The 55,518-nt window shown below is 66.2% G+C and carries 55 protein-coding genes and 1 riboswitch (1 of these 56 running past the window's edge); of the genes, 15 read left to right on the top strand and 40 right to left on the bottom strand.

The window, feature by feature from the left end; translation table 11 throughout:
* Positions 1-55 precede the first annotated feature (55 nt).
* Entirely contained in the window at positions 56-1,102 is a 1,047-nt protein-coding gene (locus tag H9639_RS09985; RefSeq protein ID WP_191807941.1) for an NAD(P)-dependent alcohol dehydrogenase, read from the bottom strand.
* A 130-nt stretch (positions 1,103-1,232) separates the two neighbouring features.
* A riboswitch (SAM riboswitch) is annotated at positions 1,233-1,373 on the top strand.
* Between the two features lie 19 nt (positions 1,374-1,392).
* On the opposite strand from H9639_RS09985, the gene H9639_RS09990 reads away from it, so the two are divergent.
* Positions 1,393-1,794, top strand: coding sequence for a hypothetical protein (locus H9639_RS09990; protein WP_191807942.1), 402 nt, complete (start codon positions 1,393-1,395; stop codon positions 1,792-1,794).
* An 18-nt stretch (positions 1,795-1,812) separates the two neighbouring features.
* Here H9639_RS09990 and H9639_RS09995 read toward each other — a convergent pair whose 3' ends face one another.
* A complete protein-coding gene (locus tag H9639_RS09995) occupies positions 1,813-2,559 on the bottom strand; it encodes a tyrosine-protein phosphatase (protein WP_191807943.1) in 747 nt (248 codons plus the stop codon).
* Between the two features lie 103 nt (positions 2,560-2,662).
* Here H9639_RS09995 and H9639_RS10000 point away from each other — a divergent pair, with 103 nt between their 5' ends.
* A complete protein-coding gene (locus H9639_RS10000; RefSeq protein WP_191807944.1) occupies positions 2,663-3,226 on the top strand; it encodes a hypothetical protein in 564 nt (187 codons plus the stop codon).
* Positions 3,227-3,266: 40 nt separating this feature from the next.
* On the opposite strand, the gene H9639_RS10005 is transcribed toward H9639_RS10000, so the two are convergent.
* The 4 genes from H9639_RS10005 to H9639_RS10020 all read right to left on the bottom strand — a co-directional run bounded on the left by H9639_RS10005 (position 3,267) and on the right by H9639_RS10020 (position 6,492).
* A complete protein-coding gene (locus tag H9639_RS10005; protein WP_191807945.1) occupies positions 3,267-4,115 on the bottom strand; it encodes a 3-hydroxyacyl-CoA dehydrogenase family protein in 849 nt (282 codons plus the stop codon).
* Positions 4,112-4,867 carry an enoyl-CoA hydratase/isomerase family protein gene (locus tag H9639_RS10010; RefSeq protein WP_191807946.1) on the bottom strand — a complete coding sequence of 252 codons (756 nt, stop codon included), beginning with the start codon at positions 4,865-4,867 and terminating at the stop codon, positions 4,112-4,114. Before H9639_RS10010 ends, H9639_RS10005 begins: the two co-directional genes overlap by 4 nt.
* Complete coding sequence (locus tag H9639_RS10015) at positions 4,868-6,079, bottom strand: thiolase family protein (RefSeq protein ID WP_191807947.1); 1,212 nt, start codon at positions 6,077-6,079, stop codon at positions 4,868-4,870.
* Positions 6,080-6,249: 170 nt separating this feature from the next.
* Positions 6,250-6,492: a hypothetical protein gene (locus H9639_RS10020; RefSeq protein WP_191747518.1), complete on the bottom strand. Its 243-nt coding sequence runs from the start codon at positions 6,490-6,492 to the stop codon at positions 6,250-6,252.
* 115 nt (positions 6,493-6,607) lie between these two features.
* On the opposite strand from H9639_RS10020, the gene H9639_RS10025 reads away from it, so the two are divergent.
* The gene (locus H9639_RS10025) at positions 6,608-7,048 is read left to right on the top strand and encodes a VOC family protein (RefSeq protein WP_191807948.1); all 441 of its coding nucleotides are present in this window, start codon (positions 6,608-6,610) and stop codon (positions 7,046-7,048) included.
* A 4-nt stretch (positions 7,049-7,052) separates the two neighbouring features.
* On the opposite strand, the gene H9639_RS10030 is transcribed toward H9639_RS10025, so the two are convergent.
* From H9639_RS10030 to H9639_RS10065, 8 genes are all read right to left on the bottom strand, one after another.
* A complete protein-coding gene (locus H9639_RS10030) occupies positions 7,053-7,817 on the bottom strand; it encodes a CPBP family intramembrane glutamic endopeptidase (protein WP_191807949.1) in 765 nt (254 codons plus the stop codon).
* A gap of 67 nt (positions 7,818-7,884) precedes the next feature.
* Positions 7,885-8,754: an NAD(P)H-hydrate dehydratase gene (locus tag H9639_RS10035; protein ID WP_191807950.1), complete on the bottom strand. Its 870-nt coding sequence runs from the start codon at positions 8,752-8,754 to the stop codon at positions 7,885-7,887.
* Positions 8,738-9,463, bottom strand: coding sequence for a histidine phosphatase family protein (locus H9639_RS10040; protein ID WP_191807951.1), 726 nt, complete (start codon positions 9,461-9,463; stop codon positions 8,738-8,740). Before H9639_RS10040 ends, H9639_RS10035 begins: the two co-directional genes overlap by 17 nt.
* 38 nt (positions 9,464-9,501) lie before the next feature.
* Entirely contained in the window at positions 9,502-10,740 is a 1,239-nt protein-coding gene (locus tag H9639_RS10045; protein WP_191807952.1) for a nitrate/nitrite transporter, read from the bottom strand.
* Between the two features lie 21 nt (positions 10,741-10,761).
* Positions 10,762-11,595 (bottom strand): respiratory nitrate reductase subunit gamma, encoded by an 834-nt coding sequence (gene narI / locus H9639_RS10050; protein ID WP_191807953.1) that lies wholly within the window; start codon positions 11,593-11,595, stop codon positions 10,762-10,764.
* Entirely contained in the window at positions 11,592-12,290 is a 699-nt protein-coding gene (gene narJ, locus H9639_RS10055; protein WP_191807954.1) for a nitrate reductase molybdenum cofactor assembly chaperone, read from the bottom strand. Before narJ ends, narI begins: the two co-directional genes overlap by 4 nt.
* The gene (gene narH, locus H9639_RS10060) at positions 12,287-13,963 is read right to left on the bottom strand and encodes a nitrate reductase subunit beta (RefSeq protein ID WP_191807955.1); all 1,677 of its coding nucleotides are present in this window, start codon (positions 13,961-13,963) and stop codon (positions 12,287-12,289) included. Before narH ends, narJ begins: the two co-directional genes overlap by 4 nt.
* Positions 13,963-17,688 carry a nitrate reductase subunit alpha gene (locus H9639_RS10065; RefSeq protein WP_191807956.1) on the bottom strand — a complete coding sequence of 1,242 codons (3,726 nt, stop codon included), beginning with the start codon at positions 17,686-17,688 and terminating at the stop codon, positions 13,963-13,965. Before H9639_RS10065 ends, narH begins: the two co-directional genes overlap by 1 nt.
* Positions 17,689-17,817: 129 nt before the next feature.
* Here H9639_RS10065 and H9639_RS10070 point away from each other — a divergent pair, with 129 nt between their 5' ends.
* From H9639_RS10070 to H9639_RS10080, 3 genes are all read left to right on the top strand, one after another.
* Positions 17,818-18,771: a 1,4-dihydroxy-2-naphthoyl-CoA synthase gene (locus H9639_RS10070; protein WP_191807957.1), complete on the top strand. Its 954-nt coding sequence runs from the start codon at positions 17,818-17,820 to the stop codon at positions 18,769-18,771.
* A gap of 6 nt (positions 18,772-18,777) precedes the next feature.
* A complete protein-coding gene (locus H9639_RS10075; RefSeq protein WP_191807958.1) occupies positions 18,778-19,914 on the top strand; it encodes an AMP-binding protein in 1,137 nt (378 codons plus the stop codon).
* 152 nt (positions 19,915-20,066) lie between these two features.
* A complete protein-coding gene (locus H9639_RS10080) occupies positions 20,067-20,954 on the top strand; it encodes a 1,4-dihydroxy-2-naphthoate polyprenyltransferase (protein ID WP_191807959.1) in 888 nt (295 codons plus the stop codon).
* Here H9639_RS10080 and H9639_RS10085 read toward each other — a convergent pair.
* From H9639_RS10085 to H9639_RS10105, 5 genes are all read right to left on the bottom strand, one after another.
* Positions 20,951-21,217, bottom strand: a complete 267-nt coding sequence (locus H9639_RS10085) for a hypothetical protein (protein WP_191807960.1) — start codon at positions 21,215-21,217, stop codon at positions 20,951-20,953. The genes H9639_RS10080 and H9639_RS10085 overlap by 4 nt on opposite strands.
* A 3-nt stretch (positions 21,218-21,220) precedes the next feature.
* Positions 21,221-21,904, bottom strand: coding sequence for a response regulator (locus tag H9639_RS10090; protein ID WP_191807961.1), 684 nt, complete (start codon positions 21,902-21,904; stop codon positions 21,221-21,223).
* Positions 21,897-23,297: a sensor histidine kinase gene (locus H9639_RS10095; protein ID WP_191807962.1), complete on the bottom strand. Its 1,401-nt coding sequence runs from the start codon at positions 23,295-23,297 to the stop codon at positions 21,897-21,899. The genes H9639_RS10090 and H9639_RS10095 overlap by 8 nt, the downstream gene beginning before the upstream one ends.
* A 108-nt stretch (positions 23,298-23,405) precedes the next feature.
* Positions 23,406-24,506, bottom strand: a complete 1,101-nt coding sequence (locus tag H9639_RS10100) for an SdpI family protein (protein ID WP_191807963.1) — start codon at positions 24,504-24,506, stop codon at positions 23,406-23,408.
* Between the two features lie 118 nt (positions 24,507-24,624).
* A complete protein-coding gene (locus H9639_RS10105) occupies positions 24,625-24,933 on the bottom strand; it encodes a DUF4229 domain-containing protein (protein ID WP_191807964.1) in 309 nt (102 codons plus the stop codon).
* Positions 24,934-25,045: 112 nt separating this feature from the next.
* Between H9639_RS10105 and H9639_RS10110 the strand changes: the two genes are divergently transcribed.
* Positions 25,046-25,423, top strand: a complete 378-nt coding sequence (locus tag H9639_RS10110) for a PLD nuclease N-terminal domain-containing protein (RefSeq protein ID WP_191807965.1) — start codon at positions 25,046-25,048, stop codon at positions 25,421-25,423.
* A gap of 363 nt (positions 25,424-25,786) precedes the next feature.
* On the opposite strand, the gene ccsB is transcribed toward H9639_RS10110, so the two are convergent.
* The 5 genes from ccsB to H9639_RS10135 form a co-directional block, all read right to left on the bottom strand.
* On the bottom strand, positions 25,787-26,830 hold the full coding sequence (gene ccsB, locus H9639_RS10115) for a c-type cytochrome biogenesis protein CcsB (protein WP_191807966.1): 1,044 nt from the start codon (positions 26,828-26,830) through the stop codon (positions 25,787-25,789).
* Positions 26,830-28,557 carry a cytochrome c biogenesis protein ResB gene (resB, locus tag H9639_RS10120; protein WP_404799749.1) on the bottom strand — a complete coding sequence of 576 codons (1,728 nt, stop codon included), beginning with the start codon at positions 28,555-28,557 and terminating at the stop codon, positions 26,830-26,832. The genes ccsB and resB overlap by 1 nt, the downstream gene beginning before the upstream one ends.
* A gap of 103 nt (positions 28,558-28,660) precedes the next feature.
* Positions 28,661-29,377: a cytochrome c biogenesis CcdA family protein gene (locus tag H9639_RS10125; protein WP_191808139.1), complete on the bottom strand. Its 717-nt coding sequence runs from the start codon at positions 29,375-29,377 to the stop codon at positions 28,661-28,663.
* Positions 29,378-29,469: 92 nt separating this feature from the next.
* Positions 29,470-30,069 (bottom strand): TlpA family protein disulfide reductase, encoded by a 600-nt coding sequence (locus H9639_RS10130; RefSeq protein WP_191807967.1) that lies wholly within the window; start codon positions 30,067-30,069, stop codon positions 29,470-29,472.
* A 95-nt stretch (positions 30,070-30,164) separates the two neighbouring features.
* Complete coding sequence (locus H9639_RS10135) at positions 30,165-30,827, bottom strand: histidine phosphatase family protein (RefSeq protein WP_191807968.1); 663 nt, start codon at positions 30,825-30,827, stop codon at positions 30,165-30,167.
* Between the two features lie 145 nt (positions 30,828-30,972).
* Here H9639_RS10135 and H9639_RS10140 point away from each other — a divergent pair, with 145 nt between their 5' ends.
* The 3 genes from H9639_RS10140 (at position 30,973) to H9639_RS10150 (ending at position 33,761) form a co-directional block, all read left to right on the top strand.
* Complete coding sequence (locus tag H9639_RS10140; protein ID WP_191807969.1) at positions 30,973-31,512, top strand: YceI family protein; 540 nt, start codon at positions 30,973-30,975, stop codon at positions 31,510-31,512.
* 265 nt (positions 31,513-31,777) lie between these two features.
* A complete protein-coding gene (locus tag H9639_RS10145) occupies positions 31,778-32,665 on the top strand; it encodes a hypothetical protein (protein WP_191807970.1) in 888 nt (295 codons plus the stop codon).
* An 805-nt stretch (positions 32,666-33,470) separates the two neighbouring features.
* Positions 33,471-33,761 (top strand): hypothetical protein, encoded by a 291-nt coding sequence (locus H9639_RS10150; RefSeq protein ID WP_191807971.1) that lies wholly within the window; start codon positions 33,471-33,473, stop codon positions 33,759-33,761.
* Between the two features lie 4 nt (positions 33,762-33,765).
* On the opposite strand, the gene H9639_RS10155 is transcribed toward H9639_RS10150, so the two are convergent.
* Together H9639_RS10155 and H9639_RS10160 are read right to left on the bottom strand one after the other, a co-directional pair.
* Entirely contained in the window at positions 33,766-34,482 is a 717-nt protein-coding gene (locus H9639_RS10155) for a redox-sensing transcriptional repressor Rex (protein ID WP_191807972.1), read from the bottom strand.
* Positions 34,483-34,615: 133 nt separating this feature from the next.
* Positions 34,616-34,879 (bottom strand): glutaredoxin family protein, encoded by a 264-nt coding sequence (locus tag H9639_RS10160; protein WP_191807973.1) that lies wholly within the window; start codon positions 34,877-34,879, stop codon positions 34,616-34,618.
* 67 nt (positions 34,880-34,946) lie between these two features.
* Here H9639_RS10160 and H9639_RS10165 point away from each other — a divergent pair, with 67 nt between their 5' ends.
* Positions 34,947-35,759: an HAD family hydrolase gene (locus H9639_RS10165; RefSeq protein ID WP_191807974.1), complete on the top strand. Its 813-nt coding sequence runs from the start codon at positions 34,947-34,949 to the stop codon at positions 35,757-35,759.
* A 121-nt stretch (positions 35,760-35,880) separates the two neighbouring features.
* Here the strand turns inward: H9639_RS10165 and H9639_RS10170 are convergent, their stop codons facing one another.
* From H9639_RS10170 to H9639_RS10180, 3 genes are all read right to left on the bottom strand, one after another.
* Positions 35,881-35,979, bottom strand: coding sequence for a 30S ribosomal protein bS22 (locus tag H9639_RS10170; RefSeq protein ID WP_003792170.1), 99 nt, complete (start codon positions 35,977-35,979; stop codon positions 35,881-35,883).
* A 183-nt stretch (positions 35,980-36,162) separates the two neighbouring features.
* A complete protein-coding gene (locus H9639_RS10175; protein WP_191807975.1) occupies positions 36,163-36,375 on the bottom strand; it encodes a helix-turn-helix domain-containing protein in 213 nt (70 codons plus the stop codon).
* Between the two features lie 247 nt (positions 36,376-36,622).
* Positions 36,623-37,732, bottom strand: a complete 1,110-nt coding sequence (locus H9639_RS10180; RefSeq protein WP_191807976.1) for a 3-deoxy-7-phosphoheptulonate synthase — start codon at positions 37,730-37,732, stop codon at positions 36,623-36,625.
* Between the two features lie 1,009 nt (positions 37,733-38,741).
* On the opposite strand from H9639_RS10180, the gene H9639_RS10185 reads away from it, so the two are divergent.
* Positions 38,742-39,959, top strand: coding sequence for an alpha-hydroxy acid oxidase (locus H9639_RS10185; RefSeq protein WP_225219486.1), 1,218 nt, complete (start codon positions 38,742-38,744; stop codon positions 39,957-39,959).
* Positions 39,960-40,069: 110 nt separating this feature from the next.
* Here the strand turns inward: H9639_RS10185 and gdhA are convergent, their stop codons facing one another.
* The 3 genes from gdhA to H9639_RS10200 form a co-directional block, all read right to left on the bottom strand.
* Entirely contained in the window at positions 40,070-41,410 is a 1,341-nt protein-coding gene (gdhA, locus tag H9639_RS10190) for an NADP-specific glutamate dehydrogenase (protein ID WP_191807978.1), read from the bottom strand.
* An 86-nt stretch (positions 41,411-41,496) separates the two neighbouring features.
* Positions 41,497-42,051: an ArsR/SmtB family transcription factor gene (locus tag H9639_RS10195; RefSeq protein WP_191807979.1), complete on the bottom strand. Its 555-nt coding sequence runs from the start codon at positions 42,049-42,051 to the stop codon at positions 41,497-41,499.
* Between the two features lie 57 nt (positions 42,052-42,108).
* The gene (locus tag H9639_RS10200) at positions 42,109-43,317 is read right to left on the bottom strand and encodes an acetoin utilization protein AcuC (RefSeq protein WP_191807980.1); all 1,209 of its coding nucleotides are present in this window, start codon (positions 43,315-43,317) and stop codon (positions 42,109-42,111) included.
* A 108-nt stretch (positions 43,318-43,425) separates the two neighbouring features.
* Here H9639_RS10200 and H9639_RS10205 point away from each other — a divergent pair, with 108 nt between their 5' ends.
* Positions 43,426-44,832: a TrkH family potassium uptake protein gene (locus H9639_RS10205; RefSeq protein ID WP_191807981.1), complete on the top strand. Its 1,407-nt coding sequence runs from the start codon at positions 43,426-43,428 to the stop codon at positions 44,830-44,832.
* Positions 44,825-45,493 (top strand): potassium channel family protein, encoded by a 669-nt coding sequence (locus H9639_RS10210; RefSeq protein WP_191807982.1) that lies wholly within the window; start codon positions 44,825-44,827, stop codon positions 45,491-45,493. Before H9639_RS10205 ends, H9639_RS10210 begins: the two co-directional genes overlap by 8 nt.
* A 70-nt stretch (positions 45,494-45,563) precedes the next feature.
* Here H9639_RS10210 and proC read toward each other — a convergent pair whose 3' ends face one another.
* From proC to H9639_RS10240, 6 genes are all read right to left on the bottom strand, one after another.
* Complete coding sequence (proC, locus tag H9639_RS10215; protein ID WP_191807983.1) at positions 45,564-46,409, bottom strand: pyrroline-5-carboxylate reductase; 846 nt, start codon at positions 46,407-46,409, stop codon at positions 45,564-45,566.
* Positions 46,410-46,567: 158 nt separating this feature from the next.
* Entirely contained in the window at positions 46,568-47,311 is a 744-nt protein-coding gene (locus tag H9639_RS10220) for a GolD/DthD family dehydrogenase (RefSeq protein WP_191807984.1), read from the bottom strand.
* Positions 47,311-47,775: a ribose-5-phosphate isomerase gene (locus H9639_RS10225; RefSeq protein WP_191807985.1), complete on the bottom strand. Its 465-nt coding sequence runs from the start codon at positions 47,773-47,775 to the stop codon at positions 47,311-47,313. The genes H9639_RS10220 and H9639_RS10225 overlap by 1 nt, the downstream gene beginning before the upstream one ends.
* The gene (locus tag H9639_RS10230) at positions 47,772-49,538 is read right to left on the bottom strand and encodes a dihydroxyacetone kinase family protein (RefSeq protein ID WP_191807986.1); all 1,767 of its coding nucleotides are present in this window, start codon (positions 49,536-49,538) and stop codon (positions 47,772-47,774) included. Before H9639_RS10230 ends, H9639_RS10225 begins: the two co-directional genes overlap by 4 nt.
* A 27-nt stretch (positions 49,539-49,565) precedes the next feature.
* Positions 49,566-50,888: an MFS transporter gene (locus tag H9639_RS10235; RefSeq protein WP_191807987.1), complete on the bottom strand. Its 1,323-nt coding sequence runs from the start codon at positions 50,886-50,888 to the stop codon at positions 49,566-49,568.
* A gap of 71 nt (positions 50,889-50,959) precedes the next feature.
* The gene (locus H9639_RS10240) at positions 50,960-52,054 is read right to left on the bottom strand and encodes a zinc-binding dehydrogenase (RefSeq protein WP_191807988.1); all 1,095 of its coding nucleotides are present in this window, start codon (positions 52,052-52,054) and stop codon (positions 50,960-50,962) included.
* A gap of 218 nt (positions 52,055-52,272) precedes the next feature.
* Between H9639_RS10240 and H9639_RS10245 the strand changes: the two genes are divergently transcribed.
* A complete protein-coding gene (locus H9639_RS10245; RefSeq protein WP_225219454.1) occupies positions 52,273-53,238 on the top strand; it encodes a sugar-binding transcriptional regulator in 966 nt (321 codons plus the stop codon).
* A 72-nt stretch (positions 53,239-53,310) separates the two neighbouring features.
* On the opposite strand, the gene H9639_RS10250 is transcribed toward H9639_RS10245, so the two are convergent.
* Positions 53,311-54,789 carry an FGGY-family carbohydrate kinase gene (locus H9639_RS10250; RefSeq protein ID WP_191807990.1) on the bottom strand — a complete coding sequence of 493 codons (1,479 nt, stop codon included), beginning with the start codon at positions 54,787-54,789 and terminating at the stop codon, positions 53,311-53,313.
* Between the two features lie 150 nt (positions 54,790-54,939).
* Positions 54,940-55,518: the 3' portion of a sugar phosphate isomerase/epimerase family protein gene (locus H9639_RS10255; RefSeq protein ID WP_191807991.1), read on the bottom strand. 255 nt of this gene lie beyond the right edge of the window; only the last 579 of its 834 coding nucleotides appear in the window; its start codon lies off the right edge, out of view; its stop codon occupies positions 54,940-54,942.

The raw sequence follows: 55,518 nt of genomic DNA on the forward strand, positions 1-55,518 counted from the left end.
CGACGGCGGGGCCCGCCAGACGCGGGCACCGCCGTCGAACTGTTTTTCAGAAGCGTTACTTCATATGCGGAACAACGACGGCGCGGCCGCTGAGTTCGCCTGCCTCCAGCTTCCGGTAAGCCTCCAGCGCGTTGTCCATGCTGTAGAGCTCAACCTCCGGCTTGATCTGCCCGGCGCGGTACATGGCCACGACTTCGTGCAGATCCTCGATGGTGCCCCAGTAGGTGTTGGTGATGGTGGATTCGTACGGCGTGGTGAAGAAGCTCCACTCATACGATCCGCCGGCAATGCCCACCACGGTAAACCGGGACTGCGGTGCCATCGAAGCGGCTGCAGTTTTGATGGTCGGGCCCACACCCACGAAGTCGAACGCAGCATCCACGCCGCGGCCGCCGGTGATCTCGCGGATGCGTTCCACCTGGCCTTCACCACCGGGAACCACAATGGCCCCGGCAGCTTCGGCCTTCTGCATGGCCTCTTCCTTCATGTCCGTGGCGATCACGGTGGCGCCGGTGAGCGCCTTGAGGATCTGCACGGCCATCTGGCCCAGCCCGCCGAGGCCGATCACCAGGGCGAACTTACCGCCTCCGGCCAGGTTCGGCAGGGAGTTCTTGATGGCGTGGTACGGCGTCAGGGCCGCGTCGGACAGCGGAGCTGCGGCAACGGGATCTGCGTCCCCCAGCGGCACCAGGTTGCGGACCGGGACCACCAGGTACTCAGCCATGCCGCCGTCGCGGCCCAGCCCCATGCCCAGGTAGGGCATCTCGGCGGCGTTCTCACAGTAGGTGTCCTGTCCGCGGGAGCAGGCCTTGCAGTGCCCGCAGCCCACCGGACCGTAGACCAGGTAGGCCCCGCCGATTTCCACACCGCTGACACCTTCACCCAGCTCTTCGACCCAGCCGGAGTTCTCATGGCCCAGGACGAAGGCGGGCGGAATCGAGCCCGGAGCACCTTCGGCGAAGTCCTTGTAGAGTGCGACGTCGGAGTGGCAGGCACCGGCGCCTGCCACCTTCAGCAGGACCTCCCCCGGGCCCGGCTTCGGCTTTTCGACCTCGGTCAGGGACGGGAAAGTCTGCCACTTCTCAAATACAACTGCACGCATAACGCCTTCTTCTTTGAATCGGGTTGGCGGAGGTTATCCGCCACCTCCACCATATATACATTTACATCTATCTGCCCGGCGGGGGCGGGGGCTTCCGCTGCAGGGGCCGGTTGCGCTAGTGTTTGCAGTGCTTCACGAGATGTGGCCTCCTTCCCCCCGGTACCAACCGGTCAGGAAAAGCTCCGACTGGCCTCACACCAACCCCATTGTTCGGCGGGTGGTTCGGATGACGAAGCGGCCCGCTTCCAACCGGAGCGGGCAAGGACAACTCCCTGCGAAGGATGAACACTGTGGCTTACTCCAGTGACTCCCCCACCCGCGCCTCTTCGGTGCACCCGGGCGACGGGCTTCCGGCTGTTCCGGCCCGCGCCCTGTCCGGCTACGACGAATGGGTCGATGTGGAAGTCCATGCCGATCCCGGTCTCGACGTTATTGCCCTGGTGGTCGACGGCACCCAGCAGCTGATGTGGCACCAGGACGTAGCCCGTCTCGCACTGGCCCTGGCCTCCGCTGGCGGAAATCCGCAGTGGTGCGCACTGCACTCCATCCTGCTGGTCCCCGGTGGCTTCAACAGCCCCGCCGGCAGCTCTTTTTTCTGCTTGGCCGCCACGGAACGCGCGCACCGGTGCCCGGAGACTACGGTCCGCGCTGAGGCTCCGCATTCCGTCCCGCAACCGGCTTCACGCCCGTAGCGGCTCCCCCGGCCCCGGTCAGCAGGTTTCATCCAGCAGCCGTGCCCGAAGCCGATCCAGCGTCTGCCTGTCCACTCCAGCCCGGAGCAGGAAGTTCCAGCTGTCCAGGCTCCCGGCCACGGCCAGAAGTTCCTTCCGTGCCGCAGCGCTTCGCCCGGCAAGTTCGTGGTCATCCAGCGGACGCTCCCGCGGCTGCTTCTGGAGCCGGTGCCACTCATTGATTCCCGCGAACGCTGCCGCATAGTCCGCGGCGATCGCCTCCGGTGCCGCACCTGCGAGCTGCAGCAGGAGCAGGGTGACCAGCCCCGTGCGGTCCCGTCCGGCGGAGCAGTGAATCACGACGCCGCCGGCTGGAGCTTCGGCGATAGTCCGGACTATCGCAGCGAATTTCTCCGGCCAGCGCGCAAGGTTGTCAGGGTAAAAGCGCGGTGAGTTCATATATGGTCCGGTGAGGGCGGTGAACTCGGGGTCAGCGGATTCCTGGGTGGGCCGGTTCAATACCGCTATGTGCTGGACGGCCGACGGCGGCACTGCCGGATCGGTGTCCCGCCTGCCGATTTCGGCCTCGTTCCGCAGGTCCACCACGGTGCGGACACCGGCGTCGTATGCCTGTTCCCAGCCGCGCGCAGTGAGCCATTCGGAGCGTCCCATCCGGAAGAGTCTGCCCGGCTGGATGGTGCGGCCACCTGCCACGGGGATGCCTCCGAGGTCCCGGGCGTTCACCGCACCTTCCCAGTCCACTGTCCGGTTTCTGGCGCTGTCCATGGCTCCAGCGTAGGGGGCGGACGGATCAACCGTGCCCGCAGCTGGCGGGTGCTGCGCCGGCAAGGCAGGATGGGCGGGTGACCCAACGGAGAGAACCCAGGACTTGAGCCAGGCACTGGTGCGGTTGTGGTGGCTGCCGGTAGGTGCCGGCGGCCGTGTGGTGGTCCACACCAGCCGCTGGTGGGAGCTGTGGCAGGCGCGGAAGGAGCGGCGCCGCCCCCAGCCGCTCTTCCATACGGCACTGGAGGTCACCGTTGAGGGTTCCAGGTATGCCATCGAGATGGCACCGGCGTGGGGAAAGGGTTCGGGCCAGGGCTGCGTAGTGGCAACCGGTTCCGTCGGATTACGCCGGGCCGGCGCCTTGAGGCTCTTCCGGTATGAAGTCCGCTGCTCCCGGAACGGAGTCATCCCGGACCTCGGTTACGCGGCGGCACCGCCCGTGGATTGGGGTGTTTCCCAAGCCGGTGCCGAAGCGCTCATTGGCCGCGTGGGGCAGGTGCCGCGGCTGGTCTGGGGAGAGAAAATGCCGGACGGCGACATGTGGAACTCAAACTCCCTGATTTCCTGGCTGCTGCAGACCGCAGGGATCGACGCCGCAGCACTCCAGCCGCCGGATAACGGGCGCGCTCCCGGATGGTACGCAGGGATTCAGGAAGCGCGCCGTTGACGGCCGGTGCCGGGCAGCCCCTCGTGAGCTCAGCGGCGGGTCAGCTCCAGTCGAAAAAGCCCTTGCCGGATTTCCGGCCCAGCTCGCCGCGGGCCACCTTGTCCCGCAGGATCTGCGGCGGCTCGAAGCGCGGACCGAGGGTGGAGGCCAGGTACTCGGCGATGCCGAGCCGGACATCCAGGCCCACAATGTCGGTGGTCTTCAGCGGGCCGGTCGGGTGCTTGTAGCCCAGCACCATGGCGGCGTCGATGTCCTCCGCGGAGGCCACGCCTTCCTCGACCATGCGCATGGCTTCCAGGGCGATCGCCACGCCCAGCCGCGAGCTGGCGAAGCCGGGAGCATCGTTGACAACCACGGGTGTTTTGCCCAGGTCGGCAACCCAGGTGCGGGCTTCAGCGGCCAGTTCCCCGGAGGTCCGTTTACCGAGCACCACCTCGATCAGGGTCGATGCCGGAACCGGGTTAAAGAAGTGCAGGCCGCAGAACCGGTCTGGGCGCTGCAGCTTCTCCGCCAGTTCGGAGACGGAGAGCGAGGAGGTGTTGGATGCCAGCCAGGCATCGTGGTCCAGCTGTTCCTCGACCGCCACCAGCGCCGTCGCCTTCAGGCTGAAGTCCTCCGGCACCGCTTCGACCACCAAACCGGATCCGGCGAAGTCGGCGTAATCGGTAGACACGCTCAGCCGCGTGGTGAGGGCCTCCAGCGTCTCAGACGTAGTGCCGCGCTCCACACTCCTGGCCAGATTCCCGGCCACGCGTTCGTAGGCTGCCTGGGCGGCGGCGTCGTCGCGTTCCACCACGACGACGGCGGCACCGGCCGTGCAGAAGGCGTGGGCAATACCTGCGCCCATGCGGCCACCGCCGAGGACACCGACCTTGGGAGGAACTGTCATTTGTTTTTCTTCCTTTCCAGGAAAGCCTGCATACGGTCGAACTTCGCCTCGGACTCGAACAGGATGCCCTGGGCGAGGGTGTCGATCACTGGGTGCGCCTCAGCGGGAGCGTGGAACACGGATTTGGTGATGCGCACGGCCAGGGGGTCCTGTTTGGCAATGCGGTCGGCCAGGGCGTTCGCTGCGTCCAGCAGGTTCCCTGCGTCATGGACTTCGGTGACCAGGCGGGCTGCCAGAGCTTCCTCGGCGTTCAGGATCCGGCCCGCCAGGAGAATCTCCTTGGCCAGGGGTTCGCCCACCAGTTCCTTCAGCCGCCAAGTTGCGCCGGCTGCAGCCATAATGCCGAGCGAGGTTTCCGGGTTGCCGATCTTCACGGTGGGGGTGGCGAGGCGGAAGTCGGCGGCGAAGGCCAGCTCCGCTCCCCCGCCCAGCGCGTAGCCGTCCAGCGCGGCGATGACCGGCATGGGCAGTTTGGCGATCCGGTGGAAGATCGATGAGTTGATGCCGCGCAGGGCGTCTTCCCGGCGGCGTTCGCGCAGCTGGGCGATGTCCGCGCCGGAGGCAAAAACGCCGTTGGTGCCGGAAAGGATCAGGATCTTCGGGTCGCTTTCCAGCACTGCGCAGAGTTCGTGCAGCTCATCGACCATGGCCTGGTCAATGGCATTGCGGACCTCTGGCCGGTTGAGGACGGCGGAAATCCGGTCCCCGCCAACGCTAACCTGCAGCGTGGTGAAGTGCTCGAAGCCCGCCATTTAGAGCGCCTCAATCAGCATCGCGGTTCCCTGCCCAACGCCCACGCACATGGTCGCGATGCCGCGGGAAGCGCCTTCGCGTTCCATGCGGCCCAGCAAGGTGATGGCGATGCGTGAGCCGGAGGAGCCCAGCGGGTGGCCCAGGGCGATCGCGCCGCCGTCGTTGTTCACGATTCCCTCGTCCAGGCCCAGGCGGCGGATGCAGGCCAGGGACTGGGTGGCGAAGGCTTCGTTGAGTTCGACGGCGCCGATCTGATCGAGGCGGACGCCGCTGCGCTGCAGCACCTTCTGCGTCGCCGGAACCGGGCCGATGCCCATGATTTCCGGCGGCACACCGGCGGAGGCGCCGTCGACAATCCGGGCGCGGGCGGTGAGCCCGTATTCCTTGATGGCGCGCTCGGAGGCAACGATGATCGCGGAGGCGCCGTCGTTCAGGGAGCTGGCGTTGCCGGCGGTGACAATTCCGCCGGGCTTGACCACCGGGCGCAGCTTGCCGAGGACCTCCAGGGTGGTGCCCTCGCGGGGGCCTTCGTCGGTATCCACGACGGTGTCCCCCTTGCGGCCCGGAACCGTGACCGGGACGATTTCGTCCTTGAAGCGTCCCGCAGCGATGGCGGCCAGCGCCTTTTCGTGTGAGCGGACGGCAAACGCATCGGCGTCTTCCCGGGAGATGCTGTCCGTGGCGGCCAGTTCCTCGGCGGTTTCCGGCATCGAGTAGGTCATCTTTCCATCGCGGGAGAGGTCCCCGGAGGCGAAGCGTTCGTTGGCGAAGCGCCAGCCGATCGAGGTGTCGAAGGTGTCACCGGGCTTGGCGAACGCCTTGGTGGGTTTTTCGGTGACCCACGGCGCGCGGCTCATGGACTCGGTGCCGCCGGCAATGACAATGTCCGCGGCACCGGACTTGATCATGTGCGAGGCCATGATGATGGCAGACAGCCCCGAAGCGCAGAGCCGGTTCACGGTGATGCCGGGGACGGTGTCCGGGAACCCTGCGAGCAGTGCGGCCATGCGGGCGACGTTGCGGTTCTCTTCGCCGGCACCGTTGGCGTTGCCGAGAATGACTTCATCGACGACGGCGGGATCCAGGCCTTCACGGGCCACCAGTTCCTGCAGCGTCAGGGCCGCGAGGTCGTCCGGGCGGACGCTGGAGAGCGCACCCCCGTAGCGGCCCACCGGGGTCCGAACTCCGCCTACGAGAAAAGCCTCAGCCATGTCTGCTCCCAAAGAGTTGCCAGTCTGCCGCCGGGCTTCGCTGCCCGCGGCTGCCGGATTTACCGACCAAACGTTCTATAAACAATTGCAGAACCCGGCGGAGCGGTCAAACACATGAAGGGGCCCCCGGAGAGTTTGGGTAATGTACCCGGGTCCGGTGCGAAGCCAGGTCAGTCCTGCCGGAGTTCTGCGGTCAGGTCAGCGACATCCGTCCGGCTGGGGGCAGTCCAGCCTGCCTGCCAGATTGCTGAGCAGGCTTCCCGGACAGCCCTTACCTGCCGCGCCGAGAGGCCCTCGAAAAGGTCCGGCCACCGCACCAGGGGATCCAGCCCGGCGGGAATGACCGCGGGAGCGATCCAGTTCGGCTGCCTGCCCATTAGGCGCAGCATTACGTCATCGTGGAACTCCAGCATGTTTTCCCCTCTCTCTCGGTGCCGCCCGGTCGGGCACAACTGAATTATCTTCATGCGGACACAAGTTGTCCTGAACGCCGCCGACCGGGACTTCATCGTGCCCTAGGTTTAGGCCATGGCCTACGACATTCAGATCTGCATCGACTGCGAAAACGCCCATGCCCAGGCTGACTGGTGGGCCACAACCCTTGGCTGGCCGGTGGAGGAAACCAACCAGGGCTTCATAGATGACATGCTCGCGAAAGGCTATGCCTCCCCGGATGACCTGATCGAGCACAACGGTGTCCGGATGTGGCGCGGCGGTTCCGCCATCCTGCAGCCGGTTCCGGACGCTTCGCCCGTGACACCCATGCGCATCCTGTTCCAGCCGGTTCCGGAACCGAAAACCGTCAAGGACCGGATCCACCTGGACATCCGGCTGGCCGGAGCTGACAAGGACGCCATCCGCGCGGACCTCGAGGCGCGGGGTGCGAAGTTCCTCTGGGAGGCCAATGAGGGTCCGCATGCCTGGTACACGATGGCAGATCCGGAAGGCAACGAATTCTGCATCAGCTGAGCCGTTACTGCTGCAGCAGCTCCACCGGCACGGCGTAAGTGATCACCACGGCAAGCAGGTTCTTAGCGGCATGCACGGCGTAGGAGAGCATGAAGTTGTTCCCGGCCCAGACGTATACGCCCACCAGGACCGCGCCCATGGCGAGGTACGGGGTCAGGACAGCCAGGGAGAATTCGGTTTCCTGGACAACGTGGATTCCGGAAAACAGCAGGAGCGAGAGCAGGCAGCACACCCAGAGATTCCACCGCCGGGACAGCTTGCCGATCAGCAGGTGCCGGAAGATGTACTCCTCCACAAACGGTGCCAGCACCACGAACAGCGGAACGATCACCCAGGGGGACATGGAGACCAGTAAACCCTGGGCCGCCTCCTGGTTCACCGCCGTCTGCGGCGGGCCGGTGAACAGCACCAGGACCATGGTGGCGACCAGCATCGCGATCACTGCGAGCGGTATAACGCTGAGGGTGAGCCAGGGCCGGGTGGCAAGGATGCGGGTTTCCCGCACTACGTAGGCACGGGCTGCCGTGAACGCCAGGATGCCCGCGATGAGGTAGAAGGTGAAGTTCACCGCGTAGGACGCCGTCACCGGATCCGGCACAAGCGCGGTCACCGCGAGCGCCGCCGGCGTCAGGCTCAGCAGCATCAGCGCCCCGGCGTAGAACGCCAGCGCCACACCGTCCGCCCGGGTGAACCGGTAGCTCAGCGGAGGCTCCTGCAGGACCGCACGGCGCCGGTCTGCGGGACGGGCCGGGAATTCGGGGGTTGCCATCAATCCACAGTATCGGTCCCGCATCCGGCAGGCATCACCCGCCCGCCGGAGCGGGACCTCAAAGGAATCACACGGTCAGTTCGGCCATAATCTGCGGCATCGCCTCAAGCAGTTCGCTGGCCAGGAAGCTGAGCGGACCTTTCGAGGAGGACAACCGGTCCCCGGCCGTGGCGTGCAGATAGGTTCCCCAGCAGGCACCCTGTTCCGGAGCGGCGCCGCGGGCCAGGAACCCGGCCACCGCGCCGGCCAGGACATCGCCGCTCCCCGAGGTGGCCAGGCCGGGATTCCCCGCGGGAACCTCCCAGGCGCGTCCGTCGGGTGCGGTGATCCGTCCCTGGCTGGTGACCACGGCGCCGTAGGTCCGTGCGATATCCGCCGCCGCGGACGCGGCGTCGTCCACTTCCTTCCGGCCCAGCAGCCGGGCCGCCTCCGTCCGGTTGGGGGTCAGCACCAGCCGTCCGGACAGGAGCGGGTGCAGCTCCGGCAGGTCGCGGAACACCCCGAGGGCATAGGCGTCCAGCACCACTGCGGCTTCCGCGGGGATTCCCGGGACGACTGCCCGCAGCAGATCGGCAGTGTCCTCGGCATTGTCCAGTCCGGGACCCACCGCCACTACGCTGGCGGCAGCCAGGTCTTCCGCCAGCGCTTCCGGTGCCGCGGCCCCGTCGATCCTGCCGTTACGCTCCGGAAGTCCCACCGCGCCGCTTTCCGGCAGCGCCACGGCGGAGGCGACAGCCACCGACTCCGCCACGGCCAGTGTCAGGCGGCCCGCTCCGACGCGCAGTGCGGTCCGGCCCGCCAGCAGGGCAGCTCCGGGCGTCCGGCGGGCACCGCCGACAATCAGGACTGTGCCGCGGTCGTCCTTGCCTTCAGCGTCCCGTGACACCTGCCACTGGCGCAGCAGCGCGGGGGTGATCAGTTCAGCGCGGATGGACATTACCCTCCCCGGCATGTTCGGTGACCGGTGCTCCCGCACCGGACAGGTGGTCCACCACGTTGAACTCCGCAACCTGCCAGAATCCGGTGCCGGTGGGCCGGACCAGCCGGGTCACCGACCCGTTCCGGACACTGCTGGTGGCGGCGATCTCCAGCAGGTCCGCTTCCGAAAGGCCCTCGCAGACGTAGCGCAGCAGCAGGATCACGGCATCATGGCAGACAACGGCAACCCGCCGGCCGTCTTCGCTGTCATCCAGGTCCCGCAGCAGCGAGCGCAGCCGCAGCGCGACGTCGGCCCAGGACTCCCCGCCCGGCGGACGGTAGGCGAACTTCCCCAGCCACTGTTTGCGCTCCGCCTCGGCGGGATAGCGGGCGGCGACGCCGCGCGCGGTGAGCAGGTCCAGGATTCCCAGTTCCCGGTCGCGCAGGCGTTCATCGACCCGGTTCGGTGCCAGGCCGGCCAGCTCGGCCGTCTGCCGCGCCCTCAGATACGGCGAGCACCACACGGAGTCCGGCCGTTCGGCCTCCGGTAATCCGGCCAGCCACTGCCCCAGCGCCTGGGCCTGCTGCGCGCCGGCATCGCTGAGCGGCACATCTGGATCACGCAGGCCGACGTCGATTACCTCGGCCCCGTTTTGCTGGGCCCGCGTGGCAGCGACATTGCCGGCGCTTTCGCCGTGACGGATGAGAATCAGCTCTGTTGCACCCATTCCTCCGACTCTACCCCCGGCCGCCCGCAGGCCAAGGGCTAGGTCTCGGCGCGGGTCCGTTCGTCCGTTTTTCCGCCGTTGCGCACGGTGAAGGTGAGCAGCAGTGCCAGCGCCGCGAAGACGGCCAGCAGGGTGAGGCCCACGAAGTAGCTGGACCGCTCGGCGTCGTAGGTGGCGCCCATCACCAGCGGCGGGAAGTAGCCGCCCAGTCCGCCGGCGGCGGCGATGATGCCGCCGACCGTACCAACGTCTCTCACCGGTGCTGCCCGTCCTACCCAGGCGAAGACCCCTCCGGTACCCAGACCGAGGAACAGTGCCATCAGCAGGAACGCGGTCCCGTAAACCCGTTCCTGGCTGGGCTGGAACGCCACCACCATGGCCAGGACCACGGTCCCGGCAAAGGACGTGAGCGTGACGATCTTTGGCCCGACCTTGTCCGCAATGGTTCCGCCGATCGGCCGGGCGATCACGGCGGCAACCGCGAAACCGGCTGTCCGGGTGCCGGCGGCCGTCGCATCGTAGTCGTAGACGTTGCCCAGATACGTGGGCAGGTAGTTGGAGAAGGCCACGAAGGCACCGAAGACGACGCCGTAGAGAAAGCACAGCTGCCAGGTCACCTTGAGCGTGAAGGCATGGCGGATCTTGGGCAGCGTTGGCTCCGTGGGCCGGCTCCACGCCGGCGATTCCCGCAGGACCAGCCAGCAGATCACCGCCATGGCCGCGACGATGCAGGCAATGATGAGGTGGGTATTGAAGTAGCCCACCGCGCTGACCAGCCGCGGTGTGAAGAACGCCGACACCGCGGTGCCCACCATTCCGGCACCGAAGATGCCGGTGGCGAAGCCCTTGCGGGTGCGGTCGTACCAGGCCGAACAGAACGGAATGCCGATCGCGAAGACCGTGCCGGCGATGCCCAGGAAAAAGGCGACGACGACGATCAGCGCGTAGCTGCCTGTCTCTCCGGCCACGGCCGTCAGCAGGACCAGCGGTGCCGTGGCGCCCAGGACGGTGGTGAACATCCGCCGGCCGCCGTACCGGTCCGTCCAGGCGCCGACCGGGATCCTGGCGATGGACCCCACGAGGATGGGCATCGCCACCAGCACCGACGCCTGGGTGGGGGTAAGGTCCATGTCCGCCGTGTACCGGGCGGAAAGCGGGCCGATGATGGTCCAGGCCCAGAAGCCCACGGTTGAGGCAGTGGTGGCGGTGATGAGGTTCAGCAGCTGCCCGGACTTGAGGTTCGGTGCCGCGGAGGGGGCGGACGGTGACGCTGCCATGGCTGTCCTATCTGTGGTTCATCACTGCGGAGGAACGCCTCTGCGGTCCCGGTCCGGGGTGCCGATCGGCGCCCATCCGCGGCGCGGCGGCAGGGCACCCGGTACCGGCCGCCTGCCGCGGGAGCGGTAAACGATGTAGGGGCGGAAAAGGTACTGGAGCGGGGCCGTGAAGGCATGCACCAGCCGGGTGAAGGGCCAGATCGCGAAGAGGGCCAGCCCCCAGAGCGTGTGGATCTTGAAGGACAGGCTGGCTGCCGTCATCGCGGCAATATCGGGCTGGAAAATGAAGATGGAGCGGAACCAGGGGGAAACCGTTTGGCGGTAATCGGTGACGTTCGTATCGAAGACGGAGATCAAGGTTGTGGCGAGTCCAGCCAGGAGGGCGCCGAGCAGCACGATGTACATGAACTTGTCATTGTTCGTGGTTGCCATAAAGACCGGTCCCGTGGTGCGCCGGCGGTAAATGAGCAGCACAATCCCGACCAGGGTGCCGATGCCGGCAATGATCCCGATGCCAAGCGCCATGGCGTGGTACAGGCCTTCCGACACCCCCACCTGCTCAGTCCACGATTTGGGGATTACCAGTCCGATGAAGTGTCCGACGATCACCGCCAGGATCCCGAAGTGGAACAGCGGGGAAGCGATGCGAAGGATGCGTGCCTCATACAGCTGCGAGGACCGTGTGGTCCACCCGAACTGGTCATACCGGTAGCGCCAGATCGAGCCCAGGACCAGGACGGCGATCACCACATAGGGCAGCACACCCCAGAGCATCACGTCGCCGAGCGTGACGGTGACGTCCTGCGGCGGAGCGGCGTCTGCGGGGAGCTGCAATGCGGCGGCCACGGCGCTCATGGTGTGTTCCTCTCGGCAAGCGGCAGCAGCCGGGAGCTGTAGGGCTCCAACCCCACAGTCTCCGTGGGCGGCCCGTATCCAGCGGTGCGCATCACGGTCTGGGCGTCCTCGGGTGAGACGCCCGGCAGGGTGGAGCAGACCAATGCCAGCACGTGTTGATAGGGCAGATCCGCGTCCCGCAGGGCCAGCCTGAGCAGTTCCAGGGACGGCCGGTAGCGCTGCAGCAGCTCATAGCCGTCCTTCGCGGAAACCTTCGCCGCGAATTCCAGCACCAGGGGCAGGTAATCGGGGAGCTCAGTACCGTCCGGGAGCATCCCGTGCTCCCGGTAAATTTCCTTGAACGCGGCCAGCGCCTCGCCGCGGCGGCGGGTGTCCCCGTCCGTCCAGTAGGTCAGGTGCAGGCTGTGCCGCTTGGACAAGTCGAATTCCTGCACATAGTCCGCCTGAACGTCCGGCAGCGCACGGGCGGTGTACCAGTCGAAAAGCTCCATCATGCCGGGCCCGGCCGCATCGACCTCCTCCAGTGCCCGGCGCAGCACCGGCAGCGAGGAAATCAACTGCTCGTCGGGGTATTCCAGCAGCAGCGAGGCGACCTGCCGGATCACGGCGCTGCGCCGCGGGTTCCGGTCCGCGTAGGCCTCCGGCTCTACCGTTCCTTTACCGGGCTTGCCCAGAATCTTTTCCAGCAGGCTCATGTCCGTTCGCCTCCGTCGCCCTGGTCCGGCGGGAACAGTCCCTGCGGGGATCCGCGGCCGTCCCAGTTCAGCAGGTTGACCCGCCCGGCCATGTCGCGGTTCCCGGCCGGATCATCCCCCCGCTGACGGGCCTCCAACGCGGCGAAGTTCTCCACGGCCACCGGCATGGGACGGCCGGAGGCTTCCCCGAACACGCCGGTCTGGCCCATGCCCGGCCCGCCTTCGGTATCGAGCGAGCAGCCGATCTCTTCCAGATTGTGCGCATCCTCGAGGTGGGCGCTGGGGATCACGTAGCGTTCCTCGTACTTGGCGATCGCCATCAGCCGGTACATCCGCACGATCTCTTCCCCACTCATCCCCACCCCCTCGGCAATCGATGCGTCCGGCGGATCGCCCAGGGTGATGTCCCGCATGTACGCGCGCATGGCCGCCAGCCTGCGCAGCACGTTGGTCACCAGGTCCGTGTCTCCCGCGGTGAACAGTTCCGCCAGGTACTCCACCGGGATGCGCAGTGCTTCGATGGCACCGAACAGGTTGCCTGCGTCCTCGCCGTCGTGCCCCTGCCCCTGCAGCACATCCACGATCGGGGACAGCGGCGGCACGTACCAGACCATCGGCATGGTCCGGTACTCGGGGTGCAGCGGCAGGGCCACCCGGAATTCCTTGGCCAGTGCATACACCGGGGAGCGGCGGGCGGCGTCCAGCCAGTCCTCCGTGATCCCCTGGGCCCGGGCCGCGGCGATCACCTCCGGATCATTGGGGTCCATCATCAAATCCAGCTGCGCCTCGTAGAGGTCCTGCTCGTTGGGGGTGGCAGCGGCCTCGGTGACCCGGTCGGCGTCGTACAGGAAAATCCCGATGTAGCGCAGCCGGCCCACGCAGGTTTCCGCGCACACCGTCGGGATCCCCACCTCGATCCGGGGGTAGCAGAAGGTGCACTTCTCCGCTTTGCCGGACCGGTGATTGAAGTAGACCTTCTTGTACGGGCAGCCGGTAACGCATTGCCGCCAGCCGCGGCAGCGGTCCTGGTCCACCAGCACAATGCCGTCTTCCTCGCGCTTGTAGATCGCGCCGGACGGACAGGAGGCCATGCAGGACGGGTTCAGGCAGTGCTCGCAGATCCGCGGCAGGTAGAACATAAAGGTCTGGTCGAATTCGAACTTGACCTTATCTTCGGCCTCCCGGCGCATCTTCTCCAGCACCGGGTCCTGCTGCGCCGTCTCCGGCGCCCCGCCCAGGTTGTCATCCCAGTTCGCGGACCACTGGATCTTCATGTTCTCCCCGGTGATCAGGGACTTGGGCCGGGCCACCGGGAAGTCGTTGCCCGCCGGGGCCTGGATGAGGTTCTCGTAGTCGTAGGTCCAGGGCTCGTAGTAGTCGTTCAGCTCGGGCTGGACCGGGCTGGCGAACAGCCCCATGAGCTTGGCCATGCGCCCGCCCGACTTCAGTTTGAGGTTGCCGCGCCCGTTCAGCTCCCAGCCGCCGCGCCATTTCTCCTGGTCCTCATAGCGGCGGGGGTAACCGAGACCGGGGCGGGTCTCCACGTTGTTGAACCACACATATTCAGTTCCGGCGCGGTTGGTCCACGCCTGCTTACAGGTCACGGAACATGTATGACAGCCGATGCATTTGTCCAGCGCCATCACCATGGCGACCTGGGCCATGATCCTCATCAGTAGCTCACCTCCTGCGCGCGCTTGCGGACCACCGAAACGATGTCCCGCTGGTTCCCTGTAGGGCCCAGATAGTTAAAGGCCCAGGACAGCTGGGCGTATCCGCCGATCATGTGGCTGGGTTTGACCAGGATCCGGGTCACCGAGTTGTGGATCCCGCCGCGGCGGCCGGTCGCCTCGGATTTGGGGACGTCGATGATCCGTTCCTGCGCGTGATAGACGTAGACGACGCCGGCGGGCATCCGGCTGCTGACGATCGCCCGGCCGACCAGAACTCCGTTGGTGTTCACGCATTCCACCCACTCGTTATCCGCCACGTTGATCAGGGCGGCGTCCTGCGGGCTCATCCAGACCGCTGTTCCGCCGCGGGACAGGGACAGCATCAGCAGGTTGTCCTGGTACTCGGAGTGGATGGACCACTTATTGTGCGGGGTCAGATAGCGCACGGCTACGGAAAGCTCGCCGCGGGTCCCCAGCTCCGGTTCGCCGAAGAGCCGGTGCATGTCCAGCGGGGGACGGAAGATAGGCAGTGCCTCCCCCATGTCCCGGATCCAGTCGTGGTCCAGGAAGAAATGCATTCGTCCGGTGAGGGTGTGGAAGGGTTTGAGCCGTTCAATGTTGATGGTGAACGGGGCGTAGCGGCGGCCGCCGGATTCGGAGCCGGACCATTCCGGTGAGGTAATCACCGGCGTCGGCCGGTCCTGCGTATCGCGGAAGGTGATCAGTTTTTCCTCGGCACCTTCCGCCAGGTCCGCGAGCCGCCTGCCGGTGCGTTTCTCCAAGGTCTTGAACCCTTGGACGGCCAGTTCGCCGTTGGTGGTCCCGGAGAGCATCAGGATGGTCTCGGCCATCCGCGCATCGGTGTCGATCGCGGGCCGCCCGCGTGCTGCACCGGAATCGTAGACCCCGTGTTTCGCGGCCAGCTGTCCGACCTGTTTCGTGACGTCGTAGGTGATGTATTTGGTGGTGAATCCCGCTTTATCGGCCAGCGGCCCCAGGGCGGTGAACTTGTCCGCGATAGCGGTGTAATCGCGTTCCACCACGGCCAGGGACGGGAGGTTTTTACCCGGCACCGCGGGGATGTCCGTCCCTTTCCAGTCCGGGGCGTGGCCGCCGGGCTGGGCGATTTCACCGGGTGTGTCGTGGGTCAGCGCCGTGGCTACCAGGTCTTTGCGCACACCGAGGTGCTTTTGGGCCTGCCGTGAGAATTCCACGGTCAGCAGCCGGAACAGCTCAAAGTCGGACTTGGCTTCCCACGGCGGCGGAATAGCCGGGGTGAAGGCGTGCACGTACGGGTGCATGTCGGTGGAGGACAGGTCGTACTTCTCGTACCAGGTCGCCGCGGGGAACACGACGTCGGAAAGCAGGGTGGAGCTGGTCATCCGAAAGTCGGCGGAAACCAGCAGGTCCAGCTTCCCCTGCGGAGCGTCTTCCCGCCACACCACGTCCTTGGGGCGGGAATCACCGTGGTCCTTGCCCATCACGTTGTTCATGGTGCCGAGTAGATGCTTCTGGAAGTACTCCTCTCCCTTCGCGGAGGAACCGAGCAGGTTCGAGCGCCACAGGATCAGGGTGCGGGGCCAGTTCTCCGGGGCATCAATATCCTCCACGGCGAAGCGCAGGCTGCCTTCCTTAAGCCGGTCGGCCACCCAGCGGGCCTCATTGGGCGCCTCCCCGCGGGCCACCCCGTCCGCTGCTTCGTCGGCGACGTCGAGAGAGTTCTTAGCGTCAAACTGCGGGAAGAACGGCATCCAGCCCATCCGGGTGGACTTGGCGATGACATCGGCCGAGTGCATACCGCGCAGGTGCCCCTCGGCCAGCGGCGACTGCACCGCGTCGGTGGAATACCCGTCGGAACGGAACTGGTCTGTGTGCATGTACCAGAAGGCGGTGCCGATCATGAACCGCGGCGGCCGGCTCCAGTCCCCAGCCGAGGCCATGGCGGCCCAGCCGGTGATGGGCCGGCATTTTTCCTGGCCCACATAGTGCGCCCAGCCGCCGCCGTTGCGGCCCTCGCAGCCGGTGAGCATCAGCATGGCCAGGATGGCCCGGTAGGTCACGTCCCCGTGGTACCACTGGCAGATGCCGGCGCCGAGGATGATCATGGACCGGCCCTTGGACTTTCCCGCGTTGGCGGCAAACTCCCGCGCCGTGCGGATCACGGCGGACGGCTTCACCGAGGTGAGTTCTTCCTGCCACGCGGGGGTGTAGGCGGTGCCGGCGTCGTCGTATCCGGCGGCCCAGTCCCCCGGGAGCCCCTCCCGTCCCACTGCGTACTGGGCGAGCATCAGGTCAAAAACGGTGGTGACGCGTTTGCCTGCCACGTCCATCACGGGCACGCCGCGGTGGACCACGCTTCCGGCTCCCGCGGGGTCGGCGAAGACCGGCAGATCCACCGGGGACGTCTCCCGCGTCCAGGAGGCGGCGTCCGCCAGCGACAGTGCGGGCCGTACTCCCTGCAGGTCCAGGTTCCATTTGCCGGCGTCGGCGTCGTTGTAGCGGAATCCCAGGGAGCCGTTCGGCACCGTGGGCAGGCCGGTATCCCGGTCCAGCAGCACGGTTTTGAAGGCCGGGTCCGACGCCGTGCCCGAGTCACCGCCCAGATCCGCCGCGGTAAGGAACTTCCCGGGCACGGTGGTTCCATCGGGTCCGTCCACCAACGTCACCAGGAACGGCAGATCCGTGTACTGCAGTACATAGTCCTCGAAGAACGGCACCCGCCGGTCCACGAAGTTCTCTTTCAGGATCACGTGCCCCATGGCCATAGCCAGAGCGGCATCCGAACCGGCCTGCGCGGGCAGCCATTCGTCGGCGAACTTGGTGTTGTCCGCATAGTCAGGGCTGACGGAGACCACCTTTGTTCCCCGGTAGCGGCCCTCGACCATCCAGTGCGCGTCCGGGGTGCGGGTGACCGGAATATTGGATCCCCACATCATCAGGTAGGTGGCGTCCCACCAGTCCCCGGATTCCGGAACGTCTGTCTGGTCCCCGAAGACCTGCGGACTGGCCACCGGCAGGTCCGCGTACCAGTCGTAGAAGCTGTTCATCACGCCGCCGATGAGGTTGATGAACCGGGCCCCGGCAGCGTGGGAGACCATGGACATCGCCGGGATCGGGGAGAATCCGGTACATCGGTCCGGCCCGAAATTCTTGATCGTGGCCACGTGCGCTGCCGCAGTCATTTCCAGGGCTTCCTGCCAGCCGGAGCGCACCAGCCCGCCCTTGCCCCGGGCCTGCTGCCAGGTGCGCCGCTTCTCCGGGTCCGCGATCAGCGACTCCCACGCCAGCACCGGGTCTCCCCCGCTGCCCCGTTTGGCTTCCCGGTAGAGGTCCAGCAGCACCCCGCGGATATAGGGAAACCGGACCCGGGTGGGCGAATAGGTGTACCAGGAAAACGCGGCTCCGCGCGGGCAGCCGCGGGGTTCATACTCCGGCCGGTCCGGGCCGACGGTGGGATAGTCCGTTTCCTGGGCTTCCCACGTGATGATCCCGTCCTTGACATAGATCTTCCAGGAGCAGGATCCCGTGCAGTTCACGCCGTGGGTGGAGCGCACCACCTTGTCGTGACTCCACCGGTTCCGGTAGAAGGCGTCCCCTTTGCGGCCACCCTCGCGGAACACCGCACGGCCATCGGCGGTCTCGTCCCAGCGGGTGAAGAACCTGCCGAGTTTCAGTAGTGCATCGGATGCGGGGCCGTCTGTCCCCGTAACGGAGCTGCTAGCCATTTCTCAAAGCTACGCCCGGCCTGAAAGGGTCAACAGGGACCTGCTCAAAACCGGGCCCTGGACCGCTCAGTCTGTTCCCGCCTCCGGGCTCCGAAGGTTATCCTTCCCCGCCGCGATAAACTCGACACCGTGAGCACACTACTTCCCGCGCAGGTCTCTGACATTTTCGATCCCCGGCAGTGGCGGGTGGTTGGCGGCTTCGATGATTTCCAGGACATGACCTACCACCGTCAGGTGGAGCGCGGCGCCGACGGCACGGTGCTGCGGGACCTGCCCACCGTGCGGATCGCCTTCAACCGCCCCGAGGTACGCAACGCGTTCCGGCCCGGCACCGTGGACGAGCTGTACCGGGCCATGGACCACGCCCGGATGAGCCCCGATGTTGCCACGGTGCTGCTCACCGGCAACGGCCCCTCCCCCAAGGACGGCGGGCACTCCTTCTGCTCCGGCGGCGACCAGCGGATCCGCGGCCGGGACGGGTACCGGTATGCAGACGGAGAAAAGTCGGAAACGATCGATCCGGCCCGGGCCGGACGGCTGCACATCCTGGAGGTTCAGCGGCTGATGCGCACCATGCCCAAGGTGGTCATCGCCGTCGTTAATGGCTGGGCGGCCGGCGGCGGGCACAGCCTGCACGTGGTGGCGGACCTGACCATCGCTTCCCGGCAGTTCGGGAAATTCAAGCAGACAGACGCCACGGTCGGCAGCTTCGACGCCGGTTACGGCTCAGCCCTGCTGGCCCGGCAGATCGGGCAGAAGCGCGCCCGCGAGATCTTTTTCCTGGCCCGCGAGTACTCCGCCGAGGACATGGTTGCCATGGGCGCCGTCAACGAGGCCGTGGACCACGAAAACCTGGAGAAGGTGGCGCTGGAATACGCTGCGGACATCGCGCGCCAGTCCCCGCAGGCCATCCGCATGCTGAAGTTCGCGTTCAACCTGGCGGACGACGGGCTGGCGGGCCAGCAGGTTTTTGCCGGCGAAGCGACCCGGATGGCCTACATGACGGATGAGGCGGTGGAGGGCAAAGAAGCGTTCCTGGCCAAACGGGACCCGGACTGGTCCTCCTTCCCCTACTACTTCTAGGACGTTATGGAACTCCTCCCCGTCCATACGCCCGCAGGCTATAACGCCGGGGACCTGCTGGCCCCGCTTGCGGCGGCGCTGGCCGGTGAAGGCCCGGCGGTGGCGCCGCATGCCGACCCGGCCCAGACCTTCTCCGGGGAACTGCCCAATGATGACATTGCCCTGGTCATCAGCACCTCCGGTTCCACGGGCACGCCCAAGCAGACCATGCTCAGCATCGACGCGCTGGCCGCCTCCTCGATGGCCACGGCCCTGTCCCTCAAGCAGGACGGGCAGTGGCTGCTGGCCCTGCCGGTGCACTACATTGCCGGCGTCCAGGTGCTGATCCGTTCCCTGTTCGCGGGAACCCAGCCGGTCCTGCTGGACACGGCGAAGCCCTTTGACCCCGCAGCGTTCACCACTGCCGCCCTGGAGATGACGGACAAGACCCGTCTGACCTCCCTGGTGCCCACCCAGCTGCACCGCCTGCTCACCGAACCGGCCGCGGATACCCTGCACGCCCTGCGCCGTTTCGACGCGATCCTCCTCGGCGGCGCGGCCGCCGGCCCTGCCCTGCTGGCGGAAGCCCGCGGCCGGGGACTCAATGTGGTGACCACCTACGGCATGAGCGAAACCGCCGGCGGCTGCGTGTACGACGGCGTTCCGCTGCCCGGCGCGGACGTCCAGGAATACCAGGGCCGGCTCTGGATTGCCGGGGACATGCTGGCCGACGGCTACCTGGGGGCGCCGGAGCTGACCGCTGACCGGTTTGCGTTCCACTCCGGCAAACGCTGGTTCCGCACCGATGACACCGGGTCCGTGGCCGCAAACGGGACCGTGTCGGTTTCCGGCAGGCTCGACGACGTTATTGTCACCGGCGGGGTCAAGGTTTCCGGAGCTGCGGTGGCTGCGGCCGCCGAACAGCTGCCGGAGGTGCACCAGGCCATTGCCGTTGGCCTTCCCGACGCCGAGTGGGGCTCCGTGGTGGGGCTCGCCGTCGTCGGTCCCGTCAACCTGGACAGCCTGCGCGCGGCGATCCGCGCCGCGCTCGGCGCACCGGCGGTGCCCAAGACCGTGGTGGTGCTGGAGCACATTCCCCTGCTGCCCAACGGGAAAACCGACCGGCTGGCTGTCCGCAGCCTGCTCAGTGCCGCCCGTTCCTAGTGCCGCCCGTTCCTAGGAACGGCTGCTCCTCCCCTGTTTTCGTCCTGCGCGCACAGGTGCGGGAGAATATGACTGCCCGGCATTGCACCGCCGGCTAACCCGCACAACCTGACTGAGCAACAAAAACTGAGCAAGAAAAGAAGGAAGATACTGTGGCCACAGCGGCGCAATGGTTCGAAGGAGCACGCCCCCGGACACTGCCGATGGCGGTGGCCCCGGTCATCATCGGTACGGCAGCTGCGTTCGATCTCGGCTCCTTCCGCTGGGTCAACGCCCTGCTGGCGGCCGTCGTCGCGATCCTGCTTCAGGTGGGCGTGAATTACGCCAACGACTACTCCGACGGCGTACGGGGCACCGATGACAACCGGGTCGGGCCGCTGCGCCTCACCGGTTCCGGCGCTGCCCCGGCAAAGCAGGTGAAATACGCTGCCTTCGCCTGCTTCGGTGCTGCGATGGCCGCGGGCCTGGCCCTGGTTCTGCTGTCACAGGCCTGGTTCCTCCTGCTGGTGGGCGTCGGATGTATCGCCGCCGCGTGGGGGTACACCGGCGGCCGTAACCCGTATGGCTACCTGGGCCTGGGCGACGTTTTCGTGTTTGTGTTCTTTGGGCTGGTCGCCACGCTGGGCACCACCTATACCCAGGCCGGAGAAATCAACGCTGCGGCCCTGATCGGTGCGGTCTCCACCGGCCTCATCGCCACCGCACTGCTGATGGCCAACAACGTGCGGGACATTCCGACGGACCGCGAATCCGGAAAACGCACGCTCGCGGTCCGGCTGGGAGATGACGCCGCCCGGATTACTTACGTCATGATGCTGGCCCTGGCGCTGCTGCTGCCCCTGCTGCTGGTTGGTGACTATCCGTGGGTGCTGCTGGTCCTGCTGCTGCTCCCGGCCTGTCTGATGCCCAGCTGGCTGATGCTCAAGGGCAAGAAGCGCCGCAGTCTTATCCCGGTGCTGAAGCAGACGGGCCTGATCAACCTCGGGTTCAGCGTGCTCTATGGCCTGGCACTGGTGCTGACGCACCTGCTGGCGCACTAGGGGCCGGCCACACGGCCGGCCGTGTGGCCGGCGCTGCGGCTGCTGCGCGGCCGGATAACACCGAGGACCACGCCCAGGAACAGGACCGCGGAGGCCAGCAGGAAGACCAGTGCGGTCAGCCAGGCGGCGTCAGTCCAGCCTGCTTGTAGTCCGTCAGCGTGGCCTGGGGCCGCGCCGGCCAGGACTCCGACGCCGCACCAGGACAGCAGGTGGACACCCGCCGCCACGACGCCGAGGTGCCCGGCCTGTCCGGCTGCCTTCACCGCTCAGCCGCCCAGCAAATAACGCTCATGGGCAAAGCTCACCAGCTGAATCCGGGTGCGCAGCTCCAATTTGTCCAGGACGCTGCGCAGATGCGTCTTGATCGTGGCCTCGGAAACGAACAGGCTCTGCGCCATTTCGCCGTTGCTGAGCCCCTTCGCGGCCAGCAGGAACACGTCCCGTTCCCGGGCCGAGAGGACCTCAAGGACCGACAGGTCCGGCTGCGCCGCCGGAGCATTTCGGGCGGCGTGGTCGAAGAGCGAGTGGATGGAGCCCGGAGCAATTACGGAGTAGCCCGAGTGGACGGTCCGGATAGCGGCAAGGAGAAATTCGGGTTCCGCGCTTTTCAACAGGTAGCCGCTGGCACCTGCCTGGACTGCCTGGACCACCGCCTGGTCCCGGTTGAATGTGGTCAGGGCGATGATCCTCGGGTGTTCGGTTCCGGCCGCGTCCGCGTTTCCAATAATCGCGCGGGTGGCGGCAACGCCGTCGAGGACGGGCATTCGCAGGTCCATGAGCATCACGTCAGGGCGCCGCTCGGCAACCCGGTCAACTGCCTGCTGTCCGTCACCGGCCTCCCAGCAGAACTCCATGTCGGTCTGGCTGTCTATCAGCATGCGGATCCCGGCCAGGAACAGCGGCTGGTCATCAACCAGGGCTACGGAAATCCGGGTGCCGGACTCAGGCATTATTGGTTTCCTTTCCGATCGTGCCGGGAGCCGTTCCGGCAGGCGCGGGTCCCGTCAGTGCCGGCTGCCGGTGCTCGCGGTCCCGTTCTGGCTGCTCGATCCCGGCTCTTTCCCCGGCCCCGGCTCGATCTCCCGCGCCGGCCCCGTCCCTGTCCCTGTCGCCGGGATGTCCGTACGGGATGAAGACGGTTACCCGGAAGTGTTCGCCGTCGGGCCCGGCTGTGAGCCAGCCTCCCGCCAGATGAGCCCGTTCACGCATACCGGCCAGCCCGCGGCCCGGCCGGCCGGGTTCTTCAGCTGTTGCGGGCTCTTGGGCCAGTGCGGAAGCTGCGTGAAGGGTCAGCCCCGGTCCGCTCCAGTCGAGGTGCAGGCGAACCTCGGCGTCCCGGCCGCCGTGTTTCAGCGCGTTGGTGAGGCACTCCTGAACAATGCGGAATACCGCCAGCTGCTGCCCGCTGGACAGCTCCACCGGCTGCCCGGAGGCGCTGTCTCGGATCTGCAGGTTGCTGCGCATCCCCTCGACCATGCCGGTGATGTCCTTCATCTGCGGCTGGGGCGCGGTCATTCCGTCCTCGCTGACGCCCTCAATCACCCGCTGCGCGTCCACCAGCGCACTCCGCGCCGAACCGGCAATGGTTTCCAGGGCCTTGAGCACGGGCTGCGGCTGGTCCTTCACCAGGTACCGGGCGCCGTCGGCCTGTGCGGCGATCACCGCGAGTGAGTGCGCCAGGACGTCGTGCAGGTCCCGGGAGATCCGGGTCCGTTCCTGCTCCACGATCAGGTCAATTTCCGTGTCCTGGAGGGTGCTGCGGGCGAGGTCGCGGGCCTGAAAAAGGCTGCCGCGCTCCTGGTACAGGGACAGAAGCAGTCCGACGGCGAAGCACCCCGCTGCGATGAGCATCAGGAGGGAAAATAGCTGCCATCCATAGACCCTTAGGGTCAGCAGATCCCCGCCGTAGAGTGGTGGGAACCAGCCAACTCCTGCTCCATAACGCCAGGAGAGCATCTGGAAAGCCATGACAGCGGCGAAGACGATGTTCGCGGAGATGGCGATAACCCGCATCCGTTTAGTCCCGGCCCAAGCGATGACGCCCAGTGCAATGAATGAGCCAAGGTAAATGGCCCAATGCGTCGATCCCATGGGTGAAATCAGAAGGAATAGCTGGCCCAGGAGCAGGAGTCCGGTCAGCGCCAGTGACAGGATCGGCCACCTCGACGCGACGGCGATGGCCGCAGTCATCAACACGAGCGGAGCCGCACCGGGCCAAAACACGGGAAGGATGCCAACCGGCGCACCCATCCGTCCAGCCTCCGCGACGCACCACAAAACAAAGAAAATCACGGCCCCTACCGGGGCGCCCCAGCGCCGGGCGTGATTCAAGACTGATTCCATGACTGTCACACTATCCACGGCAAGGGGACGCAATGCGCGGAAACCCCCGGATGACGGCAATCTCAAACCTGGGGCCAGCGGAATTCATCCCGGAAGCCAGCGGGCCGCCTACGGTTGTTTCCGTGAACCGGAAACCGTTCCAGCTCCCCGGTCCGATTCCTTAGTCCGGTATGCATTAACCAGGGCACAGGCGCGGGCCGCAGTCTCGGCGTCGGGCATTGAGAAGACATAGCGCTGCGCAAAGCCAGCCTCCAGAATCAGCGCCGGACCGCTGCCCATAATAAAACCAACACTTCCTCCATTGAGCCGGTAACCCCAGCCACCGAAGTCCATGGCCTTAATATCCTGGACGGAGGCGGCGCGTATCTCCCCGTAAGTCAGCGGCATAAGTTTCCAGAAGCCGCCGGCGAGTGCGCGGACACCATTCGGATCGATGATTACCCGGCCTTGGCAGAACACCCACAGCAGGGCAGCTGCCGGAACGCCGCACAGGGCCAGCGCCGGATGGATGAAGACCAGGCTCAGCGCCACGGCTGCTCCGGTCCCCAGACTGGCGGCCCACTTCCACCGGCCCATCGAGACACTAACCGCCAGCGGCTGCTCATCGGCCGCCAGTTCTCGGGCGGCCAGGGAGACGGCTGACCCTCGATCCGCGGCGGCGTCGTCCAGGGCGGATGTTTCGGGGCTTTGCGTGCGCTCGTACGTGCCGGGCCGGTACAGCCAGGCGCCGGCGGCCGCGGCCAGCACCGCCACCCCAGCTGCAGTCCAGATGACAGGTGCGGAAATTTCAGCCCGGGAGGAGTCTGCCAAACCGATCTGTCCGGCCACCACCGCAACGGAGAGCCCCGTCATCAGAACACCGAATCCGAGGCCAAAGCCCACCCCGAGCCGGGCCATAAGCGGGGATTGACCACGTGCGAGGACACCCAATGCGGTGATCAGGGCACCGCTTCCGCCGCCCACCAGAACGACGATCAAGGCGTGACCTGCCAGGGACATATAACCGTCCACCCCGTCCCGGCCCCAGTGGCTGGCCAGCGGATCCGGCAGTTCCCCGGCGACGCTGAACATCCAGGCTGCGGCCAGGAAGCCAAGCCCCAGATTTCCAGCGACAAGTCCGATCACCCATCGCCGGGTGTAGACCTGCTCGGCCGCAGGGGTGCGCAGGTTTCCACCGCTGGTTTCGGTCTGGCTGTGGGCGTCGCTCATGGCTGCGAGCCTACCTGAGAATGTGGTGCCGATAAGCCGGGCGGGGCTGGCCAGGAGGATGGCCGGGGTTGGGCAGACCGGGGCAGGGGCTGGGCAGGCCGGGGCCCGTCAGCAGCTTTTAGCTTTCGCGGGGCTTACGGTCGGCGTCGATCGCCACGTCCGGGTTTGCGTCCAGCATGGAATCTTCGGCCTGGGAGTCGTCCAGCTCGGCGCGGTTGCGTGTCGGCGGAGTCTTTTCGCTGAACCGGCTCTGGATGCTGCGGGCAGCGGCGTCGCGCATGTCCCGGAAGAACAGGTAGGTGACGCACCAAGCCAGAATGGCCGCGACCAGGGCGGAGAGCACTATTCCAAGCTGCAGGAACAGCCCGGCAATGAAGAAGACGACCACCAGACCAAGGCGGAGAGCGGTAAATTTCCAGAAAGCCACGGCCCTATTCTACGGGTAGTGCCAGGGAACGGTTTCCAGGTAATTAGGGCGTTCAGGAGGTTCCCGGGATTCGCCGGGCCGGGCCGCAGCGGTCTCCTCTACAATTGGGGGCATGCCCCGCTTCGTACTCATCGGCGTCATTGTCGTCGCAGTCTTGATCATCTACTCGCTCATTGACTGCATCATGTCCAAAGCCCACGAAGTGCGCAGCATCTCGAAGACTGCCTGGCTCTTCACGATCGTGCTTCTGCCGGTCCTGGGCGCCATCCTGTGGTTCCTCTTTGGGCGCCCGATGCATGGTCCGGAGCCAAAACCGCGGGCCACCCGGCACCCCACCGCCCCCGATGACGACCCCGAGTTCCTGCGGAACCTGGAAATCCGCCGCCGGCAGAAGGCGAAGGAAGAGGAACTCAAGCGCCGCGAACAGGAGCTCGCCGACAGGGAGAAGCGTGCCCGCCAGAAGAACGACGACGAAACTCCCAGCCCTTAGCCACCAAGCACCAGGTCTGCTGCCCCGTCCCGGATTTCTCCGGGGCGGGGCATTTTGCTGGTCGGAAGGTTTCAGCAGGGAGGGGGACGGCGCTTACCCCGTTTCCCTCCCCATAGGAACTTCCAGCCCGGGGTTCCCACACTTCGTTACCTGTGTGAAAAGTGAGACCACACCAGTCACAGGGAAAACACTGGGTGGGAACAATGGTCGCCTGGCCCGTCTGTCGGGTCTCGGCCGGCCAGATCGAGGAAACGCGTCCCAGAGGCCCACCCCGTCCCCACACACCCCGCACCGCCACGAAACCAAAAGGCCCCGCCCCGGAACGCGTCCGGGGCGGGGCCTTGGTCAGCACCAGCAGAGAGGCTAGACGCCGGAGTAGCTGTGCAGACCGGAGAAGAAGACGTTCACGATCGTGAAGTTGAAGACCACGCAGAGGTAGCCGACGATTGACAGCCACGCAGCACGGGTTCCGGTCCAGCCGCGGGTGGCCCGGGCGTGCAGGTAACCGGCGTAGACAACCCAGATCACGAAGGTCCAGACTTCCTTGGTGTCCCAGCCCCAGTAACGGCCCCAGGCCTGTTCGGCCCAGACGGAACCGGCCATCAGGGTGAACGTCCACAGCACGAATGCCACGGCGTTGATGCGGTAGGAGAAGGTTTCCAGCGACTGGGCGGAGGGAACGATCTTCAGGAAGGCCAGGCGTTCGCGGCCGCCGGCACGGACCTTGGCTTCGCGGTCCGCCTGCAGCAGCTGCAGGACCGACATAGCGAAGGTCAGGGTGAACAGTGCGGAGGCAATCACGGCAACGGAGACGTGGATGATCAGCCAGTAGCTCTGCAGTGCGGGGATCAGGTGGCCCACCGGGGTGGGGAAACCGATGGTTGCTGCCATCATCATGATCAGCACCAGGCCGATAACGAACGTGCCCAGGAACCGCAGGTCACGGCGCAGCAGGACGAGCAGGAAGACAACGGCAACGACCATCGCGCCGGTGGTGCAGAACTCGTACATGTTGCCCCAGGGCACGCGGTGCGCGGCCAGGCCGCGCATCACGACGGCGGCGACATGGATGAGCGTTCCCAGCACCGTCAGGGCGACGGCGATGCGGGCGGCGTTGCGCCGTTCCCCGGTGTAACCCATGGCATCATCGGCGGTGAGGGCAGCACCGCTGGTGTCCCAGTTGCGGTTCGAGCCCTCCGGCCCGGAAGGAGCACCCGCCGAGACCATGGCCTTTTCCGCCGGGACCGCTGCCTGCAGCGCACCGGCCTTCTGGTCAATGGCACGGAGCGTTTTACTGCTCTTGGCCAGGTCCCAGGTGAAAGCCAGGAACGCCACCGTGTAGGTGAACGCGGCCAGCAGCATAAAGAGGTCGCTGTACTCAGCGAGCTGGTAGTCGATGGAGGGCATTAGTCGTCCTTACCTGATTCTTCCGTGCGTCCGGTGCTGCCGGCCACTGATGCGTCGGCCAGGGTGTCCGGGCCGTCCTTCCGCGGAGCGGCCCCGGCCGCCATCCACTTCTTTTCCAGCAGGTTGCGCAAAGCTTCGGCTTCGGTTTCCAGGCGGGCGTCTTCGCCGCGCGCCAGCAGACCGTACTCGACCATTATGCGGCCATCATCGTTCGTTCCCGTACGGACCCACACCCGGCGGCGGGCCAGGAACAGTGATGCGCTGAGTCCGGTCAGGCTGAGCACGGCAAAAATGAGCACTGCGTACTTGGCCGGATCGTAGTGGATGTCCAGTGCGGCATAACGCAGAAGGCCGTCAAAGCTGATGGACCCCTTGCCGTCCGGGAGGTCCTGGATCTGGTTCATTGCCAGGACAATGCCGCCGGAGTCCAGGTCACGGTTGTTCAAGGGCGTCAGGCCCTCTGTGTCCAGGACGAAGACGTTGCCCGGGACGCCGTCGTCCAGTCCCAGGTCCCCGTAGTAGGAGTTGAGGTTCAGCTGCGGGTTGGCCGGGTCCGGGTCGCCGGAGAAGGACACGCCGTTGCCGTCGATCAGCGCGGTGGGCAGGAAGAACCCGACGAACCCCAGCTGATCCGGTTTCGCGTCCGGGGCCTTGATCACCATCAAGGAGGTGTACACACCGTCAGTGGGGACACCGACAACCGGCCCCTGGAAGGCGATGTTGCCCTCGCCGTCGCGCACGGTCACTACGGGAGCGTAGCCGTTGCCGACGAGGAAGACCCGGGTTCCGCCGATGGTCAGCGGTTCGTTGACCTTGAGGGTCTCCGTCCGCGGCTCATCATTCGGATCCTCCTTGACCGTCACGGAAGCGGTGAAGTCAAGCGGCTGGACCTTGCCGGTGCTGCTCTGCCGGTCGAAGGTGACGTCGAAATCATCCAGGGTGATCGAATACGGGGCCAGCTGCGACTCGGTGAAATTCGTGCCGGGGCTGAAGGTGTCATAGCCGACCAGTGTGTTCACAAAGGTTTCGCCTTCAACGACCACGCGCTGCCCGTTGTAACCGAACAGCCCGCCCACGGCGATTGAACCCAGCACACCGATCAGGCACACGTGGAAAACCAGGTTTCCGGTTTCCTTGGCGAAGCCGCGCTCGGCAGCGACGGAGGGCCGGTCGGTCTCCAGGTCGCGGGCCTCTACCCGGTAGCCGCGTTTGCGGAGCAGCTGCGCAGCGTCTTTGGCTGCTTCGGCTGCCGTCAGGCCGGCACCGGCCGGGACGGCGAGCGTGCCGTATTCGGGGAGCCGGGAGAGGTTCTTCGGGGTCCGCGGCGGCTTGGAGCGCAGCGCTTTCCAGTGGACCTTGGCCCGGGGAATCACACAGCCGATCAGGGAGATAAACAGCAGCAGGTAGATCGCCGAGAACCAGGCGGAGGAGTACACATCAAACAGCTGGAACCGGTCAAGCCACGGGCCGGTGCCCGGGTTGTCCTGGATGTACTGCGTAACCGATGCCGGGTTGGCCGGACGCTGCGGGAACAGCGAGCCGGGCACCGCGGCGACGGCAAGCAGCAGAAGCAGGAACAGTGCGGTACGCATGCTGGTGAGCTGGGTCCACGCCCAGCGCAGCGTGCCAACCAGCCCGAGGGCCGGCAGGGCGACATCGTCGCGCTGGCGTCCGCGTTTCGTCTTGCCGCCCTGCGCCGGCGCGGAGTCAGGCGTATCCGGGGGCAGGGTCTGCGTCTTTTCGCTGTCCGGTTCAGGTTTCAACTGGTTCTCATTGTTCTCTGGGGACTGGTTCCGGGGGTCCGGCGGACTCGGGGCATCGTTGAGGTCATCAAATCGGCAAGGTCACACTATCCACCCAGCCTTGGAGTTCATTGATCCAAAGCGTCCACACGCCGGTGGCCATCAGCAGGCCGAGGACGATCAGCATGCCGCCGCCGAAGCGCTGCATGGCGACCCGGTGGCGGCGGAAGAAGGAAAGGGCGCCCATGCCGCGGCGGAATCCCAGGGCGATGAACAGGAAGGGCAGACCCAATCCAAGGCAGTAGACAAAGGTAAGCAGTGCGCCCTTGGCCGCAGAGGCATCGTCACCGGAGAAGGAGAGCAGCTGCACCGCCGAAAGCGTCGGCCCCATGCAGGGTGCCCAGCCAAGACCGAAGGTGACACCCAGCAGCGGTGCTCCCCAGAGTCCGGCGGGCGGCTTCGCTTCGATCTTGCGGTCCCGCTGGAACCAGGACAGCCCGCCCATAAAAATAACGCCCATCAGGATAATGAGCACACCCAGCAGCTGCGGGATCCAGGCCTGGTCCGCGCCGCGGAGCCAGGCTCCGAGCTGCCCGATTCCGGCGCCGATGGCGACGAAGACCACGGAGAAGCCCAGCACAAACAGCCCGATCCCGGTGAGCATCCGCCCGCGGCGCTGGTTCTCCAGGTCCACCCCGGAAAGTCCCGTGACGTATCCCAGGTAGCCGGGCACCAGGGGCAGGATGCACGGCGAGAGGAAGGACACCAGCCCAGCGAGGGCGGCAACGGGGATGGCGAGCAGCATCGATCCGTTGAGGATCGTTTCCGCGAACACATTCGCCGCCGGCAAAGCTGCGGCGGGCAAGGCTGCGGACAGGAGGACGGTGGGCACAGCTGCTACGCGGCCAACGCGTCGCTGATCAGGGCCTTCAGTGTGCCCTTGTCTGCCAGGCCAAGAATCCTGGCGGCGACTCTGCCCTCACGGTCCAGGACCAGTGTGGTCGGCACGGCCTGCGGCGGAACAAAGCGGGTCATGGCCAGAAGCACGTCCCCGTTCCGGTCCTCGAAGCTGGGGTACGGAATGGCGAAGTTCCGTTCGAAGGCCTCGGCTGTCCGGGCTTCATCACGGACATTCACCCCGTAGAAACGCGCTCCCTCTGAGGCGAAGGTCTCATGGAGTTCCACCAGGTCCGGCGCTTCCTTGCGGCACGGAGCGCACGCGGCGTACCAGAAGTTAAGGACGACGACGTCGCCGGCCCAGTCAGCGGCGCTGACTTTCGTGCCGTCAAACAGAGTGCCGGTCAGCTCCACCGGCTCACCGCGGTCCGAAGCGGCGTATTCGGTGACGGAGCCGTCTCCGGCAATGTAGTTCTTGTTGTCGCCTGCTTTCGCCTGCTCGGCCAGCGGATCGTCCGCCGTGCATCCTGCCAGGGCGGCAGCCAGCGGCACGCCAACGGCCAGCCCGGCGCCGATCCGCAGAAAGGATCTGCGGTGCATGGCACCAGCCTGGTTTTCGCTCTCAGATTTCTTCAAGGACATCCAGCTTTCATCGCGGCAGGGGGCGGCCACTTCTACAACGCGTAGTAATTGTATTATGCGCCGGGGATGTTAGCCGCACCGGGCAGCAGGTCTGCGGACGGCTCGGCGTACCGGACGCCGGTGAGCTGTCCGCCGTCGAAGTCCAGTGTGGTGACCGAGGTCAACGTGCATTCCCGGTTGCGGGGATCATGCCAGAGCCGGCGGCCTTCGGCGGCCAGCCGGGTAACCCAGATCGGCAGCTGGTGACTGACCAGCACAGCCTCAGAATCCTCGCCGCCCAGTTCCAGGGCACGGATGCGTGCATCCTCAACGGCTGCCATAACGCGCTGCACCTGGGCGGCGTACGGCTCACCCCAGGAAGGCTTTATGGGGTTGCGCAGCAGCGGCCAGTACTTCGGATTACGGAGCCGGCTCTTGACGCCGGAGAGCCCTTCGAAACGGTTCTCGGCCTCCAGGATCCGTTCATCGGTGACGATCTCCAGGCCGAGTGCAGCGGCAATGGGGGCAGCCGTCTCCTGCGCACGGGTCAGCGGCGAGGCCACCACCTGCACCAGCTTGGCGCCGCTGTTCTGCTGCTCCTGGAAATAGGCAGCTACGCGGCGGGCCATCTCCTGGCCCAGGTCTGACAGGTGGAACTCGGGCAGACGGCCATACAAAACACCGTCCGGGTTGAAGACTTCGCCGTGACGGACTAGGTGAATTGAGGCTCGGGACATAACGACAAGTCTCGCAGAGACCCGTGGGAAGAATAAAACTTCACAAACACTTGAACCTTTGAGCAATCCATGGCAAGCTTGATGCAAATGCATCTACTGGTAGCGTTGCAAACGCAGCACTGCCGTCTATCACAGGAGAAAAAACATGATCCCCACCGGTCTTAACGCAGGCACCTGGAACCTCGACTCTTCCCACAGCGAGGTCGGATTCACCGTCCGTCACGCCGGCATCAGCAAGGTCCGCGGCAGCTTTGACAAGGTCACGTCCGTCCTGGAGGTCGGAGAAAGCCTGAGCGATTCGAAGCTCAGCGCCGTGATCGACGCCGCGTCCTTCAACTCCAACGACGCCAACCGCGACGCGCACATCAAGAGCGCAGACTTCTTCGACGTCGAGCAGTTCCCGGAACTGACCTTCACCGCCACGAAGGTTGAAGGTTCGGGCGAGAACTACAAGGTCTCCGGCGATCTGACCATCAAGGGCATCACCCACCCGGTCACGCTGGACGTCGAGTTCAACGGCGTTGCCGTTGACCCGTTCGGTGCCACGCGTGCCGGCTTCTCCGGCAGCACCTCCATCAGCCGCAAGGAATTCGGCCTGACCTGGAACGCCGCACTCGAAACCGGCGGCGTACTGGTTGGTGACAAGGTCACCATCAACCTGGACGTTGCTTTCGTCGCAGCGTAAGTACCCCGCTTCACTGCGTAAGGCCCGGAACGCCCAGACGGCGTACCGGGCCTTACGCATACCCGCTTACCCTCCGCCCACCTTCCCTGCCTGCTTTACCGGTGCCCGGTTCGCCCGAACCGGGTACCGGTGCAGGTGTCCCAGGTCTCCCGGATGGCACGGAGGGATAGACTGGACCTGACTTCGCAGACGGGGGATCTGCCCTATGGTCAGCACCATCCGGTACGAATCCTCCCGCAGACCATCCACACGGCAGGCGGCTGACATGACCACTCCCAACTCCCCCGATTCCCACGAGCCCGACCGTCCGGAGGGAACGCCTGCTGGCGGTCCTGGCCCGGACGCGGCTCCCGGAGGCACCCCCAGCCCGGACAGCGGGCAGCCCCCGCAGCGTCCCCAGCCGCGGTACGGGCAGTACAGCCAGCCCGAGCAGCCCCCTGCACCGCCCCATGCCGGCCAGCAGCCGGGCGCCTATGGTCAGCAGTCCGGCCAGCCGGGCACCTTCGGCCAGGGGCAGCAATATGGCCAGGGCCAGTACGGCCCGGGAACCGGGCAGGCAGGCCAGCAGCCCGGCCCCTACGGTCAGGGGCAGTACGGTCAGGGGCAGTACGGTCAGACGCCGTACGGCTACCAGGCCGCCCAGCCCTCGGGTTATGCCTACCCCGGTGGACCGGCCGCTCAGTCCGGGCCCAAGGGACCGCCCCCGCGTGAAGTGATGATGGGCTTCTGGCTGATCCTCGCTGCCGGGGTGCTGGCCTTCATTAACAACCTGGTCACATCCTTCAACCTTCCGGATCTGCTCACCCCGGCCCAGATCCAGGACCTGCGGCAGGCGAACATCGACGTCCAGGACATCAGCGGATTTATGGTGACTTTCTCGGTCGTCATCGCCCTGATTGGTTTGGGCCTGTACGTCCTGATCGCCCTGTTCGTGCGCAAGGGCCACAACTGGGCACGCATCGTGGGGACGGTCTTCGCCGCACTTTCCTTCTTCGGCCTGCTGGTATCCCTCCCGGCCTACTTCACGTCCGCACTCGGACTGCTGTCCCTGCTGTCCACGTTGCTTGGCATCGCGGGCATCGTCATGCTCTATCTGAAGCCCAGCAACGCCTACTTCCAGCGCCAACAGTTCAACCCGTACCGCCCTTACTAGCCGCCTGTAACAATCTCGCTAAAGGCAGCGCAGGTTCACTGCCTCAGTGGTCACAGCACGGAGCCGGAGACGTAGCGTTTAATGCTCCACGAAGGGCCTGCAGACCCTTCGTGGAGCACCACTTCCCGCTCTCCTGAAGGCGGCTACGACTATGACGATTCCCCCTGCAGCACCCAACTCCCCCAGTGCAGGCCCCAATCCCCCGGCTTCACGGGCAGCGCACCTGCGCAGCGGATTCCGAGGGAACGGGAACCGTGCTGATTCCTCCGCGGGGCAGGAGCTCCCGGCCCACGCGTTAACGGAAGAGAGCCGGGGACGGGCGTGGCGGCCATGGCCGGGCACCGCGCTCCGGCAGGCCCTCCACGGACGGTCCGCTTCCCGGCGGCGGTCAGCAGCAGACCACAGGTCCTCCGAGCAGGACCTCACTGCATCCGAACCGGCGGGGCACCCCTCCAGCGGGCTCGCTCCGGATCCTGGACCGGGATCGTCCACGGGCGCTGCTGCAGCATCCGCCACCGGAGCTGTTCCGGATCCAACCACAGACCAGCACCGGCATAACCCTTGGCCGCTTGCCCAGCCGGCTGCCAAGCTGCCACCCAGGCCACAGCATCCCCCGGCTCCTGCGCCGGAACCTCCCCGACGGCTGCCGGACCGCCGGATCAGGCGCAAAGCCCCATTCGCTGTCCATGCCGGCGCCTGGCTCATAGCCGCGGCAGGTGTCCTGATCCTGGTCGTGGGGCTTAGGGCGGCCCTGGACCCGGCCAGGCCTTTCCCTGAAGCTGCCATTCAACTCCAGCAGCTGAAGGTGCCGCCTGAATCTGTGCTCGCGGTGGCAAGGGTCGCGGATGCGGCGCTCGCGGTCGTAACGTTCGGCCTCTACCTTTTCCTGGCGACCCTGGTCCGCGAAGGAAGAAACTGGGCCAGGGTGTGCTGCTGCCTGCTGATCACCGCGTCCCTGTTCCTGGGGATCAGAGACAACCTGGCACAGCATGTCGGGGCCGCGCTGCTCGCCGGTGCCGGGGTGGGACTGCTGTTCCTGCCGCGCGCTGCCCGCTACTTCGCGAGGCGCCGGTCCGGTCCGCAGCCGCTGGGTTAGGCACTCAGCGGAGGATCCTGGCCTGGGCGTCCGTGGCGAGCGCGGACACCTGAGCCCGCTGGGCGTGATAGGCCAGAATCTGCAGCTCCGTTGCCATGTCGACCTTGCGGATCTGCACCTCGGCCGGAGCCTGCAGGACCACCGGAGCAAAACTCAGGATGCTCGTGATCCCGGCCGCCACCAGGCGGTCGCACATACCCTGGGCGGCTTCGGCGGGAACGGCCAGTACAGCCATATTGGCCCTGGTCTTTTCCAGGATGCTCTCCATAGCCTCCACCGGACTGATCCTGAGCCAGCCGACCTCCTGGCCAACCGCCATCTGATCGGCGTCAAACAGGGCCACCACTTCAAATCCGCGGGACCCGAATCCGGGGTACCCCGCAAGGGCCCGGCCCAAATGCCCGGCACCCACAATTGCCACCCGCCAGTCCAGGGTGAGGCCCAGGGCTGCCGAGATCTGTCCGCTCAGGTACGGGACGTCGTAGCCGACGCCGCGGGTTCCGTAGGAGCCCAGGTAGGAGAGGTCCTTCCGCAGCTTGGGGGAATTGACCCCGGCGGCCTCAGCCAGCTCCTCGGAGGAGACCCGCTCGATTCCCTCTGTCATCATGGTGCCGAGTACCCGCAGGTACACGGTCAGGCGGGCGAGGGATGCCGGAGGGATGTGCCGCCCGTGGCCGGACGCCGCCGGGCGGACCAGGTCACGCTCATCCGGAATACTCACTTCTGCAACTCCGTCTGTCCTCAGCACCGGTCGGTCCCTGCGGACCGCCGGTCCGGTAATGTCCCACTCTAGGACTGTGCACGCCGCCTGACCAAGTGTGTTTTACCATCCGGACTCCGTGTGCGGCAGCGTGTTACGCGGCCAGCAGGCGCCGGAGCCGGGCCTCATCGATCTGCCAGAAGTCACGCTGCACCCCATCGATCATCAGTACCGGGATCTCCTCCGCGAAGCGTTCCAAAAGGTCCCCTTCCTGCTCGATGGACCTTTCCTGCCAGGGAATTCCGAGGTCCTCAGAGACCCGGCCAAGGACCTCCCTGGCTTCTTCGCAGAGGTGGCAGCCGGGGCGGGTGAGCAGGAGAAGGTCGGGAACCGCACGGGCAGACTCGGGATCATTCATGAGAACAAAGATAGTCCCCTGCGCGGCACGTCCGCGCGTGGCATGTGTTTTTCAGTAGACTCAATGCATGCCCCGTTCCCGTGCCGTCCGAGCCGCTGATTCACCGGCCGCGGCAGGTACGCCGGGAGAAGCAGCGTTTTTCGACGTCGACAACACCCTGATGCGCGGCGCCAGCCTGTTCCATGTGGCGCGCAAAATGTACCAGCGCCGGGTCTTCACTCTCCGCGAGGCCGCCGGTTTCGCCACCAAACAGCTGCGGTTTATGCTCCAGGGCGAGAACCTCAAGGACGTCCACAGCGTGCGCGACGCCGCCCTGGCCTTCGCGACCGGACTCGCGGCCGAGGACGTCCGGACGCTTGGCGAAGAGGTCTACGACGAGATGATCGTTTCCAAGATCTGGCCCGGAACCCGCGCCCTGACCGAACAGCACATGAAGGCCGGGCGCCCCGTCTGGCTGGTCACGGGAACACCCGTGGAGGTGGCGTCGGTGATCGCCAGCAGGCTGTCCCTGACCGGGGCGCTTGGCACGGTCAGCGAGGTGACCGACGGGCTCTACACCGGACGCCTGGTCGGCGAATTCCTGCACGGTCCGGCCAAAGCAGAGGGTGTCCGGCTGCTGGCGAGCCAGGAAGGGCTGGACCTCTCACGCTGCTGGGCCTACAGCGATTCCTTCAACGACGTTCCGCTCCTGTCCCTTGTTGGCCACCCCGTGGCCATCAATCCCGATGCACGCCTGCGCCGGCACGCCCGCGAACACAACTGGCCGGTCTATGATTTCCGCTCGGGCCGCCGGGCCGCCACTTTCGGGCTGAAGACGGCATCGGTGGCCGGAGCCGCGTACGGCCTGTGGCGGGGGTTTTCCTGGGTCCGTTCCCGCTGATGCGCCGCGCCCGCAGCCGGCACCGGAGCACCCGCCTCTGTCCTCGCTTCAGACGGCGTTAAAAAGCTGAAGCCCGCCTGATCCTTTTCGGATGGCGGGCTTCTGCGGCACTAAGAAGAATCTACTTCTTATTACGGCGCTGGTGACGGGTCTTGCGAAGCAGCTTGCGGTGCTTCTTCTTGGCCATACGCTTGCGGCGCTTCTTAATAACTGAACCCACAGAGTCCTCACAAACTGAAATAGGAGCCATGCCGGTCCCGGGGCCGGAGGCCTAACGGCCCGCACAGCTTCGGTTCCGGCAGATACTAGCCATGATTGAAACGTTCCTTAACAGGGTACCGCCTCCGCGCTGCCATTCCGGACAGCGCCAGGGCGCACCCGCGGCCGGTTACAGCCGGCAGACTCAGGCCGTGCCGGACTGGCGGTCGATCACGGCGTTGCGCAGAACCTGCTCCACCGCAGATTCCGGAACGCGGTAAGACCGTCCGAAACGGACTGCCGGAAGTTCTCCGGAATGTACCAGCCGGTAAACGGTCATCTTGGACACACGCATGACATCCGCAACCTCTGACACCGTCAGAAACCGCACGTCCGAGAAATTGCTCTCGTCTGCCATTGATCTACTGTTCCTTCGTTCGGGAAGCAACCTGCGCCTGATATGACCACGGCCCGGAACTCCGCGGTCTGCGGTGTTCCCTGATCCGTTCGTCCTACAGCCGGCGGCGTGTCGCCTTGATGACCATCTAGTGACCGTCTAGCACTCTACTCTAGTGGCCAGAGTAACCATAGTGGAAGTTTTCGCGCGTATTTGAGGCGCTCCGGACCCGATTAGCCGCCTCTTGCAGCGGGCCGGTTCCGGGTGCTCAGGCTGCTGCGCCACGGACGGAACGCCGGCGGCGGGCAGCCCCGGCCAGGACGGCCAGGATCCCGGCCGAGGTGTCCCAATCCATGCACGCATCCGTAATACTCTGCCCGTAGGTCAGCGGACCGGGGCTGGCGCTGTCATGTGCCTGGGCGCCGCCCACCAGGAAGCTCTCCAGCATGATGCCGGCTACCAGGTCCGCGCCGGTTGTTCCCGATTCAACCTGGGCCGCCAGTTCCAACGCCACCTGGGCCTGCCTGCGGTGGTCCTTGCCGCTGTTGGCGTGGCTGGCATCCACGATGACCCGGGGATTCAGGCCCTTGGCCGCCAGCGACGCCGACGCAGCCGCTACATGGCCGGCGTCGTAATTTGGTCCTGAGCTGCCCCCGCGGAGAATCAGGTGCGTGTCCGGGTTGCCCGCGGTGCCGACCATCGCTGCCCGCCCGCCGCCGTCGATCCCCAGGAAGGACTGCGGCGCAGAAGCTGCGGCACAGGCGTCCAGCGCGATCTGCAGCGACCCGTCGGTGCCGTTTTTGAAACCCACGGGCATGGACAGTCCGGAGACCAGCTGGCGGTGGATCTGGCTTTCAGTGGTCCGCGCGCCGATCGCTCCCCAGCTGACCAGATCGGCGACGTACTGCGGGCTGATGGGTTCCAGGAATTCGGTCGCCGTCGGCAGGCCCAGTTCCCCGGCGGCGAGGAGGAAGCGGCGTGCAGCGTGGAGACCGCCGGCGATGTCGTGGCTGCCGTCCAGATGCGGATCATTGATGAGGCCCTTCCAGCCCACCGTGGTCCGCGGCTTTTCGAAGTAGGCCCGCAGCACCACCAGCAGGTCCTGGCGGTGTTCCCGGGCAGCCTCAGCGAGGCGGCGCGCGTAGTCCAGTCCGGCGTCGGGATCATGGATCGAGCAGGGGCCAACGATCACCAGGAGGCGGTCGTCGACGCCGTCGAGCACCGCGCGGATTTCATCGCGGCTTGAGCTGACGGCGGCGGCGAGTTCGTCCGAAAGCGGCAGCTCGGCCCGCAGGTCCGCGGGCGCCGGAAGCGGACGGAATTCGCTGACGCGCAGGTCGGAAGTGGATTTGGAATGCTGCGTGGTGGTGAGGTTCATGGTCCCGTTATCCGTGTGTGAACCGGCGGGAGTAGTCTTCAGAAACCCCGCCGGATATGGCGAAGGGCAAGGGATGAATCCCCTGCCCTGTTGGCTCTGAAGGTTGGCGTCAGCGAATTATCGCGCGGGCTCCTCCAGAGCCAACGAAAAATACGCATACCAACGGTTAGTCATGGGTAGACCGTAAGCCCCCAGCGCGCGCATGGCAAGTTTCGTCCCTGGCCTTCGCTTTGTGACACCGGCCCGGCCGCTGGATGACGACGCCTGACGACGCGCATGGTGCCGGCTTGGACCGGGGGCGGCTGGGCGCATTCCGGTCCCGCCCGGAATGGTTTGCCTAGGCTGCATTCGCCGGAGGCGCGGTCCCGAGGGTTTACCTCCCGTTTGGAACGTGCCAGCCGTTCCGTGACGGGCTTCCCTCCGCTTTGGGAAAACCCAGCCGTTTTGTGACGGGCTTCCCTCCGCTTTGGGAAAACCCAGCCGTTTTGTGACGGGCCTCCCTCCGCTTTGGGAAAACCCAGCCGTTTTGTGACGGGCCTCCCTCCGCTTTGGGAAAAACCAGCCGCTTTGTGACGCGGTTTGCCTCCGTTCTGGGAAAACCCAGCCGTTTTGGACTTTCCCTCCGGCGCGCGCTGGCAGGGATTTCCCAAACTGGTCGATTTGTCCCAAGCCGGAGGGTTTTCGCGGCCGCACTCGCACCGGCTTGGACCGGGGCGGCTGGGCGCATTCCGGCCCTGCCGGGAATGGATCGGGCCGATTCGCCGGACACCAGCCTGGCGGGCGAGCGGGACGGAGCCGCCGGACGCTCGGTTCGATTCGCCGGACGCCCAGCCTCGCCGGCGGGAGGGACGGTGCCGCCGGACGCAACATGCCTTGTCACAGCCCCGCACGCGTCCGTAGGCTCAAAGGCACAGAGCAGCATGCTTCGAAAGGCAGTGTTATTCCCTTGACTTCCAAACCCCAGGCCCTGACCCGCCGGATCCCCCGCGTCCATGACCTTGCACCCTTGATGCAGTTCAAGAAACCGCAGCTGGGACCGGCAGCGAAACTAAAGCGGGCCAGTACCGTCTGGGATTTGAGGGACCTGGCCAAGCGGCGCACCCCCAAGGCCGCCTTCGATTACACCGATGGGGCGGCCGAGGCCGAAATCACCCTTCGGCGCGCACGGGAGGCCTTTGAGCAGCTGGAGTTCCGTCCCGGAGTCCTGCGCAACGTTTCATCCGTGGATCTCACCACGTCCGTGCTGGGGCGGGAATCTGCCCTGCCGTTTGGAATAGCTCCCACCGGCTTCACCCGGATGATGCAGTCCGAAGGTGAATACGCCGGTTCCCAGGCCGCGGCAGCAGCCGGGATTCCGTACACACTCTCCACTATGGGCACTGCCTCCATTGAGGACGTAGCCGCCGAGGCACCGGACGGGCGGAACTGGTTCCAGCTCTATCTGTGGACGGACCGGGACAAATCGCTGGAGCTGATCAACCGCGCCGCGGCCGCCGGGTTCGATACCCTGATGGTCACGGTGGACACCGCCGTCGCCGGTGAGCGGCTGCGGGACGTGCGCAACGGCATGACAATCCCTCCGGCGCTGACCGTCCGAACCGTGCTGGACGCTTCCTACCGGCCGGCCTGGTGGTTCAACTTCCTCACCCATGAACCGCTGTCTTTCGCCACGCTCAACCGGTACTCCGGCACCGTGGCGGATCTGATCAACTCCATGTTCGATCCCACGCTGACCTTTGATGACCTGGCCTGGCTGCGCCGGGTATGGAAGGGAAACCTGGTGGTGAAGGGCATCCAGACACTGGAGGATGCACGCCGGGCTGTGGACCATGGCGCAGACGGCATCGTCCTGTCCAACCACGGGGGACGGCAGCTCGACCGGGCGCCGATCCCGCTGCACCTGCTTCCGGTGGTGGCCGCTGAGCTCAAGGGGAAAACCAGCATCATCCTGGACACCGGCATCATGAGCGGCGGGGACATTGTTGCCGCGCTCGCCCTGGGCGCGGACTTTACGCTGATCGGCCGCGCCTACCTTTACGGTCTGATGGCCGGAGGCCGGGCGGGTGTGGACCGGACCATCCAGATCCTCTCCTCACAGGCCGCCCGGACCATGGCACTGATGGGCGTGGACCGGATTGCGGACCTAACTCCGGACCACGTCCGGCTGCTCTCCGCCTATTCCCCCGTAACAGCTGCTGCGGCCGAGCAGCAGCCGGTCCTGGGCTAGGATCCGCCCGCCCCCCTGAAGGCAGGGGGCACAGCGCCAAGGCCCGGTGCCGGCGCCCGGAACGGGCTGCCTGCACCGGGCCTCTGTTTGAGGTCACTAATCCAAAACGGCTAGATAACGCCCAGCGCCAGCATGGCGTCGGCCACCTTAACAAAGCCGCCGATGTTGGCGCCGACCACGTAGTTGCCGGGTGCACCGTATTCCTCTGCTGTTTCCGCGCACCGGTCATGGATGTTCACCATGATCTCGCTCAGCCGCCGCTCGGTGTGTTCGAAGGTCCAGGCGTCGCGGCTGGCGTTCTGCTGCATCTCGAGGGCTGAGGTTGCCACGCCGCCGGCGTTTGCGGCTTTGCCCGGGCCGAACAGGACGCCGGCTTCCTGGAAGATTTCGATCGCCTTCGGCGTGCAGGGCATGTTGGCGCCCTCCGCGACGGCGACGACGCCGGATTTCAGCAGCGAAACTGCGTCCGATTCGCCAAGTTCGTTCTGGGTGGCACAGGGCAGCGCCACGGTGGCACCGGCGTCCCAGATGGAGCCGCCGGCCACAAAGGAGGAGCCGTTTCCACGGCGGGCTGCGTAGTCGGAGATGCGGCCGCGCTCACCCTCCTTGATCTGGCGCAGCAGCGCGACGTCGATTCCAGCCTCGTCGACCACGTAGCCGGAGGAGTCGGAGCAGGCAATGACCTTACCGCCCAGATACTGGGCTTTGGCGATGGCGTTGATCGCCACGTTGCCGGAACCGGAGACGATCACCCGCTGGCCATCCAGGCTCATCCCCTTGGTCTTCAGCATTTCTTCGACGAACATCACCGCGCCGTAGCCGGTGGCTTCGGGCCGGACCAGCGATCCGCCCCAGCTGACACCCTTGCCGGTCAGGACCCCTGACTCGTAGCGGTTGGTGATCCGCTTGTACTGTCCAAAGAGGTAGCCGATTTCCCGTCCGCCCACGCCGATATCTCCGGCGGGGACATCCGTGTATTCACCGATATGCCGGTACAGCTCAGTCATGAAGGACTGGCAGAAACGCATCACTTCGGCGTCGGACTTGCCGCGCGGATCGAAGTCCGAGCCGCCCTTGCCGCCACCGATGGGCATACCGGTCAGGGCGTTCTTGAAGATCTGTTCAAACCCGAGGAATTTCACGATTCCCAGGTAGACCGAGGGGTGGAAGCGCAACCCGCCCTTGTACGGGCCCAGCGCGGAGTTGAACTCGACCCGGAAACCGCGGTTGATGCGGACCTGGCCTGCATCATCAACCCACGGCACGCGGAAAATGATCTGGCGTTCCGGCTCGCAGATCCGCTGCAGGATAGCCGCTTCACCGAATTCGGGATGCTTGCGAAGTACCGGTTCGAGGGTTTCGAAGACTTCAACCACGGCCTGGTGGAATTCCGTTTCGCCGGGGTTGCGGCGGAAAACGTCGTCGCGCACGCGTGTGAGTGTTGCGTCCATATATTGCTCCTTATAGGTTCCCCGCCTGTTTACTACGCTAGACCGATTGGTGCCGGGGCGCGATTGCAGACCGGGGGCAGCACCGCTTAGGGGCGGCGGCGGCGGAACTTGGGTAGTGAACCCAGCAGGTCAGCGGCGCGTTCCGCGGCACGGCCGACAGTGCGGCCAAGCTGCTGCTGGACGCTGGCGTCAGCGGCCGAGGGGGTTTCGGCAGCGCCGGACGGCAGCTGTGCCGCCACGGCAGCGGCGGCGTTTTGCCGTCCTGTCCCGGGCACGGGGCGCCCGGGGAAGAAGGATCGGCCGCCGCGGAAATCGGCCGTTTCCAGGCCGGCGGCGACGCCAGCCAGGCGCGGAGTGGTGGCCTGGGCGGCGGTAAGTGATGGCAGATCGAATGCGCTTAGCCATAGTACTACCTCATCGAGCGGCTCAGTCTTCAGCGCGTAGTAGCGCCGCTGCCCTTCCGCCCGCATTGTGACCAGCCCCGCTTCGCGCAGGACCTTCAAGTGCTTCGATACCGTGGGCTGGCTGACTTCCAACTCCTCCACCAGTTCACCCACGGATTTGTCGCCGCCGCGCAGTGCCCCCAGGATTTCGCGCCGGGTACCTTCCGCGATGACAGCGAATACATCATCAATGACCATATCCATTACCTTAGCCGCATATATTCCACTGACTGCTCAGGGCAGGGTTTCCGGCTCTCAGTCGAACCAGGGGTCCAACCCGTGCAGCGGAAATATTTCCTTGCGGGTAGCCATGACGGTCCGGTCGATCTCATCATTGGGGTCATAACCAACCTCCCAGGAACGCCACCACACGTCGTCGCCGTCGCCCAGGACGGGCGGGGTTTCAATGCCGTGCCGTTCACGGACGTAGTCCCGCCAGCTGCGCGGCACCGGCGTCGTAACCGGCATGCGCGTGTTCGCCGCCACGGCCAGCAGCAGGCTCCAGGACCGGGGGACGACGCTGGCCACGTTGTACCCGCCGCCGCCCGTGGCCACCCACCGGCCGCCGCAGAACTGGTCTGCCAGCCCGGAGATGCTCAGGGCGGCCTGCCGCTGCGTCTCCACCGACAGCCGCAGATTCGAAAGCGGATCATCCCGGTGGCCGTCGCAGCCGTGCTGGCTGATGATCACCTCCGGTGCGAACGCGCCGGTGAGCTGCGGGACGATGGCGTGGAAGGCGCGCAGCCAGCCGGCGTCCGTGGTGCGCGCGGGGAGCGCCACGTTTACGGCCGTGCCGGCCGCATCCGGCCCGCCCGCTTCGTTCGCGAAACCGGTACCCGGGAAGAGCGTCAGCCCCGTCTCGTGCAGTGAAATCGTCATAACCCGCGGATCGTTCCAGAAGATCGACTGGGTTCCGTCGCCGTGGTGCGCATCAACATCGATGTACAGCACCCGGGAATAACCCGCCTCCAGGAACCGCGCAACGGCGGCAGCGGCGTCGTTGTAGATGCAGAACCCCGAGGCCTTTCCGGCCGCGGCATGGTGCATTCCGCCGCTGAAGTTCACGGCGTGCAGGGCCTCACCGGAGAGCACCGCCTCCGCGGCGGCGAGGGAGCCGCCCACCAGCCGGGCACTGGCCTCATGCATGCCCTCGAACGCCGGATCGTCTTCCGTGCCCAGCCCCAGCGCCTCGTTGGAGCGGTCGGGGTTGCGGCTGATCTCCCGCACGGCGGCGATGTAGCCGGGCTCGTGCACCGTGGCGAGCTGGGTGTCTGCAGCGACGAAGGGCTCCCCCAGGCTGACCTGCGGCAGATCGAAAATTCCGAGTTCCTTCGCCAGTCTGGCGGTCAGGTCCAGCCGGAGCGGATTCATGGGATGACCGGGGCCAAAGTTGTAGGCCAGCAGTGACGCGTTCCACACAATGCGGGTGGGGACCGCGGGAAGGCTGAGCCCGGTACTCGTCATGGTCACAGGCTACGCGATCCTCTTCCGCGCCCGGCACCGCCGCCGGCAACGTTAAGTGGTTTACTACTCAGCAGGACCACAGCGCACAGAACTGGAATTTTTCGACCCATGGCATCCCCACAGCAGCCTCCGCTGCAGCCGAGCCGGCGACCCCTCGGCTTCGTCGCAGCAGGCCGGGACTTTATCGACGCCGTCGCCAACAGCTCCCCCGCACGCCTGGCGCTGATCGTCTTCAGCCTGGTGATCCTGGTCTTCACAGCACTGCTGTCCCTTCCCGCGGCGTCCGTCTCCGGCGACGTCACCCCACTGCACGATGCCATGTTCACGGCGGTCTCCGCGGTCTGCGTCACCGGCCTGACCGTGGTGTCCACTGCAGCGTACTGGTCCGTGTTCGGGCAGGTGCTGATCCTGGTGGCCATCCAGGTCGGCGGCCTGGGCATCCTGACCATGGCATCCCTGCTGGCGCTGGCCGTGAACCGCCGGCTCGGTGTACGCGGGAAGCTGATTGCCCAGGAGGGAATGAACACCGGCCGGCTCGGCGAGGTGGGTTCGTTGCTGCGGATTGTCGTGGCCACCACGGTGCTGATCGAACTGGCGCTGGCGGCGGTGCTGGCGCCGCGGTTTATGCTGCTCGGCGAACCGCCGGTCCAGGCCATCTGGCATGCGGTGTTCTACTCCATCTCCTCATTCAACAATGCCGGCTTCACCCCGCACTCAGACGGTCTGGTGCCGTATGAAAACGATCCCTGGATCCTGATCCCCCTGATGCTGGGCGTGTTCATTGGTTCCCTCGGTTTCCCGGTCATCATGGTTCTGCTCCAGAGCCGGCTGAAGCCGCGCAGATGGAACCTGCACACCAAGCTGACGCTGGTGGTCTCCTTTATCCTGCTGGGCGCCGGCAGCCTGCTGTGGGCCGCGTTTGAGTGGTTCAACCAGCAGACCATCGCGGGCATGGGCGTCGGAGACAAGATCCTGCACGCCGTTTTCGCCTCAGTCATGATGCGATCGGGCGGATTCAGCCTGGTGGACATGGCAGACCAGGACGCCAGCACCCTGGTGATCACCGACATGCTGATGTTCGCCGGCGGCGGTTCGGCCTCGACCGCGGGCGGCATCAAGGTCACCACCATCGCCGTGATCTTCCTGGCCATCATCGCCGAGGCCCGTGGTGACACCGATGTGCGGGCCTTCGCACGGAACATCCCCGCAGGTGCCCTCCGGGTCGCCATTTCAGTGGTGATGCTCGGTGCCACCATGGTCGCCGTCGCCACTCTGGCCCTGCTGGTGATCACGGATCAGACCCTGCAGCCGGTACTGTTCGAGGTGATCTCCGCGTTCGCTACCGTAGGACTGAGCATTGGGCTGAGTCCTGAACTGCCGCCGGCGGGCAAGTACGTGCTGGCCGCGACCATGTTCGCCGGACGCGTTGGAACGATCACGCTCGCGGCCGCCCTTGCCCTTCGGCAGCGCAAGCCGCTGTACCACTATCCGGAAGAAAGGCCCATCATTGGCTGAAAGACCGCCGCACAACGCCCCCGTCCTGGTGATCGGGCTGGGCCGTTTCGGCTCCGCCACCGCCGAGCAGCTGGTGAAGCAGGGCCGGGAGGTCCTGGCCATCGAACGTGATCCGGACCTGGTGCAGAAAGCAGCCGGCAAGCTCACGCATGTGGTGCAGGCCGATGCCACCAACCTTGACGCGCTCAAGCAGCTGGGCGCGCAGGACTTTTCCGCCGCCGTCGTAGGCGTGGGTACTTCGATCGAATCCAGCGTGCTGATTACGGTGAACCTGGTGGACCTGGGCATCGAGCACCTCTGGGTCAAGGCCATCACCCCGGCCCACGGCAAGATCCTGACCCGGATCGGGGCCAACCACGTGATCTACCCGGAGGCTGACGCCGGGCAGCGCGCGGCGCACCTGGTCGGTGGCCGGATGCTGGATTTCATCGAGTTCGACGACGATTTTGCCATTGTGAAGATGTATCCGCCCAAGGAAACCCAGGGCTTCACACTGCGCGAATCCAATGTCCGGTCCAAGTACGGCGTGACGATCGTGGGCGTGAAATCGCCGGGCGAGGACTTCACCTACGCGCAGGCTGACACCAAGGTCTCCAGCCGTGACGTGCTGATCGTCTCCGGCCATGTTGACCTGCTGGAACGGTTCGCGGCGCGGCCCTAAGCGCGCGGTACGGCCGTAGCTGCACCGTCGCGGCGGCGCCTTTGCTGGCTTCGCCTGCTGCGCGCCGTCGTTAGGAAGCGGCGTTGAGCTCCGCCGTGATCTGCGCTGAACGCTCCGCCGCGGCGGCCATGCCGGCGGCGATGGTTCCGGGCAGGTCCTGCTCGCCGAACACGCGGATCGCTGCCTCCGTGGTGCCATTGGGGCTGGTCACAGCCTTGCGCAGCGCAGCGGCGTCCGCACCGGGCTCAGCCAGCATGGCTCCGGCTCCGGCAATGGTCTCTGCGGCCAGGACAGCGGCGAGCTCCGGGTCCAGGCCCAGTTCCACACCTGCCTTGGCCATTGCCTCTGCCAGGTAGAAGGCGTAAGCCGGACCGGATCCGCTGACGGAACCGACGGCGTCGAGCTGGCTTTCGGGTACCTCGACGACGCGGCCGGTGCTGGCGAGCAGGGAACGGACCACTTCCACCGAGTTCGGGGCGGCCGAGGAACCGAGGGCCAGGGCGGTGACGCCGCGGCCCAGTTTGGCCGGGGTGTTGGGCATGGTGCGAATGACCTGCGTGCCAGTCGGCAGGGCGGCTTCCATCAGTTCCAGCGGAACTGCTGCGGCGACGCTGACGACGACGGCTCCCGGGGCCAGCGATCCGGCCACCTCGGTGAGCATGGCCCGGACCCCCACCGGCTTCACTCCGACAATCACGATGTCCGCTTCGGCCGCGGCCGTGGCGTTGGCGCTGGCGTTCTCTTCCCCGGCCAGGACGGTGATCCCGTGCCGCTCCCGCAGTTCCGCAGCCCGCCCGGCACGGCGGACGGTGGCGGTGATGCGGTCCGCCGGGAATCCACCGGCAAGGATGCCGCCGAGGATGGCTTCGTTCATGGAACCGCAGCCGAGGAAGGAAAGTCGGGGGAGATTTTGCATGCCCCGATTCTTTCACGGGCCCGCGGCGGGGCCGAACGCTGTTACGGGCCCGGATCTGCGGTACAGGGGAAAGGCAACGGGGAAAGGCCGCGGGAGAAGGCAGCGGAGAAGGCCGGGCACCGGCAGCGGGCCACCCGGTCCTCCCCCGCCACAGCGGCTTAGACGATGGTGTAGCCGCCGTCAATGATCAGGTTCTCGCCCGTGATCATGGCTGCCTGCTCGGAGGCCAGGTAGCCGATCAGTCCCGCGATCTCCTCCGGCTGCGCGAAGCGCCCCACCGGGATCTGCCCGCGCATCCTCCGCCCCGGCTCGCCCGCCCAGGCCTGGCGTCCGAGCTCGGTTTCCACGACCGTCGGGGAGACAGCATTGACCGTCACCCCGCTGCGGGCCCACTCCGCCGCAAGCACCTTTGTCATTCCGACGACGGCGGCCTTGCTGGCGCCGTAGGCCACGTGCCGGTCAAGGGCCACAACGCTGGCCTGCGAGGCCAGGTTCACGATCCGCCCGTAGCCGGCCGCCGTCATCACCTTCCCGGCGGCCTGCGACATCAGGAACGTCGCGGTCAGGTTCAGGTCCAGGCTTTTGCGCCAGGCGTCCTCCGAGATATCCAAGGCTGAATCCAGCAGTGCTGCTCCGGCGGAGTTCACCAGAACATCGATCCGCCCGGCCACCGCCACGGCCTCGGCGATAATCCGGGCCGGAGCACCCGCTTCACACAGGTCAGCAACAATGGCATGGTGACCACTGCCCGGCAGGGCACCGAGCGTCTCCTGCAGCGCCTGGCTGCGGTCCACCCCGATGACTGCCGCGCCTTCAGCGGCAAACCACGCGGCAGCTGCCTGCCCGATTCCCTGCGCTGCACCGGTGACAACTACTGTCCGGCCGGTGAACTGCCCGGCCATTAGACGGCCTCGTAGGCGCAGATGGCGTCGACCTTCGCGGCCGAGGCGCTGGCCGGATCAAACGTGTATCCAAGCCATTCTCGGACCAGCCTGCGTGCCAGTTCCAGGCCAATCACGCGCTCACCCATGCACAGCACCTGGGCGTTGTTGCTCAGTACCGAACGCTCCACGGAGAACGAGTCGTGCGCCGTGACGGCACGGACGCCGGCCACCTTGTTGGCGGAAATCGCCACCCCCAGTCCCGTACCGCAGACCAGCAGTGCCCGGTCAGCCCGGCCGTCCGCAACCATCCGGGCTGCTTCCACGGCCACATGGGGATAGTCGGTATCCTCGGTGGCGGAAATCCCGACATCTACGACGCCGGCCACGCGTTCGTCCCGTTCCAAGTCCAGTTTCAGCGCTTCCTTGTAGTTGAAGCCGGCGCTGTCGCTGCCGACAACAATGCGAAGTCCGTTCGTGCTCACTGCTCTACCTTCTCCTTCTTAGTGGTGTCTTCTGCGCTGGTGTCCGCCGCAGCATCCGGACCGGTGCCCAGGATCTCCCGTCCCACCGCGCTGAGGATCAGCGCGATCGAGGTGGCTCCGGCGTCGGGCGTTCCGAGGCTCTTTTCAGCCAGCGGCCGGGCACGCCCAACCTGCGGGCGCAGGCGCGCGGTGTCCGCTGCGGCGCTCGTGGCGGTGGCCGCTGAGACCTCCCAGGCAGCAGTCAGTCCCTGCCCGATGGCCGAACGCAGTTTCTCGGTAAAGGGAACGAGTGCGTCAAGCATCGTTTTATCGCCGGGCTGCGCCCCGCCAAGTTCCTGGATGGCGCGGGTGAAGGCGTCGACGGCGGCACAGGCGTCGTCGGCGTCAAAAGCGTCCGCGTCCTCGTCCAGGACGGAACCGGCGGCCTCGAGGGCGGCTCCCCACAGGACTCCGGAGGTCCCGCCGGCCTTGGCTGCCCATGACCTGCCGGCGGTGCGCAGCAGCCAGCCGGCGCCGGCGTGCTCCGGCAGGGCTTCCACGGAAGCCAGGGCGCCGGAGGCGCCTTTAACCATGCCCCGGCCGTGGTCGCCGTCGCCGGCCACCGCGTCGATGGCGCCCAGCTCCGCCTCGTTCAGGCGCAGTACACGGTCCACGGTGCGCAGCCCGGCGAGCACCTGCCCGGCCAGGGCGCGCGACGCTGCACCGGCCTCCGGCACCTGCTCGGCGTGCTCGGCTGCTGCCCCGCGCCGCGCCGCCGTATCCAGTCCGGCCAGGGGTCCGGCCTGCTTGCGGTAGGCCGGAGTGTAGGCATCCGCGCGCCAGTACTTTTCCAGTTCGTCGGTCAGCCAGAAGAGGGTCAGCGAGCAGCCGCCCATGTCGAGGCTGGTCACCAGCTCCCCGACCTCGGGATCAACGAGCTCACAGCCCGCTGCCCGCAGCAGCGGCGCGACGTGGCCCCAGAGCAGGAAAAGCTCCTCATACTTGGTGGTGCCGAGCCCGTTCAGGATCACACCGACCCGGGTTCCGGATCCCTCCGGCGCCGCGGACAGGAGTGCGGAAACCAGCGTCTGGGCGAGCTGATCCGCTGACGGCAGCGGCTCGTCGCGGATGCCTGGTTCGCCGTGGATGCCAAGGCCCAGTCCCAGGTGCCCCTCCGGAACGGTGAACAGCGGCTGCTCCGCGCCCGGCATGGTGCAGCCGGAGAAGGCCACACCCAGGGTCCGCGTGGCGGCGTTCGCCTCGCGGCCCACCCGCTCGACGCCGTCGAGGTCCAGCCCCGCGGCGGCCGCCGCGCCCATAGCTTTGAACACGGTGAAATCACCGGCAATCCCGCGCCGTTTGTCCTCCTCCGTGGCGGAGGCGACGTCGTCAGTCACCACCACAATGCGGGTGTCGATCCCCTCCTCCCGGAGCCTGCGGGCGGCGATGCCGAAGTTCATGTTGTCCCCGGCATAGTTGCCGAAAGTCAGGATGACGCCGCGGCCCTGGTCGGCGGCTTTGGCTACGGAATAGACCTGCGCGGCGGACGGGGACGTGAAAATGTTGCCGACGACGGCCCCGGTTGCGAAGCCCGGGCCGACCAGGCCCGCGAACGCGGGATAGTGGCCGGAGCCGCCGCCGACGACGACGGCAACCTGCGGTTCGCCGGAAGGCAGCGCCACGACGCCGCCGGGCACGGCCCACAGCCGGTCAGCGTAGAGGTCCGCAAAGCCAGCGAGCTGGTCCTCGCAGAATTCGCTGGGGTCGTTGAAAATCTTGGTCATGACGCTGCTTTCTTAGTGGCCGGGTGGTTAGTGGGAGGACTCGGCTGAGCCGCGCTCAGCCGCGCTGGTTTCAGGCTGCGGTTCCAGGGTCAGATACCGGGTGAGGTAGAAGGCCAGGGCGTAGAGGACGACGAACGCCCAGACGACGCCGGCGTTTCCGCCCCACGGCAGCACCACGGCGACCACGGCTGATCCCAGGAAGGCCGCTCCGCCGGCGGCGGTGGTGTACATGGCCATTGCCGCTCCCTTGTGGTGAGGGGTCATCGCGGGCATGATCGCGCCCATCGGCACGAAGCCGGCGAGCATGATGCCGAAGGCGACTCCGGCCAGTACCGAGAGCCAGTAGCCCCATTCAGAGCCGGGCTCGACCAGGTGCGGGACGTACCACCAGGCCAGCAGGCCCAGGGCGGAACCAAACACGCCGAACCAGCGAACCGTCCGCCGCCAGCCCCATTTGTCCCCGATCGCGCCGAAGACCGCGTTGAAGGCAATATTGGACGCGTACACAAGCACGGTCATGATCAGCCACTGCGACTGGCTCCAGCCCAGCTGATCCACCATCACGGCGGGCAGGATGATGAACATGCCGTATTGGGGTGCGGTGTTAATGAGCCGGACCACGAAGCCGACGGCGATCCGCGGTTCGCGGACCATCACCCGCAGTCCGCTGAAGATGACGGCGGAGGAGGACTCACCCTCGGGAGCGAGCCGGCCGCGGCCCCTGGGATCCTTGACGGCCAGGAAACCGATCAGGAATCCGGCCAGCACCAGGATGATGGAAATCCACATGGCACCGGTTTCACCGCTGAAACCGCCGCCGAACGCCGGAATGGCCAGGACCGCCACCAGCGAACCCAGTGTGGGCAGCCCGCCGGTAAACATGACGTAGAACCAGCCGACGGCCGTGCCGCTGCGCTTCTGCGGAGCGACAGCGTTGATCCAGACCAGGAAGGCAAAGGCATAGAGGGGATACCCGAAGCCGCGGAGGAAGTACGTGGCCATCACGGCAGTGGCCGAGCCGGTGGAGATGGCACCGATGAACAGGACTTCGAAAACCACCCAGACGATGAAGCCGAGCAGCATCACCTTGCGCGGCCCCCAAAGATCGGCCAGGGCGCCGGAGAGGTAGGAGCCGATGGTCACTGAGACGCCGTACAGGGTGATGATCGTTGGGACCAGATAGGCATCGGACCCCAGCGCAGTGCTGAGGTGCGGGGAGATGAAGTTGGACTCCACGCCGTTGCCGGTCATAAAGACCAGGACGGCGAGGAAGCCCCATTTGATTGAACTGGGAATACCCAGCTTGTCCAGGCGGGTTTCCGGCAGGACGGAAGTGGGAGCAGTACTCATGGTGTTCCTTCTGGGGGAGCCGTGCCTCCGGCCGGGGCGGCGACGGTGCCGCCCAAGCCCGAGGAGCGGCGTCAGTTGGGCAGGATGGAGACCTTCACGGATTCACCACTGGAGTCCGCTACCTTGTCCAGGGCCTCCTGGAACTTCTCGAGCGGGAACTGGTCAGTGCAGATTTCGTCCAGGGGAAGGATGCCGGACTCGATCATCTTGATCGCGGCGGGCCAGCAGTGCGGGCCAAGATGCGCCCCGAGAACGTTCAGTTCCTTGTCATCGCTGATGATCGACCAGTCCACGGTCACGTCGGAGCCGAAGACGGAGTATTCGACGTAGGTGCCGAGCTTGCGCAGCAGGTTGAGGCCCTGCTTGACCGCCGAGGGGTGGCCGGTGCCTTCAATGTAGACGTCTGCGCCGTATCCGTCGGTGAGTTCCTTGATCTTTTCCACCGCGTCTTCGCGGGAGATGTTGATCGTGATGTCGGCGCCGCATTTGCGGGCCAGGTCCAGTTTGTGGTCGGACATGTCCAGGGCGATGACCGTCATCGGGTTCTTCGCCTTCGCGCCGGCAACCATGCCCAGGCCGATGGGCCCGCAGCCGGCGACCACCACAACGTCGTCGAAGGTGATTCCCGCACGTTCCACCGCATGCAGCGAGCAGGCCAGCGGCTCGGCGAAGGCGGCGTGGGCCGGGGGAAGATCGGCTGAAACGCGGTGGACCCGGGCCTTGATGGGCACGAGCATGTATTCAGCCATGGCGCCGTTGTAGTTGCGGAAACCGAACATGTCGTGCGGGCCGCACATCCAGTACTGGCCGCGCTGGCAGTAGCGGCACTCGCCGCACGGAACGATCTGCTCGCAGGCGATGCGCTCGCCGACCTTCACGCCGTGGTGCGCCAGGGCGGCGTCGGTGGCCTCCACGATGGTGCCCACGAGTTCGTGACCGGGAGTGACACCCTCCTGCGCCCATGCGGGACGGTTTTCATCCCCCCAGAACTTTGCAGCTCCGTGGTAACACTTCAGGTCGCTGGCGCATACGCCCACGGCCTCCACCCGAATGAGCAGCTGCCCGTCTTCCACGGCTGGTACCGGGAGGGTTTCCAGTTTGTAGTTTTCGGGGCCGTGGCAGACTACGGCCGACATGGTTTCGGGACGCTCAAAGGCGGCAACCATTAGGTGCTCCTCACTTCGTTGTGACTCAAATAACTCCTCTACGCTATACCTAGCTGCACATATGTCAAGAACATACGTTCACGGAGTCGGTTCTGCCGCGGTATGCCCCGTAATGTTGTTGGCGGTCCGGCCCGGCCTCCGGTGTACGGCCCGCAGTCTTGATGTCCCCGCAGTGTTACAGTGCGATTTGATCTGTTCGATCCATGGAAGGTGCCTCCTTGACCACCCAGCCCAGGCCGGCATCGGCCGTGCCCGGCTCCAACCCGGCTTTTGAAGCAGCACGGGCCTATTACGAGCACAATGAGACCCAGGCGGAAATCGCCGCGCGGATGGGCGTTTCGCGGGCCACGGTAAGCCGGTTGCTGACCGATGCCCGGGAAAGCGGGATTGTCCGCATTCAGGTCATCAACCCGGACCAGGGCGGCCTGGAAGATCTGGCCGCCCGGACCGCTGCAGCCCTGGGTGTTCAGCGGGTTTATTTGGCTGCGGGCAACCAGTCCCGGGAGCTGGGCCGCGGCGTCAACCCGCAGGCCCGCCAGGCCCTGCTCGACATGCATCTGGTCCCTGGTGACGTCCTGCTGGTTTCCTCCGGGCGCACCCTCTACGAAGTTGGACGCACGCAGCTGCCGCCGCTGCCCGGCGTCGTTGTGGCCCCGACGGTGGGCGGGCAGGCCGAACCCGAGCCCTGGTACCAGACCAATGAAATCACCCGGGCCGTGGCCCAGCAGCTGCAGGCCCACCCCGCATTCCTGTTTGCCGAAGCCAAACCCTCCCCGGTCATGTTCGAGGCTCTCCAGCATGATCCCGGGTTCGGTCACATCCAGCAGTTGTGGGCGGGCGCCAGAGGCGCGCTGGTTGGCATCGGCGCACCGACGAGCACCCGCAGCTCCATCTCGCCGGCGATTCCCACCGAGAGTGAGGCCCTGCGGCATGCCGTGGGCGACGTCTGCCTGAACTTCTTCGAAATCGACGGCACCCCCCTGGATTTCCCCGGACACGAGCGGATGATCCGGACACCGCTTTCTGTCCTGCGGGACATGGAGCACTGCGTGGGGATCGCCATCGGTGAGCACAAAACGCCGAGCATCCTCGGGGCCGCCCGCGCGGGAATCATCAACCGCCTGGTCACCGACGAACACACGGCCGAGGCGATTCTGAGGGCACTGGGAGAACCGTCCGCCTGAACCCCGGCCGGTTCGCCTTACCGTTTACGCCGCGCCCGGCCGCGGCTGGCTGCGTGTGTTGACCCCAGGAGGCTAGCTGCGCCGCTGAACCGCAGCCAGGCTGTGCATGGCTGCCCGGGTGGCGGGGTAGAGCCCGTCATAAACCTCAAAGAGTTCTCCGTACACCTCTGCCGTCCGGGGGTCCGGCTCGATGGTCTCACCAATGACCGCCCAGTCGGTTTCCGGCGGTACGGCGCCGGTTCCGATGGCGGCCATGTGGGCGTCACCGAAGCTGGCTCCGATGGCCTGGGCCGGCAGGGACTGCTCACGGCCGGTGACGTCACTGACGATCTGCAGCCACAACCGTGCCTGTGTCCCGCCGCCCACTGCGACCAGCCGGCTGGTCTCCTCCGCAGCCTCGCCCATAAAACTGAGGATCTGCCGAACCCCGTAGGCCACACCCTCATAGGTGGCCCGGAACAGGTCTCCGCGGCTGTGACTCAGCGTGAGGCCGGTGATGGTCCCGCGGGCGTCCGGGTCGAAGATCGGGGTCCGTTCGCCGGCAAAATAGGGCAGCACAATCAGCCCGTTGGCTCCCGGGGCGGCTGCGGAAGCCTCTGCCACCAGGTCTTCGAAGGAGGGGTCGCCGAAAAGCCGCTTCATCCAGGTGGTGAGGCTGCCCGAGGTGGACATTCCGCCGGCTATGCACAGCGAGTCCTTTTCGACGCCGGTGGTGGTCCACAGCAGTTCATGGGAGCGGTAGTCGTGCAGGTTCTGGACGAAGAAGAAGGTGGAGCCGTACATCAGCATGGTGTCACCCGGCCTGCGGGCACCGGCGCTGAAGGCCTCCGCCCAGGCATCAATGGTGCCGGCACACACCGGCGTGCCGGCGGGGATACCGGTGAGTTCGGCGGCCCGGCGGTGCACCTGGCCAACAACGTCCAGCGGCCAGGCCAACCGGGGCACCTCGAGGTGCCCGGCGACGGCGGCATAGTGGTCCCGTGACCAGGCATTGGCCTGCAGATCGTACAGCGGGTCGGACTGGCTGGCGGAATGGTGGTCCTGAATGTATTCGCCGGTCAGCCGGGCCACGATGAAGGAGTTCAGGCCGAACCAGTGGGTGGCGGAGCTGAAAACCTCGGGTTCGTTCCGGGCCAGCCAGCGCAGCTTCGGTCCCACGGACTGTGAGCTGAGCATTTTTCCGCCCAGCTGATAGAGCTCCCCGGACCCGAATTCGGCGTTCAGCTCGGTAATCTCCCGGTGCGCGCGTGTGTCGATCCCGTAGAGGATCGCGGGGCGCAGCGGGCGGAAGTCGGCATCGGTCACCACCAGGGAAGGGCCCATGCCGCTGACGCACACTCCCTGCAGTGCGGAGGCATCGCGGCCGTCGAGCAGCCTGCGGCTCAGGCGGCAGGTCTCTTCCCACCAGACGCTCTCTGCATCGAACTCCGCCCAGCCCGGATGCGGCATCGACATCTCGTGGGCAATGGTGGCCTGGTCCAGGACCGTGCCTTCGCTGTCCACCAGCACCGCCTTGCTGCTCCCGGTGCCAATGTCTATGCCAAGGAACATGCCTTCACCTTCCGTGCCGCCGATAGTTTCAGGAAAACCGCCCGCGGGCTGGTTTCCCAGTTCACACTATCGGCAACGGTGACCGGTGTCGCATTTCCTCAAAGCGCGTCCGCTGTCCGGGTTCGGGGCGGCGGAGCAGACGTAAGCGGCCTACTCGTCCAGCACCTGGTTGAGGTTTATCCGGGCGAATTCCAGGGTCTGCCGCAGCATTTTCTCCCGCTCCCCAGGTTCCTTCGCCCGGCGGGTACTGACTTCAATGGCCACTGACCCGTTATAGCCGGTCTCCGAGAGGTACTGCAGCGTCTCGGCACAGCGCTGTGTCCCCTCCCCCGGCAGCAGGTGTTCGTCCCTGCCGTTCGGAGTTCCGTCCGTCAGATGCACATGGCTGAGCCGGCTGCCAAGTTTGCGGATCTCCTCATAGGAATCCATCCCGGCAATCGCGGCGTGGGAGAAGTCCCAGGTCACGTGGTCATACGGTTCCGGCAGCGGATTCCAGTGCGGCAGGTAGGCCTTTGCCTCGCGGCCGCGGACCCGCCACGGATACATGTTCTCCACCGCGATAATGACGCCGTAGTCCTCCTCGATGCGCCGGACTCCTTCAGCGAAGTTTTCCGCGTATCCGGTCTGCCACCGGAACGGGGGATGCGCCACAACAATGCGCGCTCCGACCTCAGCGGCCATCGCGGCAGAGAGTTCAATTTTGGTCCAGGCTTTGCCCCATACCTGCTG

The organism is Arthrobacter gallicola (assembly GCF_014836775.1).
Lineage (GTDB): Bacteria > Actinomycetota > Actinomycetes > Actinomycetales > Micrococcaceae > Arthrobacter_B > Arthrobacter_B gallicola.

What these genes read in the sequence shown, in the direction of transcription:
- H9639_RS09985 (WP_191807941.1), bottom strand. Translation starts at nt 1,102, where the DNA reads ATGCGTGCAGTTGTATTTGAGAAGTGGCAGACTTTCCCGTCCCTGACC.
- H9639_RS09995 (WP_191807943.1), bottom strand. Translation starts at nt 2,559, where the DNA reads ATGGACAGCGCCAGAAACCGGACAGTGGACTGGGAAGGTGCGGTGAAC.
- H9639_RS10005 (WP_191807945.1), bottom strand. Translation starts at nt 4,115, where the DNA reads ATGACAGTTCCTCCCAAGGTCGGTGTCCTCGGCGGTGGCCGCATGGGC.
- H9639_RS10010 (WP_191807946.1), bottom strand. Translation starts at nt 4,867, where the DNA reads ATGGCGGGCTTCGAGCACTTCACCACGCTGCAGGTTAGCGTTGGCGGG.
- H9639_RS10015 (WP_191807947.1), bottom strand. Translation starts at nt 6,079, where the DNA reads ATGGCTGAGGCTTTTCTCGTAGGCGGAGTTCGGACCCCGGTGGGCCGC.
- H9639_RS10020 (WP_191747518.1), bottom strand. Translation starts at nt 6,492, where the DNA reads ATGCTGGAGTTCCACGATGACGTAATGCTGCGCCTAATGGGCAGGCAG.
- H9639_RS10025 (WP_191807948.1), top strand. Translation starts at nt 6,608, where the DNA reads ATGGCCTACGACATTCAGATCTGCATCGACTGCGAAAACGCCCATGCC.
- H9639_RS10030 (WP_191807949.1), bottom strand. Translation starts at nt 7,817, where the DNA reads ATGGCAACCCCCGAATTCCCGGCCCGTCCCGCAGACCGGCGCCGTGCG.
- H9639_RS10035 (WP_191807950.1), bottom strand. Translation starts at nt 8,754, where the DNA reads ATGTCCATCCGCGCTGAACTGATCACCCCCGCGCTGCTGCGCCAGTGG.
- H9639_RS10040 (WP_191807951.1), bottom strand. Translation starts at nt 9,463, where the DNA reads ATGGGTGCAACAGAGCTGATTCTCATCCGTCACGGCGAAAGCGCCGGC.
- H9639_RS10045 (WP_191807952.1), bottom strand. Translation starts at nt 10,740, where the DNA reads ATGGCAGCGTCACCGTCCGCCCCCTCCGCGGCACCGAACCTCAAGTCC.
- narI (WP_191807953.1), bottom strand. Translation starts at nt 11,595, where the DNA reads ATGAGCGCCGTGGCCGCCGCATTGCAGCTCCCCGCAGACGCCGCTCCG.
- narJ (WP_191807954.1), bottom strand. Translation starts at nt 12,290, where the DNA reads ATGAGCCTGCTGGAAAAGATTCTGGGCAAGCCCGGTAAAGGAACGGTA.
- narH (WP_191807955.1), bottom strand. Translation starts at nt 13,963, where the DNA reads ATGAGGATCATGGCCCAGGTCGCCATGGTGATGGCGCTGGACAAATGC.
- H9639_RS10065 (WP_191807956.1), bottom strand. Translation starts at nt 17,688, where the DNA reads ATGGCTAGCAGCTCCGTTACGGGGACAGACGGCCCCGCATCCGATGCA.
- H9639_RS10075 (WP_191807958.1), top strand. Translation starts at nt 18,778, where the DNA reads ATGGAACTCCTCCCCGTCCATACGCCCGCAGGCTATAACGCCGGGGAC.
- H9639_RS10090 (WP_191807961.1), bottom strand. Translation starts at nt 21,904, where the DNA reads ATGCCTGAGTCCGGCACCCGGATTTCCGTAGCCCTGGTTGATGACCAG.
- H9639_RS10095 (WP_191807962.1), bottom strand. Translation starts at nt 23,297, where the DNA reads ATGGAATCAGTCTTGAATCACGCCCGGCGCTGGGGCGCCCCGGTAGGG.
- H9639_RS10100 (WP_191807963.1), bottom strand. Translation starts at nt 24,506, where the DNA reads ATGAGCGACGCCCACAGCCAGACCGAAACCAGCGGTGGAAACCTGCGC.
- H9639_RS10110 (WP_191807965.1), top strand. Translation starts at nt 25,046, where the DNA reads ATGCCCCGCTTCGTACTCATCGGCGTCATTGTCGTCGCAGTCTTGATC.
- ccsB (WP_191807966.1), bottom strand. Translation starts at nt 26,830, where the DNA reads ATGCCCTCCATCGACTACCAGCTCGCTGAGTACAGCGACCTCTTTATG.
- H9639_RS10125 (WP_191808139.1), bottom strand. Translation starts at nt 29,377, where the DNA reads ATGCTGCTCGCCATCCCCGTTGCCGCCCTCGCTGGGCTGGTGTCCTTC.
- H9639_RS10130 (WP_191807967.1), bottom strand. Translation starts at nt 30,069, where the DNA reads ATGCACCGCAGATCCTTTCTGCGGATCGGCGCCGGGCTGGCCGTTGGC.
- H9639_RS10135 (WP_191807968.1), bottom strand. Translation starts at nt 30,827, where the DNA reads ATGTCCCGAGCCTCAATTCACCTAGTCCGTCACGGCGAAGTCTTCAAC.
- H9639_RS10140 (WP_191807969.1), top strand. Translation starts at nt 30,973, where the DNA reads ATGATCCCCACCGGTCTTAACGCAGGCACCTGGAACCTCGACTCTTCC.
- H9639_RS10145 (WP_191807970.1), top strand. Translation starts at nt 31,778, where the DNA reads ATGACCACTCCCAACTCCCCCGATTCCCACGAGCCCGACCGTCCGGAG.
- H9639_RS10160 (WP_191807973.1), bottom strand. Translation starts at nt 34,879, where the DNA reads ATGAATGATCCCGAGTCTGCCCGTGCGGTTCCCGACCTTCTCCTGCTC.
- H9639_RS10165 (WP_191807974.1), top strand. Translation starts at nt 34,947, where the DNA reads ATGCCCCGTTCCCGTGCCGTCCGAGCCGCTGATTCACCGGCCGCGGCA.
- H9639_RS10175 (WP_191807975.1), bottom strand. Translation starts at nt 36,375, where the DNA reads ATGGCAGACGAGAGCAATTTCTCGGACGTGCGGTTTCTGACGGTGTCA.
- H9639_RS10180 (WP_191807976.1), bottom strand. Translation starts at nt 37,732, where the DNA reads ATGAACCTCACCACCACGCAGCATTCCAAATCCACTTCCGACCTGCGC.
- H9639_RS10185 (WP_225219486.1), top strand. Translation starts at nt 38,742, where the DNA reads ATGCAGTTCAAGAAACCGCAGCTGGGACCGGCAGCGAAACTAAAGCGG.
- gdhA (WP_191807978.1), bottom strand. Translation starts at nt 41,410, where the DNA reads ATGGACGCAACACTCACACGCGTGCGCGACGACGTTTTCCGCCGCAAC.
- H9639_RS10195 (WP_191807979.1), bottom strand. Translation starts at nt 42,051, where the DNA reads ATGGTCATTGATGATGTATTCGCTGTCATCGCGGAAGGTACCCGGCGC.
- H9639_RS10200 (WP_191807980.1), bottom strand. Translation starts at nt 43,317, where the DNA reads ATGACGAGTACCGGGCTCAGCCTTCCCGCGGTCCCCACCCGCATTGTG.
- H9639_RS10205 (WP_191807981.1), top strand. Translation starts at nt 43,426, where the DNA reads ATGGCATCCCCACAGCAGCCTCCGCTGCAGCCGAGCCGGCGACCCCTC.
- proC (WP_191807983.1), bottom strand. Translation starts at nt 46,409, where the DNA reads ATGCAAAATCTCCCCCGACTTTCCTTCCTCGGCTGCGGTTCCATGAAC.
- H9639_RS10220 (WP_191807984.1), bottom strand. Translation starts at nt 47,311, where the DNA reads ATGGCCGGGCAGTTCACCGGCCGGACAGTAGTTGTCACCGGTGCAGCG.
- H9639_RS10230 (WP_191807986.1), bottom strand. Translation starts at nt 49,538, where the DNA reads ATGACCAAGATTTTCAACGACCCCAGCGAATTCTGCGAGGACCAGCTC.
- H9639_RS10235 (WP_191807987.1), bottom strand. Translation starts at nt 50,888, where the DNA reads ATGAGTACTGCTCCCACTTCCGTCCTGCCGGAAACCCGCCTGGACAAG.
- H9639_RS10240 (WP_191807988.1), bottom strand. Translation starts at nt 52,054, where the DNA reads ATGGTTGCCGCCTTTGAGCGTCCCGAAACCATGTCGGCCGTAGTCTGC.
- H9639_RS10250 (WP_191807990.1), bottom strand. Translation starts at nt 54,789, where the DNA reads ATGTTCCTTGGCATAGACATTGGCACCGGGAGCAGCAAGGCGGTGCTG.